At 64.3% G+C, this 57,671-nt stretch carries 47 protein-coding genes (1 of these 47 running past the window's edge); 31 read left to right on the top strand and 16 right to left on the bottom strand.

Features of this window, described 5'->3' with window-relative positions:
- The 15 genes from RHODMAR_RS23270 to RHODMAR_RS23200 all read left to right on the top strand — a co-directional run.
- Positions 1-1,512, top strand: the final stretch of a protein-coding gene (locus tag RHODMAR_RS23270) for a non-ribosomal peptide synthetase (protein WP_042940159.1). It extends 1,839 nt beyond the left edge of the window; only the last 1,512 of its 3,351 coding nucleotides appear in the window; its start codon lies off the left edge, out of view; its stop codon occupies positions 1,510-1,512.
- A complete protein-coding gene (locus tag RHODMAR_RS23265; RefSeq protein WP_042940158.1) occupies positions 1,513-9,204 on the top strand; it encodes a non-ribosomal peptide synthetase in 7,692 nt (2,563 codons plus the stop codon).
- Positions 9,205-9,280: 76 nt separating this feature from the next.
- Positions 9,281-10,558, top strand: a complete 1,278-nt coding sequence (locus tag RHODMAR_RS23260; RefSeq protein ID WP_008719555.1) for an Nramp family divalent metal transporter — start codon at positions 9,281-9,283, stop codon at positions 10,556-10,558.
- Between the two features lie 123 nt (positions 10,559-10,681).
- Positions 10,682-11,755 (top strand): ABC transporter substrate-binding protein, encoded by a 1,074-nt coding sequence (locus RHODMAR_RS23255; RefSeq protein WP_157226183.1) that lies wholly within the window; start codon positions 10,682-10,684, stop codon positions 11,753-11,755.
- Between the two features lie 64 nt (positions 11,756-11,819).
- Positions 11,820-13,721, top strand: coding sequence for a siderophore-interacting protein (locus RHODMAR_RS23250; protein ID WP_008719550.1), 1,902 nt, complete (start codon positions 11,820-11,822; stop codon positions 13,719-13,721).
- Positions 13,722-13,823: 102 nt separating this feature from the next.
- A complete protein-coding gene (locus RHODMAR_RS23245; protein WP_008719548.1) occupies positions 13,824-15,179 on the top strand; it encodes a salicylate synthase in 1,356 nt (451 codons plus the stop codon).
- Positions 15,179-15,595 carry an aspartate 1-decarboxylase gene (gene panD / locus RHODMAR_RS23240; RefSeq protein ID WP_008719546.1) on the top strand — a complete coding sequence of 139 codons (417 nt, stop codon included), beginning with the start codon at positions 15,179-15,181 and terminating at the stop codon, positions 15,593-15,595. Before RHODMAR_RS23245 ends, panD begins: the two co-directional genes overlap by 1 nt.
- Positions 15,592-16,872 carry a lysine N(6)-hydroxylase/L-ornithine N(5)-oxygenase family protein gene (locus RHODMAR_RS23235; protein ID WP_008719544.1) on the top strand — a complete coding sequence of 427 codons (1,281 nt, stop codon included), beginning with the start codon at positions 15,592-15,594 and terminating at the stop codon, positions 16,870-16,872. The genes panD and RHODMAR_RS23235 overlap by 4 nt, the downstream gene beginning before the upstream one ends.
- A 17-nt stretch (positions 16,873-16,889) precedes the next feature.
- Positions 16,890-17,942 carry an iron chelate uptake ABC transporter family permease subunit gene (locus tag RHODMAR_RS23230; RefSeq protein WP_232433748.1) on the top strand — a complete coding sequence of 351 codons (1,053 nt, stop codon included), beginning with the start codon at positions 16,890-16,892 and terminating at the stop codon, positions 17,940-17,942.
- Positions 17,939-19,003, top strand: coding sequence for a FecCD family ABC transporter permease (locus RHODMAR_RS23225; RefSeq protein ID WP_008719541.1), 1,065 nt, complete (start codon positions 17,939-17,941; stop codon positions 19,001-19,003). The genes RHODMAR_RS23230 and RHODMAR_RS23225 overlap by 4 nt, the downstream gene beginning before the upstream one ends.
- Positions 19,000-19,815: an ABC transporter ATP-binding protein gene (locus RHODMAR_RS23220; RefSeq protein ID WP_008719539.1), complete on the top strand. Its 816-nt coding sequence runs from the start codon at positions 19,000-19,002 to the stop codon at positions 19,813-19,815. The genes RHODMAR_RS23225 and RHODMAR_RS23220 overlap by 4 nt, the downstream gene beginning before the upstream one ends.
- A gap of 54 nt (positions 19,816-19,869) precedes the next feature.
- Positions 19,870-20,763: a siderophore-interacting protein gene (locus tag RHODMAR_RS23215; protein ID WP_008719537.1), complete on the top strand. Its 894-nt coding sequence runs from the start codon at positions 19,870-19,872 to the stop codon at positions 20,761-20,763.
- Positions 20,764-20,880: 117 nt separating this feature from the next.
- Positions 20,881-21,921 carry an iron ABC transporter substrate-binding protein gene (locus RHODMAR_RS23210; protein WP_008719534.1) on the top strand — a complete coding sequence of 347 codons (1,041 nt, stop codon included), beginning with the start codon at positions 20,881-20,883 and terminating at the stop codon, positions 21,919-21,921.
- A gap of 21 nt (positions 21,922-21,942) precedes the next feature.
- Positions 21,943-23,505 carry an ABC transporter permease gene (locus RHODMAR_RS23205; RefSeq protein WP_081606099.1) on the top strand — a complete coding sequence of 521 codons (1,563 nt, stop codon included), beginning with the start codon at positions 21,943-21,945 and terminating at the stop codon, positions 23,503-23,505.
- The gene (locus tag RHODMAR_RS23200) at positions 23,502-24,557 is read left to right on the top strand and encodes an ABC transporter ATP-binding protein (protein WP_008719530.1); all 1,056 of its coding nucleotides are present in this window, start codon (positions 23,502-23,504) and stop codon (positions 24,555-24,557) included. The genes RHODMAR_RS23205 and RHODMAR_RS23200 overlap by 4 nt, the downstream gene beginning before the upstream one ends.
- Here the strand turns inward: RHODMAR_RS23200 and RHODMAR_RS23195 are convergent.
- The 3 genes from RHODMAR_RS23195 to RHODMAR_RS23185 are packed head-to-tail and all read right to left on the bottom strand — an operon-like array spanning position 24,554 to position 27,857.
- Complete coding sequence (locus RHODMAR_RS23195) at positions 24,554-25,180, bottom strand: CG0192-related protein (RefSeq protein WP_008719528.1); 627 nt, start codon at positions 25,178-25,180, stop codon at positions 24,554-24,556. The two genes, RHODMAR_RS23200 and RHODMAR_RS23195, sit on opposite strands and share 4 nt — an antisense overlap.
- 9 nt (positions 25,181-25,189) lie before the next feature.
- Positions 25,190-26,407: an MFS transporter gene (locus tag RHODMAR_RS23190; RefSeq protein ID WP_008719526.1), complete on the bottom strand. Its 1,218-nt coding sequence runs from the start codon at positions 26,405-26,407 to the stop codon at positions 25,190-25,192.
- Positions 26,408-26,453: 46 nt separating this feature from the next.
- Positions 26,454-27,857 carry an MDR family MFS transporter gene (locus RHODMAR_RS23185; protein ID WP_008719524.1) on the bottom strand — a complete coding sequence of 468 codons (1,404 nt, stop codon included), beginning with the start codon at positions 27,855-27,857 and terminating at the stop codon, positions 26,454-26,456.
- Positions 27,858-27,920: 63 nt separating this feature from the next.
- Here RHODMAR_RS23185 and RHODMAR_RS23180 point away from each other — a divergent pair, with 63 nt between their 5' ends.
- Positions 27,921-28,805, top strand: a complete 885-nt coding sequence (locus RHODMAR_RS23180) for a phosphoribosylaminoimidazolesuccinocarboxamide synthase (protein ID WP_008719522.1) — start codon at positions 27,921-27,923, stop codon at positions 28,803-28,805.
- The gene (locus tag RHODMAR_RS23175; RefSeq protein ID WP_008719519.1) at positions 28,802-30,934 is read left to right on the top strand and encodes a S9 family peptidase; all 2,133 of its coding nucleotides are present in this window, start codon (positions 28,802-28,804) and stop codon (positions 30,932-30,934) included. The genes RHODMAR_RS23180 and RHODMAR_RS23175 overlap by 4 nt, the downstream gene beginning before the upstream one ends.
- Before the next feature lie 76 nt (positions 30,935-31,010).
- On the opposite strand, the gene RHODMAR_RS23170 is transcribed toward RHODMAR_RS23175, so the two are convergent.
- Together RHODMAR_RS23170 and RHODMAR_RS23165 are read right to left on the bottom strand one after the other, a co-directional pair.
- Positions 31,011-31,685: a response regulator gene (locus tag RHODMAR_RS23170; RefSeq protein ID WP_008719517.1), complete on the bottom strand. Its 675-nt coding sequence runs from the start codon at positions 31,683-31,685 to the stop codon at positions 31,011-31,013.
- Positions 31,682-33,259: a sensor histidine kinase gene (locus RHODMAR_RS23165; protein WP_042940157.1), complete on the bottom strand. Its 1,578-nt coding sequence runs from the start codon at positions 33,257-33,259 to the stop codon at positions 31,682-31,684. Before RHODMAR_RS23165 ends, RHODMAR_RS23170 begins: the two co-directional genes overlap by 4 nt.
- A gap of 109 nt (positions 33,260-33,368) precedes the next feature.
- Here RHODMAR_RS23165 and RHODMAR_RS23160 point away from each other — a divergent pair, with 109 nt between their 5' ends.
- From RHODMAR_RS23160 to RHODMAR_RS29230, 6 genes are all read left to right on the top strand, one after another.
- Positions 33,369-34,763, top strand: coding sequence for a C4-dicarboxylate transporter DctA (locus RHODMAR_RS23160; RefSeq protein ID WP_008719512.1), 1,395 nt, complete (start codon positions 33,369-33,371; stop codon positions 34,761-34,763).
- A gap of 128 nt (positions 34,764-34,891) precedes the next feature.
- Positions 34,892-35,401: a glutathione peroxidase gene (locus RHODMAR_RS23155; protein WP_269744637.1), complete on the top strand. Its 510-nt coding sequence runs from the start codon at positions 34,892-34,894 to the stop codon at positions 35,399-35,401.
- 55 nt (positions 35,402-35,456) lie between these two features.
- Positions 35,457-36,158 (top strand): DUF2334 domain-containing protein, encoded by a 702-nt coding sequence (locus RHODMAR_RS23150; protein WP_042940171.1) that lies wholly within the window; start codon positions 35,457-35,459, stop codon positions 36,156-36,158.
- 150 nt (positions 36,159-36,308) lie between these two features.
- The gene (locus RHODMAR_RS29240) at positions 36,309-36,794 is read left to right on the top strand and encodes a helix-turn-helix domain-containing protein (RefSeq protein ID WP_008719505.1); all 486 of its coding nucleotides are present in this window, start codon (positions 36,309-36,311) and stop codon (positions 36,792-36,794) included.
- Positions 36,791-37,231, top strand: coding sequence for an IS3 family transposase (locus RHODMAR_RS29235; protein ID WP_008719502.1), 441 nt, complete (start codon positions 36,791-36,793; stop codon positions 37,229-37,231). The genes RHODMAR_RS29240 and RHODMAR_RS29235 overlap by 4 nt, the downstream gene beginning before the upstream one ends.
- A complete protein-coding gene (locus RHODMAR_RS29230) occupies positions 37,231-37,644 on the top strand; it encodes an IS3 family transposase (RefSeq protein WP_008719500.1) in 414 nt (137 codons plus the stop codon). Before RHODMAR_RS29235 ends, RHODMAR_RS29230 begins: the two co-directional genes overlap by 1 nt.
- A gap of 89 nt (positions 37,645-37,733) precedes the next feature.
- Here the strand turns inward: RHODMAR_RS29230 and glpD are convergent, their stop codons facing one another.
- The 6 genes from glpD to RHODMAR_RS23110 all read right to left on the bottom strand — a co-directional run bounded on the left by glpD (position 37,734) and on the right by RHODMAR_RS23110 (position 46,210).
- Positions 37,734-39,416, bottom strand: coding sequence for a glycerol-3-phosphate dehydrogenase (glpD, locus tag RHODMAR_RS23135; RefSeq protein ID WP_008719497.1), 1,683 nt, complete (start codon positions 39,414-39,416; stop codon positions 37,734-37,736).
- 50 nt (positions 39,417-39,466) lie between these two features.
- Positions 39,467-41,227: a thiamine pyrophosphate-binding protein gene (locus RHODMAR_RS23130; protein ID WP_008719494.1), complete on the bottom strand. Its 1,761-nt coding sequence runs from the start codon at positions 41,225-41,227 to the stop codon at positions 39,467-39,469.
- Positions 41,228-41,289: 62 nt separating this feature from the next.
- Positions 41,290-42,663, bottom strand: a complete 1,374-nt coding sequence (locus tag RHODMAR_RS23125) for an iron-containing alcohol dehydrogenase (RefSeq protein ID WP_008719492.1) — start codon at positions 42,661-42,663, stop codon at positions 41,290-41,292.
- A 20-nt stretch (positions 42,664-42,683) separates the two neighbouring features.
- A complete protein-coding gene (locus tag RHODMAR_RS23120; protein ID WP_008719490.1) occupies positions 42,684-43,541 on the bottom strand; it encodes an HAD-IIA family hydrolase in 858 nt (285 codons plus the stop codon).
- Positions 43,538-45,037 carry a glycerol kinase GlpK gene (glpK, locus tag RHODMAR_RS23115; RefSeq protein WP_008719489.1) on the bottom strand — a complete coding sequence of 500 codons (1,500 nt, stop codon included), beginning with the start codon at positions 45,035-45,037 and terminating at the stop codon, positions 43,538-43,540. Before glpK ends, RHODMAR_RS23120 begins: the two co-directional genes overlap by 4 nt.
- A gap of 90 nt (positions 45,038-45,127) precedes the next feature.
- A complete protein-coding gene (locus RHODMAR_RS23110) occupies positions 45,128-46,210 on the bottom strand; it encodes a hypothetical protein (protein WP_008719487.1) in 1,083 nt (360 codons plus the stop codon).
- A gap of 283 nt (positions 46,211-46,493) precedes the next feature.
- Here RHODMAR_RS23110 and RHODMAR_RS23105 point away from each other — a divergent pair, with 283 nt between their 5' ends.
- Positions 46,494-48,062 (top strand): FGGY-family carbohydrate kinase, encoded by a 1,569-nt coding sequence (locus RHODMAR_RS23105; RefSeq protein ID WP_198289520.1) that lies wholly within the window; start codon positions 46,494-46,496, stop codon positions 48,060-48,062.
- On the opposite strand, the gene RHODMAR_RS23100 is transcribed toward RHODMAR_RS23105, so the two are convergent.
- A complete protein-coding gene (locus RHODMAR_RS23100; RefSeq protein ID WP_198289519.1) occupies positions 48,026-48,844 on the bottom strand; it encodes a DeoR/GlpR family DNA-binding transcription regulator in 819 nt (272 codons plus the stop codon). The two genes, RHODMAR_RS23105 and RHODMAR_RS23100, sit on opposite strands and share 37 nt — an antisense overlap.
- Before the next feature lie 43 nt (positions 48,845-48,887).
- On the opposite strand from RHODMAR_RS23100, the gene thiM reads away from it, so the two are divergent.
- Positions 48,888-49,697: a hydroxyethylthiazole kinase gene (thiM, locus tag RHODMAR_RS23095; RefSeq protein WP_042940156.1), complete on the top strand. Its 810-nt coding sequence runs from the start codon at positions 48,888-48,890 to the stop codon at positions 49,695-49,697.
- 96 nt (positions 49,698-49,793) lie between these two features.
- Here thiM and RHODMAR_RS23090 read toward each other — a convergent pair whose 3' ends face one another.
- A complete protein-coding gene (locus tag RHODMAR_RS23090) occupies positions 49,794-50,432 on the bottom strand; it encodes an MBL fold metallo-hydrolase (protein ID WP_008719479.1) in 639 nt (212 codons plus the stop codon).
- A gap of 100 nt (positions 50,433-50,532) precedes the next feature.
- Here RHODMAR_RS23090 and purS point away from each other — a divergent pair, with 100 nt between their 5' ends.
- The 4 genes from purS to RHODMAR_RS28380 are packed head-to-tail and all read left to right on the top strand — an operon-like array spanning position 50,533 to position 51,993.
- Positions 50,533-50,784 carry a phosphoribosylformylglycinamidine synthase subunit PurS gene (gene purS / locus RHODMAR_RS23085; RefSeq protein ID WP_008719477.1) on the top strand — a complete coding sequence of 84 codons (252 nt, stop codon included), beginning with the start codon at positions 50,533-50,535 and terminating at the stop codon, positions 50,782-50,784.
- Positions 50,781-51,458 (top strand): phosphoribosylformylglycinamidine synthase subunit PurQ, encoded by a 678-nt coding sequence (gene purQ, locus RHODMAR_RS23080; RefSeq protein WP_008719475.1) that lies wholly within the window; start codon positions 50,781-50,783, stop codon positions 51,456-51,458. The genes purS and purQ overlap by 4 nt, the downstream gene beginning before the upstream one ends.
- A 36-nt stretch (positions 51,459-51,494) precedes the next feature.
- Positions 51,495-51,845 carry a VOC family protein gene (locus RHODMAR_RS23075; RefSeq protein WP_008719473.1) on the top strand — a complete coding sequence of 117 codons (351 nt, stop codon included), beginning with the start codon at positions 51,495-51,497 and terminating at the stop codon, positions 51,843-51,845.
- Positions 51,846-51,852: 7 nt separating this feature from the next.
- A complete protein-coding gene (locus RHODMAR_RS28380; RefSeq protein ID WP_157226182.1) occupies positions 51,853-51,993 on the top strand; it encodes a hypothetical protein in 141 nt (46 codons plus the stop codon).
- A 398-nt stretch (positions 51,994-52,391) separates the two neighbouring features.
- Here RHODMAR_RS28380 and RHODMAR_RS23070 read toward each other — a convergent pair whose 3' ends face one another.
- Positions 52,392-53,087 (bottom strand): hypothetical protein, encoded by a 696-nt coding sequence (locus tag RHODMAR_RS23070; RefSeq protein WP_042940155.1) that lies wholly within the window; start codon positions 53,085-53,087, stop codon positions 52,392-52,394.
- 292 nt (positions 53,088-53,379) lie between these two features.
- Positions 53,380-54,405 carry a GAF domain-containing protein gene (locus RHODMAR_RS28375; RefSeq protein ID WP_008719468.1) on the bottom strand — a complete coding sequence of 342 codons (1,026 nt, stop codon included), beginning with the start codon at positions 54,403-54,405 and terminating at the stop codon, positions 53,380-53,382.
- A 625-nt stretch (positions 54,406-55,030) separates the two neighbouring features.
- Between RHODMAR_RS28375 and RHODMAR_RS28370 the strand changes: the two genes are divergently transcribed.
- On the top strand, positions 55,031-55,192 hold the full coding sequence (locus tag RHODMAR_RS28370; RefSeq protein WP_157226181.1) for a hypothetical protein: 162 nt from the start codon (positions 55,031-55,033) through the stop codon (positions 55,190-55,192).
- Between the two features lie 25 nt (positions 55,193-55,217).
- On the opposite strand, the gene RHODMAR_RS23055 is transcribed toward RHODMAR_RS28370, so the two are convergent.
- Positions 55,218-56,045 (bottom strand): hypothetical protein, encoded by an 828-nt coding sequence (locus tag RHODMAR_RS23055; RefSeq protein ID WP_232433747.1) that lies wholly within the window; start codon positions 56,043-56,045, stop codon positions 55,218-55,220.
- Positions 56,046-56,164: 119 nt separating this feature from the next.
- On the opposite strand from RHODMAR_RS23055, the gene RHODMAR_RS23050 reads away from it, so the two are divergent.
- The gene (locus RHODMAR_RS23050; protein ID WP_042940165.1) at positions 56,165-57,541 is read left to right on the top strand and encodes a M18 family aminopeptidase; all 1,377 of its coding nucleotides are present in this window, start codon (positions 56,165-56,167) and stop codon (positions 57,539-57,541) included.
- The last annotated feature ends 130 nt before the right edge of the window (positions 57,542-57,671 follow it).

The raw sequence follows: 57,671 nt of genomic DNA, 5'->3' as shown, positions 1-57,671 counted from the left end.
ATCGTCGACGATCCCGACGTGGTTGCCGAATCGGCGCAACGCGTTGACCCGGCGGAGCTCGACTCGGGCCCGTTCGCACCGGGAACACCTGGTCGGCTGGAGCATCCGGCCTACGTCATCTACACCTCGGGATCCACCGGCGCGCCGAAGGGCGTCGTCACCCCGTACCGAGGACTGACGAACATGCAGATCAACCATCGGGACGAGATTTTCGCCCCCACCGTCGCTGCAGCCGGCGGTCGCACGTTGAGAATCGCGCATACCGTGTCGTTCTCCTTCGACATGTCCTGGGAAGAGTTGCTGTGGCTCGTCGAAGGCCACGAGGTACACGTCTGCGACGAGGAATTACGCCGCGACGGTGAGGCATTGGCGCGGTACTGCCTGCAGAACCACATCGACGTGGTGAACGTGACGCCGACGTACGCCGGGCATCTGTTGGATCTCGGCCTGTTGGACGAGCATGCGGGTCATCGCATTCCGCTGGTATTGCTGGGCGGGGAAGCTGTGCCGGATTCACTGTGGCGCCAGCTCGACGGAGTCGGCTACAACCTGTACGGCCCCACCGAGTACACGATCAACGCTCTCGGCGCTGGGACGCGGGACACCGCCACCCCATCCATCGGCCGGCCGATTCTCGGCACCCGCGCCTATGTGCTGGATCGATGGCTGCGGCCGGTTCCGGTGGGGGCGGTGGGTGAGCTGCATCTGTCGGGTGTGGGATTGGCCCGCGGATACCTGCATCGATACGGCGGGACGGCAACCAGATTCGTCGCCGATCCCTGGTCGCCGGGCGAGCGGATGTACCGCACCGGCGATCTGGTGCGGATCGGATCCGACGGCTTGTTCGACTATCTGGGCCGTGCGGACGATCAGGTCAAAATTCGCGGTTACCGGGTGGAGACCGCGGAAGTCGAACGTGCAGTGGCGAACTGCGGCTCAGTGGCAGCCGCTGTGGTGCGCGCGGTAGAGGTCGGCAGCGGCACTCGGGCACTGGCGGCGTACGTGGTTCCCCGGGACGGCGTAACAGCCGCGGATCACTCCGCCCTGTTCGGATCCATTCGGGACGAGGTGGGTTCGGTACTGCCGGAGTACATGGTTCCCACGTTGTTCGCAGCGCTGGAACGCATTCCGATGACGATCAACGGCAAGCTCGACGTGCGCGCTCTCCCCGCCGTCGATGCTGCGGGCGGCGGGACCTTCGTGCCGCCCCGTTCGCCGGTGGAGACGATGCTGTGCGAGATCGTCGAGGTGGTTCTCGGAGTCGGCCGGGTGGGAATCGACGACGACTTCTTCGCGCTCGGCGGTGACAGCATCACCTCCCTCGCCGTCGCGTCGCGGGCACGCAAGGCCTCCATCCCGCTGGCACCGCGCGAGGTGATGCGCAAGAGAACGGTTCGGATGTTCGGGGCGGATCTGGTACCCGACGACACGTCGCGGCCCGTGGAGCCTGCCGCGGCCGCCACCGTGGAGTTGTCCCAGGACGAGCTCGACGAATTCGGAAGCAGCATGTGAATGACAGACATGACGACCGATACGTCGGCCACACCGCAATCCAAGATCATTGCCGTTCTGCCCCTCACGCCACTGCAGCTGGGTATGTACCTGCAGTCGAGCGTGGCAGCGGCGCAGCAGGATCCGTACCTTTCCCAGACGATTCTCCGCCTGTGCTCGCCCGTGGAGCCACACCGTCTCGCCCGTGCTCTAGGGCGCGTGCTCGATCGTCATCCGAACATCAAAGCTCTGCTGCGTCAGCGCCGCAACGGCGATCTGGTGTGGGTGCTTCCGCGCGCATCGACACCGGCGCTGACACCTGTCGACGGCGATTGGGACGATCATCTCGGTCGCGACAGATCCGCCGGATTCGCGTTCTTCGAGGGGCCGTTGATTCGCTTCTCGTACTCCTCCGATCCGCGCTCGCCGCGGGTGCTGATCACGTACCATCACGCGCTGATGGACGGGTGGTCCGAGGCCATCTTCGTGCGCGAGTTGATCGCCCTCTACCAGTCGGGGGAATCGGCCGCCCTGCCGCAGGCACCCGATTACCTCGACTACCTCGCGTGGACGGCGCGCCAGGACCACGACGCTGCGCGGGCGCGTTGGGCCGGCTACCTCGACGGCTTCGATTGTCCGACCCTGCTCGCGCGTGGTGCACCGACGCAGGCGAATTCACGCTCCCGCATCGACCTGGACATCGACGACGTGCTGGCCCGACGCGTCGCCGACTATGCGCGAGGGCGGGGAGTCACCACGAACGTCGTGGTGCAGGCGGCGTGGGCGGCGATGCTCGCGGCCCGCACCGGAGCTGACGACGTGGCGTTCGGGATGGCGGCCTCCCTGCGGCCCTTCGACCTCGACGGCGCCGAGGCGATGGTCGGTCTGCTGCTCAACACCGTGCCCGTTCGCCTTCGGCTGCGCCCGAGTCTGCTCGTCACCGATGTCGTCGATCGCCTGCACGCAGACCACCTCGAACTGGACGAACACCGATTTCTCGGCTTGTCCGAGATCGCCGGAACCCTCGGTGGCGGTGAACTGTTCGACACCATTGTCGTCTATCAGAACTACCCGGCTCCGGGGCCGACATCGAGCGAGAGTGCGGACCCGGCCGAGCGCGGCGTCGTGGACGAGGTCACCGTGCTCGGCGCCCACATGAGTTTTCCGATGGCACTGATCGCCGGGCCCGAGCCTGCACTGTGGGCCTTCGTGCTGCACGACGACGCCGTTGTCGATCGCCGAGCTGCCGAGTTGTGTGCCGATACCTTCGTCGAAATGCTGAGCCGAATGACGAGTGACCCGAAACTCGATGTTGCGCAACTCTTGTCGGTACCGGACACTCAGGGTTACAGCCGCGGATCGAGCAGTGCAGTGCCACCCCTCGAAGAGTGCTTCGCAGACAGGTTCACGCGGTCGAACACAGATGTCGCACTGGTGGTCGGCGACGAGGAGACCACCTACGGCCGACTCCGAATTCGGGTGGCCGAGGTGTCGGCGCTGCTGCGGACTCGGGGGGTCGGGGCGGAGAGCCGCGTCGCTATCGCGCTCGGCCGGGGTGTCGACATGGTGGCGACACTGCTGGCGACCATCGATGTGGGCGCGGTCTTCGTACCCATCGACATCCGCTATCCGCGCGAGCGAATCGACTACCTGTTGGCGGATTCCCGCCACGATGTTCTGTTGGTCGACAACGCCACCCCGGCCGCGCTGATCGCACTCAACACCGCCCTGCGAATCGATTCCGCTTCGGCCACGGGGGTGTTCGTCGAACCGTTCGGCCGGGACATTCCGGGTGACTGCGGGGCCTATCTCGTGTACACGTCGGGTTCGACCGGAACGCCCAAGGGCGTGCTCGGTACCAGAGACGCTCTTGCCAATCGTCTGCTCTGGGCCACCCATCGTTGGGGCGGACCCGCCAGCCGGATCGCGAAGAGTTCGTTGGCGTTCATCGACGGTGCGACCGAACTGCTCACCGGACTGCTGGCGGGCCAACGCGTGGTGTTGGCCCAGGACGCGGAGTACGCCGATGCCCGCGCATTGGCCGCGTTGATCGCCCGATCCGGTACCGAGCAGATCACCGCCGTCGGTTCCTTGGCCGCAGCACTGGCCACTACGTCGCCGCAGGAATGTGGATCGCTGACGAGCTGGATACTCAGCGGAGAACCGTTGACCGGCAACATGATCAATGCGATCGGACGCGCCACGCCGGTCGCGGCGATACACAATTCCTATGGATCCTCCGAGGTTGCGGGCGACGTCGCTGTACACAGGGTGGCAGGAGATCCGAGCGTCGTCGGAACGGCTGTGGACAACATGGTTCTGGGGCTGCTGGACGGGCGGCTGCGGCCCGTACGAACCGGGGTCGACGGAGACCTCTACGTTTCGGGAGTTCAACTTGCCCGTGGGTACTTCGGAAGGCCGGCGGAGACCGCGGCACGCTTCGTCGCGGACCCGAGCGGCGACGGCGGGCGGATGTATCGCACCGGTGACCGCGGCCGAACGGTCGACGACGGGGCTCTGGAGTTCCTGGGGCGAGACGATCGACAGGTCAAGGTCCGGGGCCATCGCGTCGAACTCGGTGAGGTCGAAAACCTCACGGCTGATGTCGAATTGGTGGGTGAGTGCGCCGTGGTCGCCGTTCCCGACAGCAGCGGCGCAACCGTGCTCGTTGCCTATGTGACCCCGGCGAGTCTCGATACCGCCGCCGTGCATGAGGCTTTGAGCGCGCGGGTACCCGGCCATCTGGTCCCGGCGCTCTGGGTGTCGATCGACCGACTGCCGACCACTCCCAACGGTAAGACGGACCGGATGGCCCTGTCTCGAATCGGAATTCCCGATGGCGGACCGAGCCGGTCGCGAGCAGCTGCCACTGAGGACGAGCGGCGGCTCGTCGAGATCTTCGCCGGCGCGACCCGTGCGAAGGCCGAGTCGATCGGAGTCGACGATGACTTCTTCGCCCTCGGCGGCGACAGCATCACCGCCATCACGCTGGTCTACCACGCACGAGGTGCAGGCGTGCCGATCACGACGGCGGACGTCTTCGAGTGTCGGACGGTCGCGGGACTGGTCCAGCGAGCCCGGCGAGCCGAACAGGCCGTTGCCGCACCAGTACCGGAGAGTTCCGCATCATTGCTGGACGAAGAGGACATGACCGAGTTGCGAACACTCGGAATCGATGTCGATCTCGCGCGGCCCACGACGCCGCTGCAGCAGGGACTGGCGTTCCAGTCCGTCACGGCACCGGACGAAATCGAGGAAATCTATGTAATTGCCACCGAATTCGATGTCCGCGGTGAGCTGCGTACCGATCGACTCGAGGATGCGCTCGAGGTGCTGTTCGAGCGTCATCCGGTGTTGCGCTCACGTTTTGTCACCCTGAGCACCGGAACCACCGTCGCCGTCCGTGACTGCGCCCGAGTTCAGGTGCGAAGGCGCACGGTGGACGATCCGGATTCGGCATCAGCGCGCGCATCGGTACACGAGGATCGACGAACCTTCGACATCGAGCGCGGGCCCCTCGTGCGAGTTCTCCTGCTGGACTGCGCAGCACAGGTGCACCGGGTGGTGCTGACCATTCATCACCTTCTCGTGGACGGATGGTCGATGGGGACAGTCGGCACCGAGCTGTTCACGTTGTACCGAGGCGTGGACCTTCCGGCGCCGGCCCCGTTCGACGACTACCTACGATGGCTGTCGCAGCGGGACACCTCGTCGATCGATGTGTGGCGTCGAGCGCTCGGTGCGGATGCTGCACCGACAATGCTGGCACCTTCCGCACCGGCGTCGTCCGGGCGGTCGAAGGCGCAGGAGATCGAGATCGGCTGGGGTGTGGAGGACACGGCGCGCCTGACCGCCTCCGCTCGACGACGGTCGGTGACGGCGAGCGAGCTGATCAATGCGGCGTGGGCTGTGGTGCTCTCGTCGTTCACCGACTCCGACTCGGTCGTGTTCGGATCCACTGTGTCGGGACGTTCGACGGATGTGCACCGCGCCGGCGACATGGTCGGATTGTTCATCAACACCATCCCGGTACGCGTCGACGTCGGTCCCGATTCCACCCTGTCGAGCGTTCTCGCGCGCCTACGCGACTTCTCCATTGCCGTGGCCGCTCATCACCACGTCGGTCTCGCCGAGATCCAGAAGGCCGTCGGCCAGGGAACATTGTTCGACACACTCGTGGTGTTCGAGAACTTCGCTGCCGCCGACACGTCCGGTATGGATGCGGAGGACTTCTCGGTCTCGGTCGACCGGTTCCATACGGTGACGCACTACCCACTGACCTTGACGGTGTTTCCCGGAGACGAACTGCGCTTGGTGGTGGAATACCGAAGCGACGCAGTGCCCGTGGAGCGAGCACGCGCGGCGGCGTCGGCCATGGCGGAGGTGCTTCGGACGTACGCCGAGGACGGTGATCCGGTCATCGCATCGGTGCCTCTCGTCGACGAGGCGACGGCGAAGTGGCTCACCTCCGAGCATGCCGGCATCCGGCGCACCTATCCCAGCGGAACCTTGGTCGATCTGTTCGCCGACCGTGTTGTGCAGCAACCCGATACGATCGCCGTCCAAGACGACACCACAGAGTCGACGTTCGCCGAGTTGGACCGCATCTCCAACCGAACGGCGCGATGGCTCATCGGTTGCGGAGTGGGTGCCGAGGACATCGTCGCCGTCGAGGCCCCGCGGACGGTGATGACGATGGCCGCGATCCTCGGAGTCATGAAGTCCGGTGCCGCATACCTGCCGATCGACCCGAACTGGCCCGCCGAACGTATCCGGCAGATCCTCGACAACGCGCAGCCTGCGATCATGGTGTCCGCCGATTCGATTGCAGCGCTCCATCCGTCGTCGATCGATGCTGTTGCCGTCACCGATGCCGAGCGTCGGGCACCGCTGCATCTCGATCATCCGGTGTACGCGATCTACACTTCCGGCACGACGGGCGAGCCGAAAGCCGTACTGGTCCCACACCGAGGTCTGACCAATCTGTACCACTCCCATCGCGAGAACGTGCACACCCCGGCCATCGTTCGCGCGGGCAAGCCGGCGCTCCACGTCGCGCATGCGTGGTCGATGGCCTTCGACGCGTCCTGGCAACCGCAGCTATGGCTGTTCGGCGGTCACACCCTGCATTTGATCGACCCCGAGATCGTTCTCGACCCAGTGCAGCTGGCCGCACGTCTGACTGCGCTGTCGGTGGACTTCATCGAGGTCGTGCCGTCGTTGGTCGAGCAGATGATGCGGTCAGGATCGATCGACACGCTCGTGGCGCTCGGGGTCGGGGGAGAGGCGGTATCTGCCCACTTGTGGAAGCGCCTGCGGGCGAACGAGAACCTGGTGGCCTACAACTTCTACGGCCCCACCGAGGCGACCGTCGATGCGGTCTACACCTCCACCGAGCAGTCGGGCGAACCGGTGATCGGTCGGCCGGTGACCAACATGCGTGCCTACGTGCTGGACAGGAGCCTGCGGCTGGTTGCACCCGGCGTGCTCGGCGAGCTCTACCTGGCGGGGCCCGGAGTCGTTCGCGGCTACCGACATGCGCCCGGGCGCACAGCCCACCGCTTCGTTGCCGATCCCTTCGCTGCGGACGGCACCCGGTTGTACCGGACCGGCGATCTCGTCGCGTGGACGGAGAACGGCACGCTCCGGTACGTCGGACGCTCGGACGATCAGGTCAAGATTCGCGGTCACCGAGTAGAAGTGGCCGAGGTCGAGGCCCGCCTGCGCGACATCGACGCAGTGTCCGACGCGCGGGTGGTGGTGCGAACATCCGCCGTCTCCGACGGAAGTGCCACGCTCGCCGGATATCTGGTTGCTCTACCGGGACATACCCTCGATGTGACTGTCGTGCGGGCTCGCCTGCGTGGCCTGTTGCCGCCGTACATGGTTCCGGCGTCTCTGACTGTTCTCGATGCGTTTCCGGTGCTGCCCAACGGAAAGCTCGATGCATCCCTGTTGCCCGTCGCCGAGTTCTCGCACCGCAGCGGGCGTCCTGCAGGTACCGATGCCGAGCGGCAGATCTGCACGGCCGCAGCCGCAGTGCTGCATCTGCCCGAGGTCGGTGCCGATGATGATTTCTTCGATCTCGGTGGCGACAGCATCATGGCGATGGAGCTGTCCGCCAGACTGCGATCGGCAGGCCTCGCGGTATCTCCGCGCCACATCGTGTCTTCTCGAACTCCGGAAAGTATTGCCGAGCAGCTCGAGCCGGAGGTAACGCCGACCGAACTCGGTGCCATGGATCCGTACGGAACGGTGCCGCTGACACCGATCGTGCGGTGGATGGACGCCCTCGGCGGGGCCATCGACGAGATCTCGCAGGCAGTGTTGCTCGACGCTCCGGGAGAGCTCACCGAGAATTCGCTGGCAGAGCTCGTCGGGCTGTGGGTGGCCAGGCATCCGATTCTGCACTCGCGATTCGAGCGCATCCCTGGAACGGAATCGATCTTCACGGTGTTGCCGAACGGCACCGACGATGTGGCGGGGTGGATACGCGTCGAGGATGTCGGAGGGTTGTCCGAACCGCAGCTCGTGGACCGCGTAGCCGGAGAATCACGCGCTGCGCGCGCACGATTGAATCCGGCTACAGCGAGGATGGTCGACGTCGTGTGGCTGCGACATCGACACGACCCGGGCTCGGCGGGAGAGTTGCTGATCACGTTGCATCACCTCGTGGTCGACGGCGTGAGCTGGCGGATATTGCTACCCGACATCGTGGCTCTGTGGCAGCAAGGGATGTCCGCTGCGCGCGCACCGGTCGGAACCTCGATGCGGCGGTGGGCGCACGAGATGCACAGTCTTGCCCACTCGCCGGAGGTTCTCGCCGATCTCGATTACTGGTCGAAAGTCGGTGACGGCGCAGTGCCGATTCCACTGGTGCGGCCGCTCGACCCGTCGGTAGACACCGGTGCTCGGGTGCGCACGACCACCTTCGTGTTGTCGGCGGACGAGAGCGCGCAGCTGTTGTCGTCGGTACGTGCTCGTCTCGGTGTGTCCGTCGAGCATGTGCTGTTGGCGACATTTGCTGCGGCGACAGCGCTCTGGATGGACGCCGAGGCGCAAACGCCGCAGTCGTTCGTCGTCGACGTCGAAGGCCACGGACGCTCGGGAGTCGCGTCGGATCGGGTGGATGGATCGTCGGTGGTCGGGTGGCTCACCGCGGTGTTCCCGCTTCGACTGACCGCACGGCCGGACGACCATCGAGTGCTCGTCGACCACGAGTCGAATCCGGCTGCAGCAGAATCTGTTCTGCATGAACTGGCAACGAGCGCCAGAATGCAGAGGGAATCGGTACCGGGCGACGGGTCCACGTACGGAATGTTGCGGTGGTCCGATGCCGAGGCCGGCGACGTGCTTCGTCGAAAATTCACTGCAGCAATCGAATTCAACTATCTCGGTCGTTTCGACGCGGTATCCGGTGGACCGTTCGGTGCCAGCCGGCTACGCAGCAGTCTCGATACGTCGCCTGGCGCGAGTACGCCGTGCGGCTATGCGCTGGTGGTGGACAGTTACATTCACGAGCAGGATGCGTCGGCGGCCCTCGGAGTCACATTCTCCTGGCCCGCGGAGGTGTGCGAGGGCGCAGAGGAGCTCGCGAGATTGTGGCGTGACGCGTTGACGGCGACCTGCCGAATCCTTGCCGCCGATCCTGACCGACGCGACCCGTCGTCGACAAGAATTAAGGACACCCGAAACTATTTGTTGGGTAGCTAGAATAATCAGGTGAGGTCTTCTAGAGTGGCGTGGTGTTCCTTGCGTCAGCGCCCTCGCAGTCCTGTTCCGTAGTGCCATGAGGGAAACCGGCACCACCGGCGACGAGCCGGTCATGCTGGCGCAAGTGCAGTCACGGGGCCGTGGGCGGGCCGCACTGACATTGCTGGGTCCGGCGTTCGTGGCCTCGGTGGCCTACATCGACCCAGGAAACTTTGCCACCAACTTCGCCGCCGGTGCCGAGCACGGCTACCAGTTGGTGTGGGTGATCGTGATGGCCAACGCGATGGCCATGGTGGTGCAGTACCTGACCTCCAAGACCGGCTTGTCCACCGGCCGCAGCCTGCCCGAGTTGTGTCGGCAGCGATACGGTCGGCGGATCAACGGTGTGCTGTGGATGCAGGCCGAGGTGGTTGCGATGGCCACCGACTTGGCCGAATTCGTCGGCGCCGCCTTAGGACTGAACCTGGTGTTCGGGGTTCCGCTCCTCCCTGCAGGATTGATCACTGCGGTGGTCGCTTTCGCCATCCTCGCGCTGCAGCAGCGAAGCTATCGCCGCTTCGAGTTGGCGATCATTGCGCTGCTGATGTTGGTCGGTGCCGGGTTCCTCTACGTGTTCATCGCCTCCGGCGGGCAGAACTACGTCCAGCTTGCCGCCGGGCTGGTCCCGCGCCTGGACGGCGGCAACACCCTGAGCCTGACCGTGGGAATCATCGGCGCGACCGTCATGCCACACGTTGTGTATCTGCACTCCGCGTTGCAGACGAATCGCATCGGCACTGCCGACCGCCGGGAACGCCGGGTCCTGCTCCGATACAACAAGTGGGACTGCATCATCGGGTTGGGGCTGGCGGGCCTGGTGAATCTGGCGATGCTGTGTATCGCAGCAGCGCTGTTCCACACACCCGGCCTCACCGGCGTGAGTGACCTGGAATCGATCCACTCGCACCTGGGCGTATTGCTCGGCGGTGGTGCCGCGCTGGCCTTCGGCGTGGCACTCATCGCGTCGGGATTGTCCTCCTCGAGTGTGGGTACCTACGCCGGCCAGGTCGTCATGGCAGGGTTCATGAACTGGCAGATCCCGCTGTTTCTTCGGCGCGGACTCACGATGCTGCCTGCACTGCTAGTCCTCGGCTTGTCCGGGGACACCACCCAGGCGCTGATCTACTCCCAGATCGTGCTGTCCTTCGGTATCCCGTTCGCGCTACTTCCACTCCTGCTGATCACTCGCGATCCCCGTGTCATGACCGACATGGTCAACCGCCGCATCACCACCGCCGTGATGGCGGCGATCACCGTCGTCATCAGCGGACTCAACCTCTATCTGGTGTATTCCACGCTCATCGACCTGGTGTAGAAACACTCCGCCCGCGTCTCTAGTGAGGCAAGCATTACCTCACTAGTGCTACCTTGTCAGTCGCCTCACCCGACCGGGTGTGGGACGCAGTGAGTGCGCGGTCGAGTCGAGAGGTTCCGAGCAATGACGAATGTACGTACGAAGTGGATGAGGAGCGCCGCATCGATTGCGCTCGCCGGAGGGCTGACGATCGCGCTCGCCGCCGGATGCAGCAGTACCGAGCAGGCGCCCGCACGCGAATCCACCACCGCTGCTCGAGAATCCGCATTCCCGATCACCATCGACTCCGCGCTCGGATCGGCGACGATCCCAGAGGCCCCGACGCGGATCGCGACCTGGGGCTGGTCCAACCAGGACGCCATCCTGGCCCTCGGCGTCGTGCCGGTCGCCATGCCGACCTTCGACGGCGCGCAATACGGAGCCGACGACCGCGGCATCCTGCAGTGGGACGCGAAAGCCCTCACCGACCTGGGCGGCGAGACACCCACGCTGCTCTCCGGTGACGGAACCGGAGCGGTCCCGGTCGAGCAGTTCGCCGCTGCGGCACCGGATCTGATCTTCGCGCCCTACTCGGGCCTGAGCCAGGAAGAATTCGACCAGCTCTCCGACATCGCGCCCGTCGTCGCATACCCGGACGAGCAGTGGACGGCGTCCTGGGAAGACCAGCTTACCATCGCGGGCAAGGCTCTCGGCAAGCAGAAGGAGGCTGCCGATCTGGTCTCCGGCGTCGAGGGTTCCATCGCCGACGCGGCAGCGAAATACCCGGCGCTGCAGGGCAAGACGGTCACCATCGCATTGCCCAATGCTCCCGGTACTTTCGCCGTCAGCAAGGACGACGACGTGCGGGTCGAGTTTCTCGAGCAGCTCGGCCTGGTCAACGAGCTCACCATCCAGGAAGCGGACCCGGCCGAGGATCCCGACGCGGTGTACTTCGAGCTCAGCCTCGAGCAGGCGTCGTTGCTGAAGTCGGACGTGTTGTTCGTCGTCGCCTACGACAAGGAATCGCTGGGCGCATTCCTCGCCGAACCGGCCGTGGCCTCGCAACCGGTGCTGGCGCAGGGCCGTACCGCATCGACCGAAAGCCTCAGTGTCGACAAGAACTTTGCATTCGGCGGTCTGACGGTCCTGACCATTCCGTACATCCTCGACGATGTGGCGTCGGCGTTGAACACCGCCGCCGAGAACGTCCAGGGCTGATTCGACGCACCGGCCCACCCGACACCGCAGACGTGCATTCATTCGACAAGGAGCGTGTTTCATCGTGGCAAGGTCCCATCGGCGTCAGGTCGTCTTCCCCGAAGTCATCCGCTCGGCCACCGTGATCGAGACACGTCGACTCAGCTCGGGAATGCGCAGAATCGTGTTGGGTGGGTCGCAGCTGCGGGAGTTCTCGCGGGACGGTGTCGACTTTCCGGCGCTGCGCAGCGAGGGATTCGACGACTTCGTTCGGCTGTTCTTCCCACTCGACGACGCCGGCACGATGGCGCTACCGGTGCAGCACGAGCGCACGGTGGAATGGCCGCGGGATCCGCGTCCGGTGACTCGCAACTACACCGTACGTAGCGTCGATACCGATGCCGCAGAACTGACCCTCGATTTCGTCACCCACGACACCGGAATTGCGTCGACGTGGGGGCGTCGCTGCTCGGTGGGCGATTCGATCCCCCTGCTCGGTCCGGTGCGGTCGGGGCACGCCCCCGCCGACGTGGACTGGGTATTGCTCGTCGGTGACGAGACAGCGTTGCCCGCCATCGCTCGATATCTCGAGGAGGCCCGAGCCGGTGAACGAATTCGGGTGTTCGTCGAGGTAGCCGATGCGGAGCGAGAACTACCACTGCCGACGGCCGCCGACGCGGAGGTCACATGGGTGCACCGCGGCGGTGCGGCCGCGGGTACCGGGCACCTGCTCGAAACCGCGGTGCGCACCGCGCCGTGGTGGGAGGGAGCGGTTTTCGTGTGGGTGGCAGGCGAATCCACGGCCCTCAAGGGCATCAGGCGATACCTGCGCGAGGATCGCGCGCTGCCGCCGGAGATGGTCGACGTCACCGGCTACTGGCGTCGTGCCGAGGTTCTCACCCGTGTGGACGATCCGGAGGTACCCGATCTGAGCGCGCGCGAGTCCGAGCCGTTCGACACACTCGCCGAGCGAGCGGAGATGTTCTCCCCCTTCGCGATCAGGGCCGCCAACACGTTGCGGATCCCCTTGCATGTTTCCCACGGAGTGCGCACCGTCGATTCACTTGCCTCGGTCACCGAGACCGACCGGGGCGCTTTGGCCAAATTCGTCCGGTATCTGCGCGCCGTCGGCGTGCTCGCCGAGGACGTCGACGGCGGTTTGATTCTCGCCGATCTCGGTGAAGCAATGCTCGCCGACGATTGGATTTCGCACTGGCTCGACTTCGACGGTATCGAGGCACGGGTGGAGTTGTCGATCACCGGACTCGTGGAGAGTCTGCGAACGGGTGGCGCCAGCGCGAGTCTGTTGACCGGTAAGACGTTGAGTGAGGACCTCGCCGGCTCGCCCCGGCTGACGGAATTGCATCACAATCACATCGCCGACGAGGCAGCGTTCCTGGGTCCGGCTCTGGTACAGGACTATTCGTTCGACGGAGTGTCGACGATGGCGGTGACCGGTGCCGCATCAGGGGTGGTCCTCGGCTCGATTCTGACGCGCTACGACGCGATGTCGGCAACCGTTCTCGGTGTACCCAGTGAACTGGGCCTGGTACGAAGAGATCTGGCGACATGGCCCGACATCGACGGGCGCGTCCGTGATTGCGCGCAGAGTGTGATGTCCGAACCTCGGGTGAGACCCAGTGGTGGATTCGATGCGTACCTCTTGCTCGAGGTCACCGGCCACTACCGAGACGACGATCTGGCACTACTACTGGCGAATGCGGCAGCCGGGGTGTCCGAGAACGGGAAACTGGTTGTGGTGGAACGTCTGTCCGACGACAAGTCGGTCAACGAGGATCAGGCCGAGTTCGATCTGCTGATGCTCTGCATGCACGGCAGTGGAGTGCGAACGAGAGTCGAGTTCGAGTCCGTTGCTGCCGCAGCGGGCCTGGTGGTGACGGCGTCTCGTCTGGTCGGTTGGGGTATCGAGGTCCTCGATCTGCAGCGTGCGCCGGGTGCGGTCGAAGCCGTTGTGCACCAGCGTTAGTTAGGTTAGCGTTACCTATCGAAGGCGCGCGGCGATGCTGTGGTCAGTTCCGTTGCGCGCGATGCGAGGTCACCGACCGATTCACCGTCAGGAGTGCACACAATGACCGTTGTCGAAGAAGCGGTGATGGGCACGGCCATTCTGCAGCAGGGCTTGCAGACGGTCGTCACGTTGGCCGAGTCCGGCTTGTTCGACGAATACGTCGTGTACGAGGAGCGAGGACGCTGGGTGTTTGCGGGCGGCGTCGTCGCCCGCATCGTGCTGACGCCGAATTTCGTCACGACCACCTGGGGCAGCGGTGAGTCGACGGTGCGCCGGTGGTCCGGCAATCCATCGACGGCGTTGCGGGAGGCCTGCGACGGTCTGACCCGAGAATCCTGGAACGTATACGGATTCGTCGGATTCGGGTTCGCGGCTCACTCGGCCACAGACACGAGCGGTATCGATTCCGACGAGGTACTCGCCCACTTGGTGGTTCCGCGCGTCGAGGTCCGCTTCGGTGGTGGCCTCCATGTCGGTACCGAGCAACCCAGGGTCGAGGTGACCGGCAGCGACGAGGATCGCGACGCGGTCCAGGCTGTGCTGGCCGCTGCTTCCGCCGAGGAGCCGCCGTCGGTGCACTCCCTCGACGTCGGCGGCGATCTCGACGATTATCGCGGCCGGGTAGAGCAAGCCATCGCAGAGATTCACCGCGGCGACTACGCCAAGGTCATTCTCTCCCGCACGGTGCGCATTCCGTTCGATCTCGACGTGCCGGGCACGTACCGGGCCGGGCGAGCGGCGAACACCCCGGCTCGTTCGTTCCTGCTGCACCTGGGTGACCTACGTGTCGCCGGCTTCAGTCCGGAGCTCGTGGCGGCCGTCGATGCGCACGGTGTGGTCACCACCGAACCGCTCGCGGGCACGAGGGCCTTCGGTCGGGGCTCGGATGTCGATTCCGCAGCGAAGTTCGATCTCGAACGCGATCCCAAGGAGATCACCGAACACGCAGTGTCCGTGCGCACCTCGTTCGAGGAGTTGGAATCCATCGCGCGCCCCGGATCCACTGCGGTCTCGGACTTCATGAGCGTGCGCGAGCGCGGCAGTGTCCAACACCTCGCGTCGACCGTACGGGCGCGCCTGCGTGAGGAGCTGTCCTGTTGGGATGCCTTCGGGGCTTTGTTCCCGGCCGTCACGGCATCGGGAATTCCCAAACGAGCGGCCATCGAGGCGATTTCGAGGCTCGACGACCCGCCGCGCGGCCTCTACTCGGGGGCCGTCGTGAAGGCGTCGTCCTCTGGGGAACTCGAAGCGGCACTGGTGCTTCGAGCAGTCTACGAACAACGCGGATCGGCGTGGCTGCGTGCCGGTGCCGGCATCGTCGGCCAGTCGAGTCCCGATCGAGAGTTCGACGAAACGTGCGAGAAGCTCGCCAGCGTCGCACCGTATCTCGTCCGCAAGAAGGAGAAAGACGCGTGATGTATCGCACCATGTTGGGTGGAAAGATTCACCGCGCCACAGTCACTCATGCCGATCTGCACTACGTCGGCTCGATCACCATCGACTCCATCCTGATGCACGCTGCCGAGCTGGTCGAGGGTGAACAGGTCCATGTCGTCGACATCACCAACGGGGCACGTCTGGTGACCTATGTGATCGAGGGGCGCGCTGGATCCGGCGTCATCGGAATCAACGGTGCAGCAGCACATCTGGTATCCCCGGGTGATCTGGTCATCATCATGTCCTTCCGGCAGGTGGAGGATGCCGAGCTGTCGGCGCACAGTCCGTCGGTGGTGCACGTCGACTCGGCCAACGAGATCGTCGCCCTCGGCGTCGACCCCTCGGAGCCCGTCCCGGGGGAACTCGATCAGATGTCGGGGGTGAGTGTCCGATGACCTCGCACAACGACGACAACGACTACGACATAGTCGGGGTCGGATTCGGGCCCTCCAATCTGGGACTGGCCATCGCCATCGAGGAACACAACCGAACGTGCTCGGCTGCAGAGCGATTGACGGCCTGCTTCGTCGAGTCCAAGGACGAGTTCGCCTGGCATCCCGGAATGTTGTTGCCGGGGACGTCGATGCAGATCTCGTTCCTCAAGGACCTGGCCACCCAGCGAAATGCCGGTAGTGACTACACCTTCCTCGCATATCTGTCCGAGAGGGGCCGGCTCAATCACTTCATCAATCTGCAGACGTTCTTCCCGAGCCGGCTCGAATTCCACGACTACCTGTCCTGGGCCGCGAGCAAGGTCGGTGCAGCGGTGCACTACGGCACCCGAGCGGTCGACATCGCCGATACCGGTGATGGCTACGCCGTCCGCACCCAGGGCCGCCGAACCGGGACCGTGCGCGGGCGCAACATCGTGCTCGCCGGTGGCTTGACCGCTACGCTCCCCGACGGGGTCAGCGCCTCGGCACGGCAGTTCCACAATCACGACCTCCTCGGCGAACTCGACCGGCTGCCGTCGCGGACGCATCGCACGTTCGTCGTCGTCGGTGCCGGACAGAGCGCCGCGGAGGTGGTGGACCACCTGCACTCGACCTATCGCGACTCCACTGTGCACGCGGTGTTGCGCAAGTACGGGTACAGCCCGGCCGACGACAGTCCGTACGCCAACCGCATCTTCGATCCGACGGCTGTCGACGACTTCTATTCGTCCTCACACCTGCTGCGCGAGCAGCTGCTGCAGTATCACCGCGGTACCAACTATTCCGCCGTAGACCTCCCTCTGATCGAGGAGCTGTACGCGCGCGAGTACGCCGAACGGGTCAGCGGGCAACGCCGACTGTTCGTGCACGGAGCATCCCGATTGGTCGACGCCGTCGAGGAACCGTCGGGCGTGCGCGCCTCCGTCGAGCACGGCCCTACCGGGCTGGCCGAGGATGTACTGTGCGACGCTGTCGTCTATGCCACCGGCTTCACGTCCCTCGATCTGCCCGAGATACTCGGTCCGCTGTTCGACGCCGTCGAATTCGACTCGCGCGGTCCTCGCGTGACACGGGACTACCGACTCGTGATGCGGGAGCCGAGCTCGGGTTCGATCTATCTGCAGGGCGGGACCGAGCACACGCATGGTCTGACCTCGTCGTTGCTGTCCAACATCGCTGTTCGCAGCGGTGAGATCGTGAAGTCCGCCGTGAGCGCCAGGGTGCGATCGGTGGTGTGAACCGGGTGCGGACGAGCGTGGGCGACGAGTCGGAACGACGAGACATTCCGGCGCTCGTCGGTGGTCTCGCGCGCACCGATGCGCGTCGGACCGCAGGTTTGGTCGTCGTCATCGGAGTCCTGGCTGGCCTGTGCCTGCTGAGCATCGCGGTGGGCACCGAGTACATCCCCATCGGTGACGTGTGGCACGGTCTGTTCTTCGCCGACGGCTCCACCGACTCCGTCATCGTCCGCGAACTGCGCCTTCCGCGAACCGTTCTCGGTCTTCTCGTCGGAATCGCACTCGGGGTTGCCGGTGCACTGATCCAGGCGATGACGCGAAATCCTCTGGCCGACCCGGGGATTTTGGGCGTCAACGCCGGGGCGGCGTTCTTCGTCGCGATCGCCGTCGGCGTCCTGGGCCTCACGGGTATCCGGTCCTACATCTGGTTCGCGTTCGCCGGTGCCGTGCTCGCCACGATCGCGGTGTACGCACTGGGGTCGATGGGGCGAGCGGGAGCGACGCCGATTCGGCTGACGCTGTCCGGAATTGCACTCGGAGCGGTACTCGGCGGCACCACCTCGGGGATGTTGCTACTCGACCCGGATGCCTTCGATCGGATGCGGTTCTGGGGCGCGGGCTCGTTGGCAGGCCGCGGTCTGGACGTCGTATCCGCGACCGCCCCGTTCATCGCCCTCGGATTGTTCCTTGCCGCCCTCGTCGCACGTCCGCTCAACGCGATAGCCCTCGGCGACGATCTGGCGCAGTCGTTGGGGGCGAGAGTGATTCGTACGCGCATCATCGGAGTCGTCGCGGTGACTCTCCTTGCCGGCGCTGCTACCGCCGCCGCCGGGCCCATCGGATTCGTCGGCCTGATGATTCCGCACATGGTGCGCTGGTTCGTCGGACCGGATCAGCGCTGGATTCTGATCTACACCGTGTTCGCGGCACCGGGACTGTTGCTGCTCTCGGACGTGGTCGGACGCCTCGTGATCAGACCGGGGGAGCTGCAGGTGGGCATCGTGACCGCCTTCGTCGGCGCTCCGGTACTGATCGTGTTGGTCCGCCGAAAGAAAGCGAGCGGACTGTGACCCTGGGACAGCGCGGCAATGTCGATTTCGGCCGACGGCTGTGGATCCTTCGTTTTCGGGACAGACTCGACGGCCGAATCGACCTCCGTACGGTGGTGGTCTGCGCGGCATTGCTGCTCGTGACGGCGGTGGTCGCCGTCATCGCGGTCGGTTCCGGTGACTACTACATTCCGCCCAACGAAGTACTGACCGCAGTGTTCGGGGACGCGCCGCGCATCACCGAAATCATCGTCATGGAATGGCGTTTTCCCCGGGTGGCACTGGCCTTCCTGTTCGGAGCCGCCCTCGGCGTATCGGGCGCGGTCTTTCAATCCTTGACGCGAAATCCGTTGGGCAGCCCGGACATCATCGGGTTCGCCACCGGCGCCTACACCGGAGCGCTCGTCGTCATCCTCACCCTCGGCGGCGGCTACTACCAGACCGGAGCGGGCGCGCTCGTGGGCGGGTTGGCCACTGCAGCGGTGGTGTACCTCCTGGCATACAAACGCGGTGTGCAGGGCTTTCGACTGCTCATCGTCGGCATCGCCGTCAGCGCGATACTGGCCTCCATCAACACGTGGCTCGTGGTGAAGGCCGATCTGGCCGCAGCGCTCGCGGCCGCCATCTGGGGTGCAGGCAGTCTCAACGGTTTGGGGTGGGCGCAGGTGTTGCCGGCACTGCTGGTGTCGGCCGTCATCGCGCCGTGTCTGGCGGTGTTGTCGCGGCGGCTGCCGATGCTGGAGTTGGGCGACGACGCAGCGAGGGCACTCGGTGTTCGCGCCGAGCCGACTCGGCTGATGCTGGTGTTTCTGGGCGTTGCGCTCATTGCACTGGTCACCGCGGCGGCAGGGCCGATCTCGTTCGTTGCGCTCGCTGCGCCTCAGCTCGCGCGGCGGCTCACCGGCACCCCGGGAGTGTCCCTGATACCGGCTGCGTGCATGGGTGCGCTGCTGCTCGTGGTCAGTGACGTTGTTGCACAACGCGTCTTCGCTCCGACTCAGCTACCGGTCGGTGTGGTGACCGTCTGCGTCGGAGGCGCTTATTTCGTGTGGTTGCTGGCACGCGAAGGGAGAAAGCAGTGACCGAGCCTCGATTGCACGCGCACGACATCACGGTGGGGTACGACAAGAGCATCGTCAGTGAGAACCTGACCGTCGAGATTCCCGACGGCAAGTTCACCGTGATCGTCGGACCCAATGCCTGCGGTAAATCCACTCTGCTGCGGGCACTCTCGCGGTTGTTGAAGCCCTCGCACGGAACCGTCCTGCTGGACGGAAAGGCGATTTCGTCGTATCCGGCGAAAGAGGTGGCCAGGCGCCTCGGTCTGCTCCCACAGACCTCCATCGCCCCCGACGGTATCTCGGTGGCCGATCTCGTTGCGCGAGGACGATATCCGCACCAGAAGCTCATCCGGCAGTGGTCGACAGCAGACGAGGCCGCGGTGATCGACGCCATGGATGCCACCGGAGTGACCTCGCTGTCTGCGCGGCCGGTCGACGAGCTGTCCGGCGGGCAGCGCCAACGAGTGTGGGTGGCAATGGTTCTCGCGCAACAGACGCCGCTGCTGCTGTTGGACGAGCCCACCACCTTTCTCGACATCGCGCACCAGATAGAACTGCTCGACCTGCTGGTGACCCTGAACCGCGAGAACGGCAATACCCTGGTCGCGGTACTGCACGACCTCAATCACGCGAGCCGGTACGCCGATCACATCATCGCGATGAAGGACGGCGGCGTGGTCACCGAAGGGCCGCCCGCCGAGGTCGTCACCGCCGAGCTGGTCGAGACGGTGTTCGGTTTACCGTGCCGGATCATCGACGATCCGGAATCGCACACGCCGTTGGTGATTCCGCTGGTGAGACCATCGGCCACGCGACGCCGGGGTGCGGGTTAGCCTGGAAGTACACCGATTCTGTACACGACCGACAATATTTCGACGAGGACGACGATGAACGAACGAACGCGTGGCTTCTACTACGCCGATGTCGTTGCGGTGGAACGGCTCACAGTACACATGGTGCGAGTGACGTTCGGCGGCGAGCATGTCGCCGCCTACCGCACGCTCGGCGTGCCCGACGAGTGTGTCGGTGTCTATTTCCCACGGGATGATGAGGCGAAGCCGCCGCCGATGACCGAGGTCGACGGTCAATGGTGGTTCCACGGACTCGACGATGCACCGGAAGGCCGCAACTACACCATCCGTCGCCTCGACGAGGCGCGCGGTGAGCTGATCATCGACTTCTTTGCGCACGAGGGTGGTGTTGCGGCCACGTGGGCGCAGCAGGCAGCGCCGGGACAGACGGTGCTGTTCACCCGTCCGCGATCCTGGTACTCGCCGCCCGCCGATGTGGAATGGCTGCTGTTGGTCGCGGACATGACCGGCCTGCCCGCGCTGGGTCGGCTCGTCGAGCAACTGCCGGCGGGGGCCAAGGCCCACGCGATCGTCGAGGTTCTCGAACGCGGCGATATTCAGTCCTTCGAGACGCAGGCCGATGTCACGTTCGACTGGCGGATCGGATCCGGAAACGGGGACAGTGCAAGCGTTCTCGACGACGCAGCGCTGGCGTACCCGCTGCCCGAGGGGCGCGGCTACGTATGGTTCGCCGGCGAGGCGTCGTCCTCACGGCGGGTTCGAAAGCACTTCCGCAGAGAACTGGGTTACGGCATCGCGTATTTCGACATCATCGGATACTGGCGCGCCGACTCCGAGAAGTGGCTCGAGAAGTACAAGCAGTACCAGGAAGAAGCGCTGGCGATATACAACGGCGTCATCGCATCCGGGCGCTCCGAGCAGGAGGCCAGTGAGGCATTCGATGCGCTGCTCGAGCGCGTAGGTCTCTAGCGCGGAGGTCTCCGGCGTGCCGGATAGATGGGGGCGTTCTCGGAGGAAAGTAGCTGAGCCTCACCTTGGTGGGGTAGCTTCTTGATTGTCCGGTTAATCCCTTTCGTCAGGAGTCCAGTGTTCACAGTTCGTCGTCTTGCCCTGCTCTCGTGCAGCGCAACCCTCGTCCTCGGTCTCGCTGCCTGCAGTTCGGGCTCCAGCGACGAGGGCACGTCCACCTCCGAGTCGGCTACCGCTGATACCGCGCTGGTGGTGTACTCCGGCCGCGGTGAAGAACTCGTCGATCCGCTGATCGAGCGCATCGGCGGCGGTGTCGAGGTCGACTACTCGGGCAACACCAACGCCCAGGCCGCGAAGATCCTCGAAGAGGGCGACGCGACCCCGGCCGACGTCTTCTACGGCCAGGATGCGGGCGCACTCGGTGCCCTCGACGAGGCGGGTGCCCTCGCACCGCTGCCCGAGGACATCCTTTCGCTCGTCCCCGAGCAGTACCGCGGAGCGGATGGCACCTGGGTCGCGACTTCCGCACGGGCCCGGGTATTGGCCTACAACTCCGATTCGGTGCAGGCTGCAGATCTGCCCACCGGTATCGACGGCCTGCTCGACCCGCGATGGCGCGGACAGATCGGCTACGCACCGACCAACGCGTCGTTCCAGGCGTTCGTCACGGCTCTGCGCGTCCAGCGCGGCGAGGACGGTGCCCGCACCTGGCTCGACGGATTCGTCGCCAACGAGCCTGTCGCATTCGAGGGCAACGGCCCGCTGCTGACCGCCGTCAACGACGGTCAGGTTGCCACCGGCCTGCTCAACCACTATTACTGGTACCCGTTCGTCGACGAGAACGGTGCCGACGCTCCGGTCGAACTGCACTACTTCGAGCCCGGTGACCCCGGCGCGCTGATCAACGTCGCCGGTGCCGGTGTTCTCGCCGGCTCGGACAACCGGGAGGCCGCGTTCGATTTCGTCCGAGAGCTGCTGTCCACCGAGTCGCAGACGTACTTCGCGAACGAAACCGCCGAATATCCCGTCATCGACGGTGTCACCTCTGAGTACGACCTGCCGCCGCTGTCCGAGTTGGGCTCGACCGACCTCGATCTGGGGCAGCTCTCGTCCCTCGAAGCCACCCAAACCCTGCTCACCGACGTCGGAATCATCTAGTCTGTGGTCGATTCCGGGCCCATGTCTGCACTCCTGCCGCTTCGGCGGCGGCACTTCGGCGGCCGTCCCGTTCTCGGGACGGCCGCGTTGTGCGTGGGAGCGCTGACGCTGACACCGCTGGTGTACCTGTTCGTCCGAGCGTTCGACGGTGGCACCGAAAAAGTACTGCGACTGCTCCTGCGGCAACGCACGCTCGACCTCGCGATCCGCACGGCCACACTGACTCTCACCGTGCTGGTCGCCTCCGTCGTGGTCGGCACGCTGCTCGCGTGGCTGACCGTGCGGACCGATCTGCCGGGTCGGCGCGTGTTCTCGATGATCCTCGCCGCACCGCTCGCCATTCCGTCGTACGTGTCCGGGTACCTGTGGATCGCCGAATTTCCCTCCTTGGCCGGCTTTTCGGGCGCGGCGCTGGTGCTGACGCTGTCCTGCTTTCCGCTGGTGATGTTGCCGGTGTCCGCGGCGTTCGCCACTGCGGACCCGTCCTTGGCCGAGGTGGCTCGAACCCTCGGCCGCGGAGCAGCGCGCACCGCGCTGACCGTCGAGTGCCGCCGAGTCGTTCCAGCCGCTGCAGCGGGGGCACTCCTGGTGGCGCTGTACACCATCAGCGACTTCGGAGCGGTGGCCCTGATGCGGTACGACGCCTTCACCCTCGGCATCTACAGCGCGTATCGCGGGGGACTGGACCGCACGGCCGCGGCGGTGCTCGGACTGGTACTCGTGGCGGGTGCGTTGGTGCTGACCCTGCTCGAACGGCGCGCTCGACGCGGCGCGACGGCGCGGGTGGGATCGGGAACCGACCGGACGGCCGAACCGATCGCTCTCGGCCGATGGCGCGTCCCGGCCCTGGCGGTTGTCGTTGCTGCGCTGACGGTCTCGGTGCTGGTACCTATTCTGGCCCTGTCGAGGTGGCTGAGTCGGTCGCTGCGGTTCACCGTCGACTGGGGTGACGTGCTCGCAGTGACCGCGAAGACCGTTCAGTACTCCGCGACCGCCGCGGTGGCGGTGGCCGTCCTCGCGATCCCGGTCGCGCTGTTCGCAGCAAGATCGACATCCAGGACTGCCCGCACGGCCGAGCTGTCCACCTACATCGCGCACGGTCTGCCGGGGATCACGGTCGGGCTCGCGACGGTGTTTCTCGGAATCAGATTTCTGCCGTCGTTCTACCAGACCGCGGTGTTGCTGGTGTTGGCCTACGTGGTGTTGTTCCTGCCGTTGGCCGTGGGCAGCACCAGGGCCGTCATCGACGCCACTCCCGTTGTTCTCGAAGACGTGTCGCGAACGCTCGGCTCCGGTCGGGTGCGCACCGATCTTCGAGTGACAATCCCGATCGCCGCACCGGGTATCGCCGCCGGCGCCGCGCTGGTCTTTCTGACCGTTGCCAAGGAACTCCCGGCGACGCTGATGCTGCGTCCTCGGGGAGTGGACACACTCGCGACCACCCTGTGGTCCACTACCGAGGCCTTCCGATACGGCGAGGCAGCGCCCTACGCCGTGGCGCTGATCGTGATCTCCGTCGTCCCGACGATCGTCCTGTCGAGGGCTCTGGGCCGGACCGCGCGGAAGCGAGTGACCCTCTCATGAGCATGCTGATATCCGATCTCGTTGCCTCGTACGGTAGTACGGCGGTGCTGCACGGAATCGATCTCGACCTCGGCGACGGCGAGATGCTCGCCGTTCTCGGACCCTCCGGCTGCGGAAAGACGACTCTGCTGAGATCGATTGCAGGACTGCACCGGATCGACGCCGGCCGGATCACCTCGGACGGACGGGATCTCTCGGTTGCGGGGCACGTCCAGGTGCCACCGGAGAAGCGGGGGATAGGCCTGATGCCGCAGGAAGGTGGCCTCTTTCCGCACCTGACCGTCCGCCGAAACATCGAATTCGGTTTGCGCACAGGCTTCGTGCGGCCGTACCTGTCCGGTCGATCGGAGCGGGCGCGACGCGTCGACGAGATGCTCGAGCTGGTCGGTCTGCCCGACGCGGGCGCGATCAGGCCTGGCGAACTCTCGGGCGGTCAGCAGCAGCGCATCGCGTTGGCGCGTGCGCTCGCTCCGGCACCGTCGGTGGTGCTGATGGACGAGCCGTTCGCCGCCCTGGACGCGGGTCTGCGTACCTCGATTCGACACGACGTACGAGAGTTGCTGCAAGCCAGCAAGACCGCGTCGATTCTCGTCACCCATGATCGAGCCGAGGCGCTCGGGACCGCGGACCGAGTCGCTGTGCTGCTCGGCGGTCGCTGCGCGCAGGTCGATACCCCCCGCGAGGTGTACGACCGCCCGGCCACGCCGGCCGTAGCGCGCTTCGTCGGCGACGCGTACTTCGTCGATGCCACCGCGCGCGGTGGGTACGTCGAGACGATCCTCGGGCGTATCGAAGCGACGACCACCGCGGTCGGAGTGGGGCAGGCCTTGCTGCGGCCCGAGCAGTTGGTCGTCTCGGAGCTCGAGGACGGTGCGTTCGTCGTAGAAGACGAGTTCTTCACCGGGCCCGAATCCTCGGTGACCCTGCGGCACAGCGATACCGGGCTGAGGCTGCGCGCCGTCGCCGCCACCTCGGATAGATTCGCCCCCGGCACCGCCGTTGCGGTCACCGTGTCCTCCCCGGTGCACTGGTTCGCGGGCTCGTCGAACTAGCTCCGCAACTCGACCAACGCAACGGGCTCGTCCTGGCCGGGCCAGGTACCGAAGAGATGCGGCAGCGCGCTGGCAGTCGCATCGATCACGCGGCGGACGAGAAGGGTGACGTGTTTCGTGTGGACGAGGGTCGCAGTGTCCGTGTGCTCGACGGTCCCTGCACCGAGCGGTGCCACGACGGGGTTCGCACCCGTTCCCGACACCGACGTCGACTGCTCGCGGGTGGACAGCGTCCCATCGCTGTCCTCGACGAACAATTCGGCTCGAGTCGCACCCTCGGAGACAGCCGTGACGGTCACTGCGAGATACACCGGATCGCCGACGCCGTCGTAGACCCAGCGTTTGCCCAACACCGAATGATTCATCGTGGCAACGAGGTACGCGTCGGCCCCATCCAATGGCGCGCTGCGGTAGGTCAGGGGTACCTGAAGTACCGTGCCCGACTCCGCGCGCAGAAGATGAGTCTCGACGCCGACATCTCCGGCGGGGTCGTCGTAGCGATAGGCGCCGACCACCTCGAAGCCGCCGATGTCGAGGCCGGTTGCCCACGGTTGTGTGGGAATCCAGGCAGCGATTGCCTCCAGCTTGGACGGTGTGAGCGTCGCGCGATGAATGAGAGCCATGCAGAGAAGCTACCGAAGCCGATGCGCGCCGACGAGGCACAGGACGACGCCGAGTGTCAGCACCGCACCACTGAGGAGCAGCCCCGACTGCCCACCCACCGAGTCCACGAGTACGCCGGCACCGGCCGCGCCCGATGCAGCTCCGAGGTTGTAGGCAGTGTTGACCCAACTACTGGCCTCCGCCTGGCGGTTATCGGGAGCAACGTCGTCGGAGGCCAGGTATGCGGTGACGAAGGTCGGCGCTATCGCGAGACCGGCAATGGACAAGCCGGCTGCGAGGCCCCAGAGCGTGTCCGCCAGAGCTGCGGTCCCCAGAACCGCGGTGGCCAGCAGCGTCAACAGCCCTCCGAGCTGTACCGTTCGCGGAACGGATGCCAGGTTCAGCTTTCCCCAAATCAGCCCGCCGACAACGCTGGCTATGACCATCCCGGACTCGATATATCCTGCCGCGCTGCGGTGTCCCTGCGTAGTGGCCAGTTCGGCCACACTGATGTAGACGATGCTCACCCCCGAGGCCAGTGCGAACATCGCGATCAGAATCGCGAAGAGTCCCGGTATGCGAACGACGGTGTCGAAGTGTTGTCTGCGGCCGGGCATACCGGCTGCTCGAACTTCCCACCGCTGATCCCTGATCGGCGCGGTACAGACCATTACCGATGTGCCCAGCACCAGGAGCAACGCGGCAGCGGCCAGACCGACCCACGCCGGCACTGCGGTGATCATGATCCCGACGGTCAATGGTCCGGCAAGGAACAGCGTCTCCTCGCACGTCGAATCGAGGGAATACGCCGCCTGCTTGCGAGCGGCGGAGTCGGACGTCATCGCCCGCCAATTCGAGCGCATCGCCGGGCCCAACGGCGGCACGGCCGAACCGCCCACGGCGAACAAAGCGATGGGAAACAGCACCGGCACGGCGCTCGACGTAGTGATGACGGCTGCGCCGCCGATGCACGCCGCAGAGAGACCGGCCAGCGGGAGGAGTACCCGATACTGTCCGTAGCGGTCCACCAGACGCGCTTTGAGTGGGAGCGTGATCGTGGTGAGGCCGTAGGCGGCGATCGCGAGACCGGCAGTTGCGAAGGACCCGGTTCGTTCCTGAAAGGTGAAGACCGCGGACAGCGGTATCAACGCAAAGGCGAACCTGCCGAGCAGGGCAGTAGCGAAAACCGTTCGAGCCCAGGGTATTCGGAGGACCGATGCGTAGCCCTCGGATTCGATGGACGCCACTGTCGTCACCCTCCTCGAATCCAGGTCCAGTTCGGCAGGCCCGACCCTACTGCGCCGTACGTTTCGGCATCAGCAACGCGGCCGCGGTCATGATCACAGCCGCAGCCAGGACGCCGATGAAGACCAGATGAATGGCGTCGGACAGTTCTTGGGGTTCGCGACTCCCGGAGACGCGGGCATTGACGATGGCACCGAACACGGCGACACCGACGGCGCTGCCGATGGAACGGGCGAACATGTTGGTGGAGGTGACGACTCCGCGCTCGGACCAGTCGACGCTCGATTGCGCCGCGATCAACGTGGGGCTGGCGATCAGACCCATGCCGAGGCCGATGACGAAGCAGGCCGCCGCGACGTTCCAGATCTGTGATTCGGCGTCGAGCAGCGTTGCCAGTACTGCTCCGACCACGCCGAGCGAGCCGCCGACGAGGGCCGTCGTGCGGAAGCCGAAGCGCAGGTAGACCCGACCGGACTGCGAGGCTGCGATGGGCCAGCCGAGAGTGAGCGTCGACAACGAGAAGCCGGCGATGATCGCGCCGGTGCCGAACACGCCCTGCACGAATGTCGGCACATACGAGGTGAGGCCGAGAATCAGTGCACCGACGAGCAGCGAGATGAGGCTGCTGACCACCAGTACGCGTCGGGTGAACACCCACAACGGCAGGATCGGCTCCTCGGCGCGGGACTCCACCCAGGCGAAAATGCCGAGCAGGACGAACCCGCCGACGAAGATGGCAATGCTGATCGGTGAACCCCAGGCCCAGGACTGGCCACCCTCCAGCAACCCGAGCAGCACCATCGTCGCGCCGACGGCGAGCAGACCGGCACCGAGGTAGTCGATCTTCGGCTTCGTGCGTACGACGGCAGCTTCTTCGAACTTGCGCAGCAACATGAAGGCGGCGAGCGCGCACAGGGGAATGTTGACGAAGAAGATCCAGCGCCAGGACAGGAACTCGGAAAAGATCCCGCCCAACGCAGGACCGAGCACCGAGGAGATGGCCCAGACGCTGGCCAGATAGCCCTGAACCTTGGCGCGCTCGGCCAGCGTGTAAATGTCGCCTGCGATCGTGATGGCCATCGGTTGCACCGCGCCCGCCCCGAGCCCCTGGACTGCGCGGAACACGATCAGCGCGGGCATGCTCCAGGCCAGCCCGCACAGGATCGATCCGATACAGAACACCGCGATGCCGAACAGCATTATCTTCTTGCGTCCGAACAGATCGGCCAGTTTGCCGTACAGCGGTACCGAGACCGCCTGCGCGAGCAAGTAGATCGAGAACAACCACGGGAACTGGGCGAACCCACCGAGATCGTCGACGATGGTGAGCACGGCAGTGGCAATGATCGTCGCGTCCAATGCCACCAGGGACGAGCTGAGCATCAACGCGATCAGTATCGGTCCGCGTTCGGAGCGGAATCCGACGTCCGTGGATGAATCGGTCGTTGCCATTGCTACTCATTGTGATCCCTACCCGCCGACGACGCGCCACCGGCCCAGATAGTGTTGAGCACCGTGCGACCAACACTGAGTAGCTACGAGCATCTGGCCGGCGGCAAGGTCCGCGACCTGTACACCATCGACGACGCGCATCTGCTGCTCGTCGCGAGCGATCGAATCTCGGCATACGACCACATCCTCGACACGCCGATCCCGGACAAGGGACGCGTACTGACGGCGATGAGCGTGTTCTTCTTCGAAGAGCTCGGCGGCGTCAACCACCTTGCCGGTGATCCGCTGGACGAGCGCATTCCCGCCGAACTGCTCGGCCGCGCCCTGGTGGTGAAGAAGCTGAACATGGTGCCGGTCGAATGCGTCGCACGTGGCTACCTCACCGGTTCCGGGTTGGCGGACTACAACGCGACCGGAAAGGTGTGCGGTGTGCAACTTCCGTCGGGGCTGATCGAATCGAGCAAGCTCGACGAGGCGATCTTCACCCCCGCATCCAAGGCCGAGCTCGGCGATCACGACGAGAACATCACCTTCGAGCAGGTCGTCGAGCAGGTCGGTGCCGAACTCGCCTTCAAGTTGCGGGAAGACACCATCGAGATCTACTCCCGCGCTGCCAACTTCGCCCGGGAGCGCGGAATCATCCTTGCGGACACCAAGTTCGAGTTCGGGACAGATGCGGACGGCAACCTCGTCCTCGCCGACGAGGTGCTCACCCCCGACTCCTCGCGCTACTGGCCCGCCGATTCGTATCAGGAAGGTCGGGTTCAGCCCAGTTTCGACAAGCAGTTCGTTCGAGACTGGTTGACCGGCGAATCCGGTTGGGACCGCAGCTCCGACACCCCGCCGCCATCGTTGCCCGACGACATCGTCGCCGCCACACGCAGCCGCTACATCGAGGCCTACGAGCGCATCTCGGGCCTGAACTTCGACGATTGGGTCACGCCATGACGATCACCCCGCCCGTTGCCAAGAAGGTGCCACTCGAGCGTACCCATCACGGCGACACGTTCATCGACAACTACGAATGGCTGCGCGCCAAAGAAGATCCCGAGGTGATCGCCTACCTCGAAGCCGAGAACGCCTACACCCAGCAGCAGACTGCCGGTCTGGAATCGTTGCGCGGCAGGATCTTCGACGAGATCAAATCGCGAACCCAGGAAACCGACCTCTCCGTGCCGACTCGGATGGGGCAGTGGTGGTACTACTCGCGCACCGTCGAGGGGAAGTCGTACGGTCTCCAATGCCGTCGCCCCGTCGACTCACCCGAGAACTGGACTCCGCCCGAACTGGCCTCGGGTGTGGACGTGCCCGGTGAGCAAGTCCTGCTCGATGCAAATGTCGAAGCGGAGGGTCACGACTTCTTCTCTCTCGGCGCGTTCTCAATCAGCCTCGACGGCACGCTGCTGGCCTACTCCACCGACACCGAGGGCGACGAACGCTACACACTGCGCTTCAAGAACCTCGAGACCGGCGAACTGCTCGCCGACACCATCGAGAACGTCGCACCAGGTGCCACCTGGACTGCCGATGGCACGCACATCTTCTATATGACGGTCGACGAGTCCTGGCGTCCCGACACCGTCTGGCGACACACCCTCGGAAAAGCCGAGGACGTCAAGGTCTTCCATGAACCGGACGAGAGCTACTGGGTCGGCTTCGGTTCCACTCGCAGCGAGAAGTACCTGATGATCTGGGTCGGCTCGAAGATCACCTCCGAGTGCCTCGTCCTGGAATCCACCGATCCCGAGGGCGACTTCCGAGTTGTGCTCCCGCGCACCGACGGGGTCGAATACAGCATCGAACACGCCGTCGTGGCCGGCGAGGATCGATTCCTCATCACGCACAACGGCTCGGTCAACGGCTGGGGCACCGAGGGAGAGAAGGCCGAGAACTTTCTGCTCGCAGAGGCTCCGGTCTCGGACCCACTCGATCAGCGCATTCTGGTTGCGCACCAGGACGACGTTCGGGTCGAGGACATCGATGCCTTCGCCGGTCACCTGATCTTCACCTACCGTCGAGAAGCCCTGACCCGCATGGCAATCTGGCCGCTCACCGACGAGGGATACGGTGAATATCGAGAGCTCGAATTCGACGAGGAGCTCTATGCCGTCGGAGCCGGCTCGAACCCCGAGTGGGACCAGCCACTGCTGCGGATGGTCTACACCTCGTTCATCACCCCCGGTCAGGTCTACGACCTCGACATCGCGAGCGGCGAACTGCTGCTCCGCAAATCGCAGCCGGTACTGGGCAAGTTCGATGTGACCGACTACGTGCAGAATCGCGAATGGGCAACCGCCTCGGACGGTACGCAGGTTCCGCTGTCGGTCATCCGGCGCAAGGACGTGCCCGACGGCCCGGCACCGACGCTGCTCTACGGTTACGGATCGTACGAGGCGTCGATGGATCCGGCGTTCTCGGTGGCGCGGCTGTCGCTCCTCGATCGGGGCATCGTCTTCGTCGTCGCACACGTCCGCGGCGGTGGTGAGATGGGTCGGCACTGGTACGACAACGGCAAGACGTTGAAGAAGAAGAACACCTTCACCGATTTCATCTCTGCTGCACAGCATCTCGTCGATACCGGCCGCACCTCACCGAGGCATCTGGTGGCCGACGGCGGCAGTGCGGGTGGTCTGCTGATGGGCGCGGTGGCCAACCTCGCGCCGGAGTTGTTCAACGGCATCCTCGCCAACGTTCCCTTCGTCGATCCGCTCACTTCCATCCTCGACCCGTCGCTGCCCCTGACGGTCATCGAATGGGACGAGTGGGGAAACCCGTTGGCGGACAAGGAGGTGTACGAGTACATGAAGTCGTACAGCCCCTACGAGAACGTCGAGGCCAAGGACTACCCGTCGATCCTGGCGATCACGTCCATCAACGACACCCGCGTCCTCTACGTCGAGCCCGCCAAATGGGTTGCCGCACTTCGTGCAACGAAGACCGGGGACTCGGATCTGCTGCTCAAGACCGAAATGAGCGCCGGCCACGGCGGCGTCAGCGGACGATACGAGAAATGGAAGGAAGCGGCCTTCGAGTATGCGTGGATCGCCGACAAGACCGGTGCCCATGTGAACGGCTGACTTTCGGGTCGTTCCGCAGGCTCCACTCCTACCTCGTAGCCTGCTACGAATTTCCACTCAGTGCGGCGCAGCCGCTCTAACGCCACACGTAGCGAACCTGCGGACGCCCGGCTCGACCGTATTCGGTGTGCCGGGTGACCAGGCCGTCGTCGGCGAGGCGTTCGAGGTAGCGCCAGGCCGTCACCCGAGAGACTCCGACGACTTTGGCGGCCTCGGATGCGTTGAGTCCGTCGGCCGCTTGTTTGATGCTGGCGGTGATCCCGTCCATCGTCTGCGGGGCGATGCCCTTGGGTGTCGAGACGCGGTCGTCGGCGGTGCGCAGGTGCGCCATGGCACGGTCGATGTCGCGTTGACTCGACGCGTTCTCCCCGGCCGGCAGCGCAGCGTGGAACTCGCGATAGCGTTCGAGCTTGTCGCGGAACGCGGCGAACGTGAACGGCTTGAGCAGATACAGCACGATGCCGTGCGCCACCGCCGAACGCACCACCGACAGATCTCGCTCGGAGGTGATAGCGATGACGTCGGGGCTCGGCCGAAGTCCGCCGAGAGCAGCCGCGACGTCGATGCCGCTGGCATCGGGCAGACCGATATCGAGCAACACCAGATCGACGGCCTCGGTGCTGGCGAATCGCATGGCGGCAGCGCCGGTGTGCGCCACCCCTGCTACCTCGAAGCCCGGGGTTCGCTCGACGTACGTCTTGTGCGCCTCGGCAATCAGCGGTTCGTCGTCCACTATCAGTACCCGGATCACGACGCGGATCCCGCGATGGTGGCAACAAGGACCGATCCGTACGTCACTTCGGAGGTGAGAGTGCCTCGATGGCGGTCGATCACCTGACTCACCAGTGCCAAGCCGAGCCCGCGCGAGCCGGACTTGGTCGAGTAGCCGCGCCGCAGGGCAGATTTCAGCGTTTCCGGAGCCATTCCGGGACCGCTGTCGGCGACGCGCACGACGAGTTCACCGTCGGCGTCACGGACCGTCACTTCGACCCACGGCTGGTCGGATTCTTTCGAGGCATCGATGGCATTGTCTATCAGATTGCCTACCAGCGTGACCAATTCGCGAGCAGTCAGCACCCCCTCGTGCTCCAACGCCGTGTCGTCGGTGATCGTCAGTTCCACGCCCTGCTCGGCTGCCTGACTCACCTTGCCCAGCAGCAGCGCCGCGAGAGCGGGCTCGCCGACGGCGTTCATGAGGCGGTCGATGAGGGTCTGCGAGAGCTCGAGATCGGCCGTCGCGAACTCGACCGCCTCCTCGGGGCGGCCCAGCTCGACCATCGTGATGACCGTGTGCAGCCGATTGGCCGACTCGTGCGCCTGTGAGCGCAGCGACTCAGCGAAACTGCGCACCGAGTCCAATTCGCCCATGAGGGAACGTAATTCGGTCTGATCGCGAATCGTCAGCACATTGCCCAGGCGTCGGCCCTCCCACATGACCGGATCCTGGTTGACGACGAGCACGCGATCCTTCGTCAGATGCAATTCGCCGCGGACGATGCCGGTGTCCATCTGCTGCATCGACTCCGGCAGCGACGCTCGGGACACCGGCCCGTCCGGCAGATCGAGGAGGCGTCGGGCCTCGTCGTTGACCAACTCCGCCTCCTCGCCGCGGCCGAACACCAACAGGCCCTCGCCGATCGAGTGCAGGACGGCGTCATGATGCTCGTACATCGTGCGCAGCTCCGCCGGTGCCATTCCCAGTGTCTGACGCCGGAGCCTGCGGCTGAGCAGCGTCGAACCCGCTGCGGCGACGACGAATGCGGCAACCACGACTCCGATGATCAGCGGAAGTCCGCGGAGAAACTGGTCGCTGATCTTGGCCCTGGTGACGCCGGCGGACACAAGGCCGATGATGTCGCCGGACGAGTCGGTCACCGGAGTGACCGAACGAATCGACGGGCCGAGGGAGCCGACGTACGTCTCGGTGAACGTTTCACCCTGCAGCGCGCGATCGATGTTGCCGCTGAACGCTTTTCCGATCAGGTCGACGGTGGTGTGTGTGAAACGGGTGCGGTCCGGTGCCATGACGACGATGAAGTCGACGCCGGTGATCTGTCGAATCTTCTCTGTTTCCGGTTGCAGACGCGATGTCGGATCCTCGGATTCGATCGCGATGGGCGTCGACGGTTCGTTGGCGATGCTCACCGCAACTGCCGTCACTTCGCGTCGGGTCGCGTCGTCGCTGTTGGAACGTTCGTTGAGCACCGTCAGGATGCCGCCGGCGAACACGACGACCGCCATGACGACGAGTTGCAACACCAGCACCTGGCCGGCGACGCTCAGTGGACGCTTGGAGGACAACGCATTCCTTTCGGTCGAGAACATTCGATGTGAACGAAATGAACGTATAGGTGACTCCAGTCACGGCGTCGAGCAACATCATCTCTCAGCAGGGGTGATGCACCTCACTCCGTAGAGCACAAAGGACACATTGATGACTACCACCACCGAGCGGTTCGACAATCCGCCCACCGAGCCCAAGAAGAAGCGCGACAAGACTCACTTCCTCTACATTGCCGTGATCATCGCGGTGATCGCCGGTGTCATCGTTGGCCTGATCTGGAAGGACTTCGGCGTCTCGCTGGCAGTGCTCGGCACGCTGTTCGTCAGCTTGATCAAGATGATGATCAGCCCGGTCATCTTCTGCACCATCGTCCTCGGTATCGGTTCGGTACGAGCAGCGGCGAGCGTCGGCCGCGTCGGCGGCTTGGCATTGGCGTACTTCCTCACCATGTCGACCATCGCGCTCGGCATCGGCATGGTCGTCGGCAACCTGATCCAGCCCGGTGACGGTCTGAACATCCCGCCCAGCGGTGCAGGTGCCGATCTCGCGAAGACGGCCGAGGAGGCCGGCGGCACCATGGACTTCATCGCCGGCATCATTCCGACGTCGCTGCTGTCCTCGCTCACCGAAGGCTCGGTGCTGCAGACGCTCTTCGTCGCCATCCTCGTCGGCTTCGCGCTGCAGGCCATGGGCAAGAGCGGCGAAGGCATCCTCAAGGGCATCGGCGCAGTACAGAAGCTCGTCTTCCGCATTCTCACGATGATCCTGTGGCTGGCCCCGATCGGTGCCTTCGGTGCCATCGCCGGAGTCGTCGGCAAGACCGGTTTCGACGCCGTCATCCAGCTCGGCACTCTGATGCTGGCGTTCTACCTCACCTGCTTCATCTTCGTGTTCTTCTTCCTCGGCCTGATCCTGCGCTTCGTCACCGGCTTCTCGATCTTCAAGCTGGTGAAGTACCTGGCCCGTGAATACCTGCTGATCGTCGCCACCAGCTCCTCCGAGTCGGCCCTGCCGCGTCTGATCGCCAAGATGGAACACGTCGGCGTCGAGCGCACCACCGTCGGCATCGTCGTTCCGACCGGCTACTCCTTCAACCTCGACGGCACCGCGATCTACCTGACGATGGCCTCGATCTTCATCGCCGACGCCATGAACCTGCCGCTGTCGATCCCCGAGCAGTTCTCGCTGTTGCTGTTCATGATCATCGCCTCCAAGGGTGCGGCAGGTGTCTCCGGAGCAGGACTGGCGACGCTGGCAGGCGGCCTGGAAAGTCACGCACCGCAGCTGCTCGACGGCGTCCCGATCATCGTCGGAATCGACCGCTTCATGTCCGAGGCCCGTGCGGTCACCAACTTCTCCGGTAACGCCGTGGCCACCCTCCTGGTGGGTACCTGGACCAAGACCCTCGACGCCGGACGCGTCAAGGAGGTCCTCGACGGCAACCTGCCGTTCGACGAGGAAACCATGGTCGACGACCACTACCCCGAAGACGACGCACCTGCAGACGAGCAGGTCGTCCTCGAAAAGCACGCCGCCAAGGCGTAAGACCTGCCGGGCGCCGCGCATCCCCCCGTCGCCCGGTTCGGAAAAACCAAGAACGGCCCGCCATGAGCGGGGCCGTTCTTGCATTCGTACGCAGGTTCCCTAATCGGTGTACCCACGGGTAAGTTCGGGTGATGACTGAAGTTCAGAACATCGGCATCAACACGCTCGGTGGTGCGCCCACCTCGCTCGACGAGTACGCCGGAAGGGCCGTTCTCGTGGTCAATGTGGCCTCCAAGTGTGGACTGACCCCGCAGTACGAGAAGCTCGAGAAGCTCGCCAACGAGTACTCGTCCCGTGGCCTGTCGGTCATCGGAGTGCCCTGCAACCAGTTCGGTGGCCAGGAACCCGGTACCGCAGAAGAGATCGAAACCTTCTGCTCCACCAGCTACGGCGTCACGTTCGCGATGACCGAGAAGGTCGACGTCAACGGTGACCAGCAGCATCCGCTGTACGCCGAACTCACCCAGATCGAGGACGCGGACGGCAACGCCGGAGACGTCCAGTGGAACTTCGAGAAGTTCCTGATTTCGCCCGATGGTGTCGTGACCAACCGATTCCGTCCGCGCACCGAGCCGGACGCACCCGAGGTGCTCGCCGCGATCGACAAAATTCTGCCGAAAGACACGATGGCCGTTTAGCTTCTGTCTGCATCGACGTCGAGCCTCGTTCACCCCGGTGTGCGAGGCTCGAGTCATGTCTGGACGCCTGATCGTGTCGGTGAGCGGAATCAAGAACGACACCTACGAGCACGCCGCCGAATTCGCTCGAATTCTCGACGGGCGGGGCGTTCCGCTGTCATTGCTCGTCGCGCCCCGGTTGAAAGACAAATACCGCCTCGCAGCCGACGCGCCCACCCAGGAATGGTTGCGGGCCCGACGCGACGGCGGCGACGCCATCGTCCTGCACGGTTACGACCAGGCCGCCACGAAGCGGCGACGCTCGGAATTCGCGGCCCTACCCCGTCACGAAGCCCGACTGCGCCTGATGGCGGCCGACCGCGTCATGGAACAGACCGGCCTACGTACGCGAGTGTTCGCCGCTCCGCGCTGGATCGCCTCACCCGGTGCTGTCGAAGCCCTACCCGACGCCGGCTTCCGCACACTCGCCGCGCTGAACGGAATTCACGATCTCGACCGCGACGGAGTCCTGCGCGCCCGAGTGTGGGGAATCGGCGAAGGCTTCAAAGCCGAGCCCTGGTGGTTCAAGGCTCTGGTACTCGGCGCGGGCCGCACCGCCCGACGCGACGGTGTGGTGCGCCTGGCCATCAGCGCCAAGCAACTCGGACGACCCGGGCCGCGTCAGGCCATCCTCGATGCCATCGACCTGTCCCTGCACCACGGAGCCGAGGCCGGCGTCTACGAATGGCTGCCGCGCAGCAACTCTCGCGTGGCCTGACGCCGGCCGCTCTGCCCTGTTCGCCCCATTCCGCCCCCCGGTCCGGCCCCCGGTCCCGCGTGAATGGACCCTTGCACGGTCCAGACGTATGTGCACCGCTCCCCGGAAGTTGGACTGAGTAATTCAGTTCCGACTACCGGGGAGTTTTGTATGCGTGCACGAAGTTCACTTACCGAGGATCAGCGGGTCGCGGCGGTAGCGTTGTTCGAGGATGGTCTCGGTGCCGTCTCGGCTGCTAAGAAGGTCGGTGCCGGTAGGTGCGCTGTGGCCATGCTCTACGACCGGTGGCGGGTTCGAGGGAGGAATGCGTTGGTGGAGAAACCGGATCGACAACACTTCTCGTTCGAGTTCAAACTTGCTGTGGTGCAACGTGTTTTGGCTGGGGAGAACAAGATCGAGCTCGCCCGCGAGTACGGACTGTCGTCGGCGAAAATCATCGAGCCCTGGGTCCGCGGATACCGCCGCGACGGCGACGAGGCGCTTCGACCGAAACGGGCAGGTCGCCGACCGGCACCGGGAGTCGATCCCGGGGAGGCCGGTGAACTCGACCGCCTGCGTGAGGAGAACGAGCGGTTGCGCACGCAGGTGGCGTACCTGGGAAAATTGCGGGCCTTGAGGGAACAGGGACGACGGTGAAGGTTCTCGCTGTCATCGCCCTCAAGGCTCAGTACCGTCTCGATGTGCTGCTCGACGTCGCCGGCCTGGCCCGCTCGACGTTCTTCTACCGTCAAGCTCAGTTACGCAGGCCCGACCCGAAGGCCGCGCTGAAAGCAGCGGTGACCAGCGCGTTCGAGAACAACCATCGACGCTACGGGCATCGACGTGTGCACCGAGTGCTCGTCGAGGCGGGGTGGCGGGTGGCGAAGAAGACGGTGCTCGCGTTGATGCGCGAGCTCGGGTTGGCGTGCCGTGTGCGGCGCCGTCGACGGTATGTCTCGTATCAGGGGCAGGTCGGGGCGGTCGCTGCGAACATCCTCGATCGTCAGTTCGCGGCGCAGGCCCCGAATCAGAAGTGGGTTACCGATGTCACCGAGTTCCGGGTCGGGACGCGAAGTTGTATCTGTCTCCGGTGATGGACTTGTTCGACCGCCAGATCATCTCGTATTCGATCGGTCGGTCCCCGACGACGGAGTTCACCAACCGTTCCCTGCGGGCAGCATTGGATACCCTCGGTGAACAGGATTGCCCAATTGTGCACTCGGATCAAGGATTTCACTACCAGCATTCCTCGTGGCGACGGTTGCTCGACGATGCGGGAGCGATCCAATCGATGTCCCGCAAAGCCAACTGCTACGACAACGCGATCATCGAGAACTTCTTCGGACACCTCAAAGAAGAGATGTTTCATCACACCCGATACCTCGACCTCGGCACCTTGCACACCGCGATCGAGGACTACATCGACTGGTTCAACAACGACCGCATCTCGTTACGCCTCGACGGCCTGAGCCCGGTGCGATACCGAGCCCAGGCCCTCGCGGCCTAGGATTTCAATTAACGGTCCAACCTACGGGGTCCAGTGCAATGCAAGGGTCCATTGACGCGGACGGGGTAGGGGCCCCGCGGGAACGTCGGTCAGCTACCTGTCGTCGAATAAGCCGTTTCGTTCTCCGATCCAGCCGAGACGGTTCGGCGAGCGCATGACGTCAACCGTTTGACGTACTGCTGATTTTCTCGAATATCCCGCGCCACCTGGTCGGCCGACCACCCTGCATGCTGCTCCAGAATTCGTCCCACGGCCTCCGCGGTACCGTCCTGCACGCCGGGTTCGATGCCGAGCATCATGCGGCGGTGCAGAATATCGCCCAGGGTGACCGCATATTCCTCTCGGACGGCCAGGAGGACTTCCGCGGCCAGGAATGCGCCACGGCCGTGCCCCGCCACTTCTGCGAGTTCCGGTTCCGAGCGAGTGAGCTCGAGCAGCTCGTCGACTCGACTGCCGTATACGTCCACCAATCTGTCGATGAGTGATTCGGAGAGGCCGAGATCGGTTGCGGCCGAGCGCAGGGAGCGCGCCGGATCGGGTCCCGCACCGGGCAGTGGTGTGTTGCGTGCGTGGTAGGTCGGCTTCCCGAGTTTCATCTTGCGGTAGACCATCGTCAGCGTTTCCTCGGCCAGTGACAGGTGCGGCGTCAGCTTGCCGCCCACGACCGAGATCAGACCCTCCAGCTCGCCGTGGTCGACGATGTCGTGGCTGCGCGAGATGGCCCGAGTGTCCCCGTCCTCCTGGAAGGGCAGGGGCCGAACACCCGCGTACGTCATCACCACGGAATCGCGGTTCAGTCCTGCACCGGGGATCAACTCGTTGGTCTCGGCGAGGATGTAGTCGATCTCCTCCTGTGTTGCCGCAACGGTGTCGAGGTCGCCGTCGAAGCGGTCGTCGGTGGTTCCGATCAGGAAGTGCCCCCGCCACGGAATGACGAGCACAGCGCGGTTGTCCGAGCGAGCCTCGTAGTACACCGCACACGTCGGTGCGCCGGGAAACGGCCCGACGACGGCATGAGTTCCCTTGGTACCGCCGATCAATCGCGACATCGAGGGTGCGGAACCGACCAGAACGTCGTCGACCCAGGGGCCGGCAGCGTTGACGACCACCTTGGCCCGCACCGTCGCCGAGCGGCCGGTCATGACGTCCTGCAGCTCGACGCCGGTGACGGTGGCTCCCTGTGTCGTCAGCGCAACTGCGTGGGTGTGGTTACGCACGGTGGCACCGTGACGCGCCGCGTCGAGCACATTCTCCACGACCAACCGTTCGGCGAATTCGACCTGACCGTCGTAGTAGTGCAGACCTCCGCCGAGCGAGGCGGTGTCCAGACCTCCCAGCTCGACGGCCATGGCCTTCTTGTTCATCTTGCGGTGTCGAGGCACCGACTTGTTCCAGGACAATGCGTCGTACATGGCCATGCCCACCCGCATCATCCAACCCGGTTTGTGGTTGTGACCGTAGAGCGGAACGACGAACGGTAATGGCTTGACCAGGTGAGAGGCGATGTCGAACAGCGCTTCTCGGTCGCGCAGCGATTCGTGTACCAGTGCGAACTCCATGAATTCGAGGTAGCGAAGTCCACCGTGCATCAGCCTGCTCGACCAACTGGACGTGCCGCCGCCGAAGTCTCCCTTGTCGATCAGGAGGGTCTTCGTACCCTGCAGTGCGGCCTCGCGGGCTATCGCCGCCCCGTTGATGCCCGCACCGATCACGACGAGGTCGTAATCGTGCGCGGTCACCTCGTCGAGATCCAGTCGTGTGGTGTTACTCATGTCAGCCCTTCTCGTCGTTCCACTCGGTCGTCAGACCTGTTGTTGTGCAGTTACTTTCGTCCTGCAGACTGCTGCCACGGGCGAGCCTGGTAGACCGTGCCCGGGCGTGGGTAGAACTTGCCCGACGCCAACCGGCGGGTGTAGCTGTCGATCGGAGTCGCGTCGGGATCTATTCTGATCTCGACCACTGTGGGTCCTTCGGTGCTGAAGGCCTTGTCGAATGCGCTGGCCAGCTCGTCGGGTGAGGTGACCAGAATTCCCTGCATTCCCAGACCCGCCGCCGCTGCGGCGTACGAGGTGCTTGCCTTCTCGCTCTCCAGGTCCACGGAGTAGCGCAGTCCCTCGTAGTGCAGGTGCTCCCACATGCGGAGCCAGCCCCACGTTCCGTTGTTGAGCACGACGTGCACGATGTTCATCCCATGTGCGGCCTGAGTGGCCAATTCGCCTACCGAGTAGCTGAATCCGCCGTCACCCGAGACAGTGACGACGCGCGCCTCCGGCCTGGCCTTCGCGGCACCCATCGACGCCGGAGTCGAGTAACCGAGACCGCCCTGGCCGCGTGCGAACAGGAAGTTGCGCCCGGGCACCGGGTTCTTCAGATAATTCGATATCCATCCCGCGCTGAAGCTGGCATCGGAGACGACGATGTCGTGAGGTCGGAGATGCTTGGCCAGCTCGGTCATGGCCCGCGGCGGCATGACCGGGCTTGCATCGCTCAGCCGCAGCGGTTCGGTCGAGGCCCACGCGGCAAGCTTGGACTCCGCAATTCGGCTCTGCCACTGAGGAACCGACTTGGCTTCTACCAGGGGGATAAGTGCCTCGACGGTGGCCTTGACATCGCCCAGCAGTCCGACCGAGGGGCCGAACGTCCGGCCGAGCTGACTGCCGTCGACGTCTACCTGGATGGTCATCTGCTCGGGTTTAGGCAGGGCCCAGTTGAGCGAAGTATTCTGTCCTACTTTCGATCCCAACCAGATGATGAGATCGGCCTCGCCTGCGAGTTCACGCGCGGCCTGTGATCCCAGTGGGTTCAGGACGCCGACCGAATAGCTCTCGGTTTCGGTGACCGAGCCCTTGCCGGTGAAGCTCGTGGCGACGGCAGCGCCGATGAGAGTCGCGAATTCGGCCAGCTCCGCGGTCGCTCGCGAACCCAGAACACCGCCGCCCGCAATGATGTACGGACGCTCTGCCTTCGCGATCAGGGCTGCGGTCGTGCGCAATTCGTCGTCGGACGGCCGGCTCCGGTAGGCAGGAGCGGAGTTGAATCTTTCCTCGACCTCGAGATCCTTTTCATCCCACTCTTCGTCGAGCACGTCGTGTGGGATCACCACGGCCGTCGGTCCGGGCTTGCCGGTCGTGGCGGTGCGGAAGGCTGCTCGCACCAGGTCTGGAACCGTCTCGAGATCCGGAGCCAGCCAGGACTGCTTGGTCATCGTCTGCAGGAACGGCATCTGGTCGAATCCCTGTGAACCGACGCCACCGTCGCGCAGCGGAACCCAGGACCGCGGAAGTTCTCCGACGATGGCAACGATGGGAACCGAGGCGTTCATGCTCTCGATGAGTCCATCGGGAAGTTTCGTCGTTCCGGGCCCGACCGTGACGTCCACAATTCCGGGCTTGCCGCTCACTCGGGCGTAGGCGTCGGCGGCGTATGCCGCGGAACGCTCGTCGCGGCAACCGAGATGGGACATGTCCTTTCGGTTGGACAGGCCCTGGTAGAACGCAGCCGTCTGGCCGCCGGGCTGTCCGAATACCTGTGTCACTCCGTGCTTGCGCAGAATTTCTGCGACGAGATCGCCACCGTGTGGCATAGGACACGCTCCTTGTTGTTGGGATCGAAAAATATTGGCGGATTTAAGGAAACGGACTCGATTCAGAGTCCGCCACCGGACTCGGCGGCCCGGTCGAGTACGCGATCGATGAACTCATCGGTCCAGCGGCCGGATACGAGCAACGCATCGCACAGCGTGAACCGGTCTCGCATCAGCGGCAGTGTGCGCATGATCCAGCGCACTGTCTCGCGGTCGACAGGTGGCGTCAGCTGCGAGAACTTCGTGGGTGCACCGATTGCGGCCAGATCGGCTGCGATCTCGGACGCCGGTCGGAGCAGGGCACTCAACACCCGGCGATGCTCGGGCCACGTCGCTACGAATTCCGAGAGTTCGGCACGTACGCCGGACCATCTGGCCATCTTCTGTGCCACATTGCGCGCACAGCCGGCACCGATCTTGCCGGAGGGATCGATCGATTCCCATGCCCTGGTGACCGAATTCTCGAGATCGGGTATCGGTGTCGTTGCGACGTCGACATCGATGGAGACGTCATCGAAGGACTCGATTGCGCTCTCCCACAACGCCGCCGATATCACCGATGCGACACCCACCTGAGCTCCGTGCAGATCGTGTTCGGCGCCGCGGGCCACTGCTGCCATGTCGATCAAGTGGCTGATCAGATGTTCGCATCCCGACACCACTGCCGTTGTCCCGGTGACGCCGATGCCGAGCCCCCCGTAGGTGAGAGTATCGAGGAGGGCCTCGAGATCGAGCTCCGACAATGACGTCGCATCCCGAAGTCCCTGCGCTGCTGCACCGATCACGTCGAGAACGCCGGATTCGAACTCGCCGTCCATGCCCAGAGTGCAGGCTAGATACCAGTCGGCAGGTGCGCACCAGATCGCGGCTGCATCTCCGAATCCGGCCCTGGTAAGCGCGGCCGGCGCCTGTGCAATCACGTCGTGGTCGATGATCAATGCGACAGGCCAGGCGGTGGGAACCGTACTTTTCGCGCCGTTGCGAACCAGGACCGACAGCGGATCGGAGAAGCCGTTCACCGAGGCGCACGTCTGGATCACCACGAGGGGAACGTGATGGCGCTGCGAGAGCACCTTGCCGAGATCGACTATGGTGCCGCCGCCGACGGCCACGATAGCCGCACACCCGGAACTGGCTGCAGCAGAACTGTCCACCGTGGCCTCGTCGAGGATCACCGTGCCGTGCTGTTCGTTCGGAACCAGCACCGCAGTGGTGAAGTGACCGGCAACAGTGCTGTCGATCTCGGCGAGGACGTCGCGTGAGCCCACCGAGATCGGTGTGCCGTCGTGCAGGATCACCGCTGTGCCCGAGGTATCGAGATCGGCCAGTACGGAGTTCAACTCCGTCAGCGCCCCCGGAGCGCTGACGAGCGTACGCAGCGTCGACGTATCGTGGTCGATGCCGATGTGCGCGAGATAGTGGTGAGTACCCGCCACACCCACGGTCCGTGGCCGGCTCACTGTGTACGCCGACCCGAGGATGCGGGCAGGAGATCCGCGACCGATTCGACGATGTAGGTGGGCCGACCACCGGGCTCGGTTCGGTCGACGTCGTCGAGAGTCGATTCTCCGGTGAGAACGAGAGCCGTGGAGGTTCCCGCGTTCACCCCCATCGCAATGTCCGTGGTGAGTCGATCGCCGACGACAAGCGTGGTGGCCGGATCGATTCCGGTCAATGCGCTGATGGTCTCGAACATGAACGTACTGGGTTTGCCCATCTGCGCGACTGCGACAAGTCCGGTACTCGCCTCGATGGCCGCCGTCACTGCCGCCGCGTCCGGATCTCCGAATCCCCCGGGCAGGGGACAGAACCTGTCGGGGTTGGTGGAGACGAGAATCGCGCGACGGTAGACGGCGAGCGCCTCGAAAGCGATCTTGAGTTTGCGGTAGTCGAATCCGCGGTCGTAGCTCGCGACCACGACGTCGATCTCGCGTGGATCCTCGCTCAATTCGAGGCCGGCCGCCGAGATCGATTCCCGCAGTGGCTGTTCACCGATGACGAAGATCTTGCTGTTCGAGGCATTCTCGGTCAGCCACCGGACTGTCGTCATCGACGTGGTGATCACGTCCGACAGTTGTGTCGGTATGCCGAGCGAGGTGAGCTTGTCGGCGTACTGCTGCGGCGCACGAGTCGGGTTGTTGCTGCAGAACACAACTCGACGGCCGTGGTGGCGGAGCGCTTCCACCAGGTGCGCTGCCCCCGGCAACAGCTCCTCGCCGAGATACAGCGTTCCGTCGAGGTCGAAGATGTACGACTCGAACAGCTGTGTCGGTTCTCGCAGAATCGACTGCGTGAGCGTCGCAGTCTGCGTCATCGGGCTGTGACCTTGCGCGCCCAGCCCTTGGAGAGTTCGACTGCCTCGATCCACCCCGCGTACATTTCCTCGGCCTTGTTGCGGTCCATCTTGGGCTCGAAGGTGCGGTCCACCGACCACAGAGCCTCGATCTCGTCGAGGGATTCCCATACCCCCGTGCTCAATCCGGCCATCAGCGTCGCACCCAACGCGGTTGCTTCGGTGATGGCGGGTCGGATCACCGGGATGCCGAGGATGTCGGCCTGGAGTTGGCAGAGCATGTTGTTGTTCACCGCTCCGCCGTCGACCCGTAGCTCGGGCAGGCTGACCTGACCGTTCGCCGTGATCGCATCCACCACGTCGCGGGTCTGGAAGACCATCGATTCGACGGCTGCGCGGATGATGTGCAGTCTGTTGGTCGAACTGCTCATTCCGACGATGCAGGCACGGGCATAGGGATCCCAGGTCGGTGCCGCAAGTCCGGTGAAGGCTGGAACCAGGTACACGCCGTCGGTGCTGGCCACCTGACCTCCGTACCATTCGCAATCAGCAGCTCCGTGAATGAGTTTCATGTCGTCGCGCAGCCACTGCATGGTCTTTCCCATGCTGAACAGCACGCCCTCGTTTTCGTAGCGGACGTCGTCTCCGACACCCCAGGCCACCGATGTCGTTGCGCCCTCGACCATCTGAGGTGTGTCGCCGCAGTTGATCGTCAGGACTCCTGCTGTCCCGTAGGTCATCTTGGCCTGACCGGCCCGGAAGCAGACCTGCCCGAAGAGCCCGGCTTGCTGATCGCCCATGTTGGAGGCGATGGGAATCGGGGCCCCGAACGTGGCACCGGCATCGCCCACGATCGTGTCCGAGGGGACGACCTTGGCGAGCATGCAGCGCGGAATGCCGTACGCGTCGAGCAGATCCTGATCCCACTCGCGGGTGTGGATGTTGAACATCATCGTTCGCGAGGCGTTGGAGTAGTCGGTGACATGTGCGCCTCGTCCGGTGAGGTTCCAGATCAGCCAGCTGTCGATGGTGCCGGCCAGTAGCTCGCCCTTTTCTGCTCGTTCCTGCGCTCCGGGTACCGTTTCGAGGATCCAGGCGATCTTCGAGGCCGAGTAGTAGGCATCGGAGTTCAAGCCGGTCCGCTCGCGAATGACGGAGTCGAGTCCGCGCTCGCGCCAACGCTCGATCACGCCGTTGCTCTGCCTCGATGCCCAGACCACTGCGTTGTGGATCGGTCGCCCCGACTCCTTGTCCCAGACCACGGCCGTCTCGCGTTGGTTGGTCAGTGCGATCGCGGTGATGTCGGTCGGTTCGAGGTCAGCGCTCCGCAGCGCCTCGCGCATCGTTTCCAGTTGGGCAGTGAGGATTTCGAGTGGGTCGTGTTCGATCCATCCGGAGTTGGGATAGATCTGGGTGATCTCGCGCTGAGCGACTGCGCGGACCTCGCACTTCTCATCGAAGATGAGAGTTCTTGCGCTGGTGGTGCCTTCGTCGATTCCGAGAATGTACTGAGTCATGGCTGACGCTCTTTCCGTCGAGGGTGGCGAGATGGGTTCGGTGTTTCGAGGTGATCTGCGGAGGTGCCGCTGTGGGGCCGAGAGCCGGAGTCAGACGAGTCCGAATACGAGTTGGATTCCGACGATCAGCGACGTCGTGACTGCGATGGCGCATGCCGGAGGATCGAAATGGCTGTCTCCGAGCGTGTGGAACATTCGAGAGCTGAGCTCAGCGAGAAATGCGCTGAACAGTGCTACACCGACGGCCCCCAACAGAGCGACCGTGCTGGGTGCGCCTGCGGAGAGAAGCGCAACGGCTGCCAAACCGGCGGGCAGCGTGATGTGGTGCGATACCGGACCGGACAGGCCGATCTGCAGCAGCAGGAGTGTGGTGGCACTGAACCCGAAGAGGAGAATCGGGCCGAGGGCCCGCGCCGACTCCGGCAGGCTGACGATCAGCCACCCCGCTGCCAGACCGAATCCGACAGCGACGGTGCCGACCTGCAATCGATGTGACTGGAACGGCAGCCAGGCCTGCGTTGCGGTCGGGTGCCACCGGGTGGCGATCTGTGCGCCCGGCCCACCATGGTTCGAGGGCACCAGCCCGGTTCGACCGAACGAAAGGCGCGTTGCCGCAGCAAGTATGACGACCGTGAGCGCGACCGTATCGGTGAGCACGACCGTCGCGCTCAGGGTCGAGTTGATGCTCAGAACGGACTTGAGCCCCTTCTCGAGTGCGAATCCGAGTACTCCGAACGCTCCGCCGACGAGCAGGACACTGCTACTGCCGAGGCCGACGAGCGGCGAGAGAATGTTCTTCCCGTCGTCCAGTTTGCCGGTGCGCTTGGCGTAGGCCGCTGCCGCAACCGCCCCGACGAACGCTACCTGGGGGCCTAAGAAAGGCCCGAATGCCAACTGCCCCAGGAAGTCGTAATCGACGCCGGCCAGCGCTGCCACCACGCCGAAGATGCAGAAGATGCCGCAGAGGCTGAAGACGAACAGCCCGCCGAGTGCGGCACCGACCAATCCACCTCCGAATGCAGCGATGTAGGCAACGAGTTGTAGATCCACGACAAGAGTCCTTTGTTCGAGACGGTGAGGTGCCCGATCGTCGGGATCCTCGTGGTCGAGCCCGGCCACTCCCGACCCGAGGTAACGGGTGAGGAATGCGGGTGGAACCTCTTCGATTGCCACCGGCCCAGCAGGCGAATGAGGTGGCCCAGGAGCTCGTGTTCGAGCGGCTTCGGGGTAAGAGGATCTGTCTTCGTGTTTATGCCGGTTTATGCGGCTTAGTGACGAAGTTAACTCAGTGTGGAGTGGCAGTCAACATCTACCGAGCGGTAACATCGACGACTTCAAATGCCGTTTCACTAGGCTTGCAACAGAAACTATGTGATCCTTGTCATGGAGTCCTGGGGCAGCGGCCCTCCGCGCAGGACCGTGAGAACTGCATTAATCCGCAGTGGGAATGGTGGTCATGGAGCAATACATCGTCGGCATCGACGCCGGCGGAACCTTCGTCAAAGCCGGGCTGTTCGATGCGAGCGGGCGCGAGTTGGCAGTAACGAAGGAACTGAGTCCGCACACGGAGGCGCGTGATGGAAAGCGTGAACAGGACCCGGATGCGTTGTGGCATGCCGTGTGTTCCTCGACGCAGACTCTGCTTCGGTTATCGGGCATCCGGGCGCAGGACATCGCCGCGATTTCGGTCACCGGCTACGGCAGCGGGCTGTGGCTGGTCGACGCAGACGGCGTCGCACTCGGAAACGGAATTCTCTCGACCGATGTGCGGACGGAGCTCGACGCCACATCGGCCGTGGACGATGCGACAGCAGCGCAGGTCGAACGACTGGTCTCGCAAAGGATGTGGAGCGGCCAGACCGCGGCACTACTGAGGTGGTTCGACGAGTACGAGCTGACGATGCGGTCCCGGGTGCACCGCGTCCTCGCGTGCAAGGACTACATCAGGGCCCGACTGTGCGGGGACATGTCGACCGATCACACCGACGCAGGACTCACCGGATTGTGCGACATCGAGCGAAACGAGTGGTCGGCGGACGCCCTCCGCCTACTCGGAATCTCTCGGTGGCGCGAGAAGTTGCCGACGATCGGCCCAGGAGCAGAGACGGTCGGCGTAATCACCGCTGCTGCTGCCGAACTCACCGGCTTGGCGGCGGGCACCCCGGTGGTCAGGGGCGTGGTCGATGTTGCCGCGTGTGCGCTCGCCTCACGGGTTCTGGACGAGGGGCACATGTCGGTTATCGCAGGGACATTCGGAATCGACCAAACACTGCATCCGCGCCCCAGAACCAGTACGCCCCCATTGCTTCAGTGCCGATACATCACAGGCGACGCGTATCTGGCGAGCGAGGGTGGGATTACCTCGGCGAGCAACCTCGAATGGTGTTGTCGGCAGATATTTCGACACCGGCCCGACGACGCCATCGCCGAAGGCGGCGACATCTATCGCCAGTGCAACGACGCGGTCGCTCGAGCGTACGCCCGAGGTCGCTCCAGTGACATGATGTTCTTCCCGTATCTGTTCGGTGGACCCGACGGCGCTCCGGCCGGCTTGCTCGGCGCGGTTGCCGAGGACGGGTTCGACGACGCAGCACTTGCGGTGTACGAGGGAATTGCGTTCGCGCACAAGGGCGATATCGAGTTGCTCCTCGGGGGCGACGATGCGGCTCGGCCGACGGTCGTCAGGATGTCGGGGGGTGCCTCACACAGCCCGATCTGGCCGCAGATATTCGCCGACGTTCTCGGCCTCCGCGTGGACGTCGCCGATCGAGGCGAGATCGGAGTTCGCGGTGCTGCGATCACGGCCGCGGTGGCAGTCGGAATGTTCGCTGACTTCGACACCGCCGCAGCCGTATTCACGCCCGTGATGCGATCCTACGAACCCGATCCGCAGAAGGTGCTGTCGATGCGCGTGCGGTACGACCGTCATCGCGCACTGACCACTGCACTGAGTGCGGTCTGGAACGGACTGGATACGGTCGGCGATCGCTACAGCGATCGGTCCGCCGTTGCAGCGGATACCTGACCGAGCGGATCGATGTCGTCGACGGAGATGCACTCGACGCCGCTGTCGCGATATTGCTGTAGCAGCGCCGGATTCAGTCCCGGCTCGACCGCCAGGGTGGTGATGGACGCCAGAGGAGCGACCTGGAACGCGCCGGAGTAACCCAGCTTGTCGCTGGTGCACAGGACGATCGAGCGATGGGCACCCTCGATCATCGCTCTTTTGATCTGTGCCTCCTCGTACTCGAAATGAGTGATGCCGGAGTCGACGTTGATGCCCAGGATGCCGAGGATCGCGACATCGGCGTTGATCGACTCGTAGGTCTTGAGGGTCTGGGCTCCCACCGTCACCATGGCGTTCTTCAGCAGGCGACCCCCGACCACGACGACCTCACACTGCGGGTGCTCCGCTAGATTCACCGCAGTCGACGGGCTGTGCGTGACGAAGGTTGCCCGAAGTTGCGGGTCCAACTGTTTCGTCACCTCGATTGCCGTCGTACCGCCGTCGATGAGTATCACCTGCCCGTCCTGCAGCAGGCTCGCGGCAGCGCGCGCGACGAGCGACTTGGCCGAGGCTTCCTGGTCGCGTCGGTCCCGGTAGTCCTGGCGCAAGGTGGACACCACCAGTGCACCGCCGTGCACTCGCTTGAGCTTTCCTTCCGCGCCCAGCTCGTCGAGATCCCGGCGAATGGTGTCCTCGGAGACGTCGAACGTCACAGCGAGCTCGGAAGACAGAATCTTGCCTGTCGTACGCAAAAGCTCGAGGATGCGGAAATGCCGCTCGGGCTTGAGAAGTGTGGCCACCAGGGCATCGTATCTGCCGACTGCGGTCGTAGACTCGTCAGCGATGAGTAATTCGAGTGTGACCCTGGACGACATCGTTGCCGCACATCGACAAATGCGCGAGCGCAATCCGCTGGTCCAGTGTCTGACCAACACCGTGTCGGTTCAGTTCGTCGCCAATGCATTGCTGGCCGCCGGGGCTGCTCCGGCGATGGTGGACAACCCGGAGGAGGCGGCCGGCTTCGCGGAGATTGCCGACGCGGTCCTGGTCAACCTCGGGACTCCCACGGCCGCTCAGGTGGAGAGTTCTCGCCTGGCGTCGGCTGCCGCGAGGGCAGCGGGTAAGCCGTGGGTTCTGGATCCGGTGGGGGCAGGCGGTCTACCGTGGCGTACCCAGGTGGCTGTCGAGCTGCTTGCCAACCGCCCCAGTGTTATTCGTGCGAATGCGTCCGAGGTCATGGGTCTGGCGGGCGCTCGAGGGGCATCGCGAGGGGTGGATTCGTCTGCACGAGCGGAAGATTCTGTCGATGCGGCGCGTTCGCTGCTGGATCGCGCCGAGACAGTGGCGGCGTCGGGGGACGTCGACCACATTCTCGGGCCCGACGCAATGGTGAAAGTTGGCGGTGGAAGTGCACTGCTGCAACGAGTTACCGCTACCGGATGCGCCCTCGGTGCGCTGACGGCGGCCTACTGCTCCGTGACATCGTCCGCGCTGATCGGTGCAGTGTCTGCGCACGCCCATGTCGCGGTCGCGTCGGAGATCGCCGCCCGGTCCACATCGCGACCGGGATCGTTCGCTGCCGCGTTCCTCGACGGACTCGACACGGTCGACGAGTCGGCATTGCGAGAACTGGTACGGCTCGACACTGCCTGACACTGCAACGGTTGCTCCACCCTGCGGCGCAATCTGCGGGATTGCGCTGCGATCTGCCGAAAGTGGAGCACCCGTTGCCGATCCTGAGGTGCCCGGTCAGACAGAGACGGACGATTCCTCGGGAAGCTCGCGAATTTCGGCGTCGGACATGTCCTTGAAACGGCCGTAGTAGATGCCACGCGCCTGTTCCGCGACAATGGCCTGATGGATGGGGAAGGCCATCTTCGGAGCTACCGCACGCAGGAACTCGATGGTCTCGGACAGCTTCGACCACGGTGCGGCTGCGGGAAGGGCGAGCACGTCGATCTGCTGCTCGGGCACGAACAGCGAGTCGCCTGGATGGAACAGCTGACCCGGATTTTCCGGAGTGCCGAGCAGATACCCGGTGTTGTCGATCTCGGGTAGTTCGGGATGGATGACGGCATGGGTGCCGCCGACCCCGGTGACGGTGATGCCGCCGACAGCGAAGGCTTTACCTGCGGGAGCTGCGGTCCACTTCTCGCCGAGCTGGCCCGCGGTCATGGGATCGGCATGCAGAGCCGCTCGCGGATTCGCGTCGAGAAGAGTGGGAAGCCGTTGCAGATCGATGTGGTCCGGATGCTGGTGCGTCACGAGGATCGCGTCGAGTCCGGTGATGCCCTCGAAACCGTGGGAGAAGGTGCCCGGATCGAACAGCACCGTGGTGCCGTTGAGTTCGACCAGAACGCAGGAATGTCCGAAGTGTGTCAGCCGCATGGACTCCACAGTAAGCGCGGTTTCGCGCCTTCCGCCAGGGCTGCGTAGACTCCCACCTGCCGGTAACTGTCTTGCTGTACGTATTTCAAGGAGCGCTTTCGTGGCCCGAGTCGTTGTCGATGTCATGCCCAAGGCCGAGATTCTCGATCCACAGGGCCAGGCGATCGCCGGGGCGCTCGGTCGGCTGGGGATTTCCGGCGTGTCCGACGTTCGTCAAGGCAAGCGTTTCGAGCTCGAGGTCGACGGCACCGTAGACGACGCAGAGCTCGAGAAGATCGCGGAGTCACTGCTGGCCAACACCGTCATCGAGGACTGGACGGTCACTCGGGTGTCGGTAGAGCCCGTCGCATGAGCGCCCGCGTAGGTGTCATCACCTTCCCCGGCACCCTCGACGACGTCGACGCCTCCCGCGCGGTCACCCTCGCCGGCGGTGAAGCCGTCAGCCTGTGGCACGCCGACGCCGATCTGAAGAACGTCGATGCCATCGTCGTGCCCGGCGGATTCTCGTACGGCGACTACCTGCGGGCCGGTGCCATCGCCCGGTTCGCTCCCGTGATGGAATCCGTGGTGAAAGCCGCCGAGGGCGGTATGCCGATTCTCGGTATCTGCAACGGCTTCCAGGTGCTCTGCGAGGTCGGCTTGCTGCCAGGCGCACTCACCCGCAACGAGCAGTTGCACTTCGTCTGCCGCGATCAGTGGCTGGCAGTGGAGAACACCGACACCGCGTGGTCGTCTCGCTACGAGCCCGGTGCCGAGATTCTGATCCCGGTCAAGAACGCCGAAGGCCGATTCCAGGCTCCGCAGAAGGTGCTCGACGAACTCGAGGGCGAGGGCCGCGTCGTATTCCGTTACCGCGGCACCAACCCGAACGGATCCCAGCGCGGGATCGCCGGTATCTGCTCGGCCAACGGTCGAGTTGTCGGTCTGATGCCGCACCCCGAGCACGCCACCGAGCCGCTCACCGGACCGAGCGACGACGGACTCGGCATCTTCTACTCGGCGCTGGACACCATCGTCAACGCCTGAACCGAACCTGTCGGTGGTCGCCGTTACTGTGCCGCCATGACACTGAACTTGGCGATGATCACGTTCGACACCACCGATCCGGGTCCGCTTGCGCGCTGGTGGGCAGAGCAGGTGGGCGGATCGATCGTGGAGGAGAACGACGGCTGGTTCTACGTCGTCGCTCTCGCTTCGGCTCCGTACAGAATGGCCTTCCAGAAGATCGACGACCCCACGTCGGGCAAGAATCGCGTCCACCTCGACATGACGACGGAGAACCTCGACGCCGAGGTCGCGCGCCTGGCCGAGGCAGGTGCGACAGAAATTGCGCAACACACCATGGGCGACTTTCGTTGGGTGACGCTGAGCGACCCCGACGGGAATGTGTTCTGCGTGTCCGGGTCGCACTGAGCGCCGAATGCCTGCCCAAGCATGGGTGACTCTGATCGTCGGTGTGCTCGCCGTCGTCGGGGTGGCTCTTACCGTGCGACAGCGCACTGTGGCCGACAAGCGCGCCCAGGCGTGGCTTCACTTGTCCACCGGACACATGTCCGGGTGATCTCCGCTCTGGGGAGAATTCTCGCCTCGAAGCTGGTGCCGTCAATAAGAATGGACGGTTCACATCTGCGTATGGGGCAAGACTCTACGACTGGTTAGCTGGCTTAGCAGCCGAAACGCCCGCCCCGGTGACCGGGGCGGGCTCTTCTGATTCGCGGGTGGTCCCCGTTCATGATCGGGAGAGTTCAAAGTCTCCGAGAAGTTCGCGATGTTCGGTCGCGCCGGACACGTATCTCCACAACCAGCCAGACCACCGCACACACAATGGCCAAACCCCAACCGGCAACGGCGGCCCCCGGCGCATTCACGTAGTACGCGCAGAAGACAGATGCCGTAATGAGAGCCGCGAAAAGCGGTCCAGCCCAGCGGCGATCGAGTTTCAACGCAACCATCCTTCGATCATTCCCATGAACGTTCAACGCACGCATATACGACACCACCACTGAAGCCAATGACGCCCGCGATGCAGATAACGCACCCGGCACCGGCTGTGAGGAGGCAAGCAATGGCACAAATGTTACTCAGGCCCGCTGCGACCCATGCGGGAACTCCCGCGCTGGCCAGGCAGTTGTTGAGCTTGCCCCAGTTCATGCCCCGCGCCTGCGGGTCACTGTCATCCCCTGAAGCATTCTCCGCTGTCACCGTCTCGTCGTAGATCAGCTCACCGTCAACCCATGACTGGACCGTTCCTGACGTGTCGCTGATCGTGTGGAGTTGATTCTCGATCATGCCTGTCCGAACGAAATCTGAGTCGAACAGTACGGCCACCGACGCACCGTGGGGAACTGTCGGACCGCGGATCGGAATGCTCACGACGTACGTCCCCTCGGGGACGACCTTCACCATCTGAGAAGCGACGTCCAGACTGTCGCCGGGCTGGAGGTGAATGCCTGTCCGTTCGACCTCCGTGGCCGCGGAATCTTTCAGCCTGTCGCCGTCCTCCCCGGTCACCTCGGGGTACGTCACGGCGTCCTGCGTTTTCTGGAGGAAATCGGATACGTTTCCCTCCGCAGGTGGTGGAGCAGGTTGTGCTGCTGCGATTGAGCCGCTGCTGAACGTAGCTAGCAGAACAGCCAAAAACATCGAAAGCAACACTCCTGCAACAGTGTTACGCAATCTACTCATCATTCGACCTTCTCTCTGAGATTTCGGCGAATGATCGGACAGAGCGAGCTCGAGCCCGAACCTTCACATGGTCTTTCGTTCACTGCATGTACGGGACGCAACGGAAAACGACGGTCCCTTCAACAGCGCAGCGCGCAGCAAAGGGAGTGATGTGGAGGCCCACCCGACGCCGACAGGGTTAAACCTCAGACGCTGCTATAGCGTGAGTAAAAGCTAGCAAAAGTCACTTGGTGTTGCAACGGTGAGCGCCGCACAGTTCGGTTCAGCTCGCGTGTTCGACCGCGAGCTCGTCGAACACCAACAAAATCGCGGTGACCGCGTCGGAGAGGCCAACGGTGTGCATGCTCGCCGTCATCTCCACGTACCCGCCCCCGTCACGAATGCGAAGACGAACCGACGAACCCCGGCTGCCTGTTGACTCTTCCATTCCACGTGCAGTCGAACGAACCATCTCGGCATCGTCTGGATGAACGAAAGCTCCACCTGCATCGAGGTCAAAACGCTGCCACAGGATGTTTTCCGGTGCTTCCCCGTCCCAATGCAGCAACACCAGCGTCTCCGGGTCGAGTACTGCCCGATGCTCACCAGATCGGCGCATAGATCTCGCTACCGCCTCTGCAACACTTGCATTAGCCGAGCATTCTGCTGAAAGCATTGCGGCGGAACCTAAGTCGAGTGAAATTCCTCGAAGAACCCCGCGGCGGGGCGAGTGGTCACCACCGGTACACCCAAACCGGGCGATTATCTGCAACTCCCGATCATCGGCGTCTGGACGCCGCTCAACACCTCGAAGCTGCAAAACCCTCCCAGGCATACCTTCAATCACATCCGCCAGTACGCCGACTTTGTCCGACCCGAGCTCGAGCTTGCTCAGCCCCTCAGCGAAGGAGTAGTTCTGATCTACCCCCATTGAGGACCACGATTGACCCCCGCCGACGATCGCGCTTCGCCTACCACTGCCCGTATCCAAATCCCATGTGAAAGCCCATGCAGACGGCTTGCAGGAGGAGTCGGGCGAACCGTAGCCGAGCCGCAACCACACCCCGTGCACAACTCCGGAAACATCCTCGGCGATCGGTTCCGCCACCACCGACTTACCTCGCGACGACAACTCAACCATGCGATTCATCGCGCGTACCTCGCGCACCGCGGACAGCGCAGATGATCTGTCGTCGGACCGAAGGAAAGAAGCCAAGGGCACACGCTTCTTTGGAATATCCCCGACCGCCACGACGAATGGACGACCATCATCGAGCACGTCCACAAGCAACCACTGCGGCGTAGACATTCGATCCGCCCTTCATCGAAATTGAACTCGGCACGAGGCCGCCGACCCAGCTAGCAAACCACATCGAAGACCAATCGGTATGCGCGCCTGTTTGGAAGTTCTACGCAACGCAACGACCGGCTGACCAAATCGCAACGAAACAGCCCGCCTATGAAGGCAGACCGGTTGTATTCCCACATTCGACAGACCCTCGCGGGATCACAGTTGTTGTCTAACAACCAAGCCCGCACCAAAGTCAGGTTGTTGGCCCGGTATCGGCAGTCGACACCGCTTTGCCGGGCGTTCAGAGGAATCAGCCTGTCGTCGGTGGGCATCCACGAGTGATGGAGGAGGTGTCTTCGGGTTCGGATCAAGCTTCGCGGAGTCCGCGGACACCACTGTCCAACAGTGAACCTGGTAACGGATCACCTGGTGCCTCGAACGCACCGTCAGCGACAGTGACGAGGAAGCGGAGCTCGGCTGGGACGTCTTTGCGACGGTCACCGACTCCCCGCTCATCACCAGCACCGAACGTAAGGTGCTGCTGGCCGTTGCGGGCCGATCTGCACGTCGCGCACTGGCGCAACCGCGCGAAACCGCGCGAAACCGAGGACACTGATGGCGAGAGCGCGCAGGAGGACCCGCGATGACCACTACCGACGCACGCAACATCAGAGCACCACGGCCAACGGTCGCCGCTGCCGCTGCCCGCGCGTACATCACCATGGCCGAACGCGACCATCAACCCGTACCCGACTGGATTCGCGACGCTGCAGCGGGACGACCGACCATCCCGCCGCCCGAATAGCGGGTCTCTCGGCACGTGATCGCGGTCAGGCCGCGCACGCTCGCAACTCCGTCAAGGTCGAGGCGAAGATGCCCGTTGGCCCGAGCGATACGTCGCAGTACTCGCCGTCTCGCCAGAAGTACACCGCAGGCGACAGTGGGCTCGGTGTGTCTCGGGTGAATACCGATGCCAGCTCGCCGAGCAAGGCGGCCGCTGCGAGCGCCTCGTCTGCGTCCCGCGGCCGAAAACAGGCGAACTCGTAGGCGTTGGGAACGATGAACAACACTCCGTACAGGCACTCTCCCAGGTGCGTCGAGATCAAGGTGGTCATGTCGGCAACCTTCGACGCGAGATAGATCGAATCCCCGCTCAACACCTCGATGTCGATGCCGTTTCTGCTGAGGATCTGGACTTCCTCGAACTGCATCGCGGCCGTATTTCTCCGGCCGGCGGCCCAGGCGGCAGCGATGTCTCGGCCCACCAGGTGGCAATCCGCCAGTGTCACAGCCCGATTCGGTGATGACAGATTGAGCACCCGTCTCGGAGCGCCCGGCACGTCGAGCAATGGCACCGAGTAATCGTACGCATCCATTCGCTCGAGGGCGGACGGCGCGATGACGCGCTCACGCAACCTCGAGTAGAACTCGTCGTCGGACAAACCGGTGATGAAGTGTGGATTCGCCTCGCGCATCATCTCGATCATGACGTCGACGTGGCCTCCGATGATGTTGTCCCACGCAGTTCGGCTCACCCCCGCACAGCGGGCGAAAAGGTTCTCCAGCGGAAAGTGTGCGCCCGAATCGGCCGCCAGTGTTGTCGCGTCCTCGCGGTGAACCACCACGCCTCGCGTGCGAAACGCTTCGATCGTCTTCATCCGAACGATCGCGAGTGTGGTTGCGTGAACTGCCTGTTGGTTCGGTATCGGCTGATTTCTCATGAAGGTCCCCCCGGTCGATGTGTGCTCTTGGGGTGTTCGACGCGGCAGCTGCCACAATGGTTCCCATGTCGACTCACGCCTCCGCAACCGGTCTCTGCAACTTCGTCGACGTCTCGCCGTCGCCGTTCCACGTCTGCCGGACGGTGTCGGTGCAACTCGAGGACGCCGGCTTCGTGCGTCTCGACGAGACCGACGCCTGGCCCACGGAGCCGGGCCGCTACTTCCTGATTCGCGGCGGATCCTTGGTTGCGTGGAGTACCGAGCGTGACGGTTCCGGTCGTTCCGCAGGCTCAACTCCTGCCGCTTCCGGTCGTTCCGCAGGCTCCACTCCTGCCGCTTCCGGTCGTTCCGCAGGCTCCACTCCTGCCGGTCCCTTCCGCATCGTCGGCGGGCACACCGACAGCCCGAACCTTCGCGTGAAACAACATCCCGATCTGCAATCCGCGGGCTGGCAGATGGTGGGCCTCGAACCGTACGGCGGTGCCTGGCTCAACTCCTGGCTCGATCGCGATCTGGGTATCTCCGGTCGGTTGAGTATGCGCGACGGCAACACGGTCCGCGAGGTTCTGGTGAAGGTCGACGAGCCCATTCTGCGAGTTCCGCAGCTGGCGATCCACTTGTCCGAGGACCGCAAGGGCGTCACCCTCGATCCGCAGCGACACGTCAATGCCATTTGGGGAGTTGGGAATTCACCGCAGTCGTTCATTGCATACGTCGCCGAGCGAGAAGGCGTCGACCCGCGAGCGGTGCTCGGTTGGGAATTGATGACGCACGATCTGGCTCCCAGCGCGGTCGTGGGTGTCGAGTCCGAGTTGGTCAGTGCCCCGCGCCTGGACAATCAGGGCACCTGTTACGCCGGAACGCAGGCTTTGCTTGCGGCAGTGGAGAATCCGACCGCTGTCACTCCGGTGCTGGCCCTGTTCGATCACGAGGAAGTCGGCAGCATGTCCGATCGAGGCGCGTTCTCGGATCTGCTGAACACCGTGCTCGAGCGCATCGTGCTCGGACGTGGCGGCGGGCGTGAGGAGTTCCTGCGCACCATGGCCGGATCCATCTGTGCCTCAGGGGATATGGCGCATGCGACGCATCCCAACTACCCGGATCGGCACGAGCCCGCGCATCGTATCGAGCTCGGTGGGGGACCGGTACTGAAGGTCAACCAGAATCTCCGTTACGCAACGGATTCCGCCGGAGCGGGTGCATTCGCGCTGGCGTGCGATCAGGCCGGAGTTCCGTTGCAGCGCTACGTGCATCGCGCCGATCTGCCCTGTGGTTCGACCATCGGGCCGATCACCGCGTCCCGCACCGGACTGTCGACCGTGGACGTCGGCGCAGCGCAATTGGCCATGCACTCGTCGCGAGAGTTGATGGGAGCCACGGACGTGAAGGCCTACGCCGACGCGCTCGCGGCGTTCTTGGCACCCGCGCAGTAGCGCGGCGGCGGCCGGGGTTGACCGGACATTCGCAAACGCGCGCGCATTCGTCAGGTGCACGGGGAATGGTGCCCGATTCGGGGCTATTCCGCTCGCGTATGGCAAACGCGCGCGCATTTGCGGAATCCTG

Source organism: Rhodococcus sp. AW25M09, assembly GCF_000333955.1.
Taxonomy (GTDB): Bacteria; Actinomycetota; Actinomycetes; order Mycobacteriales; family Mycobacteriaceae; genus Rhodococcoides.
This window is presented reverse-complemented; position numbering and strand designations above follow the sequence as displayed.

Bases quoted from the DNA above. Each gene is read 5' to 3' on its own strand.
- RHODMAR_RS23075 (WP_008719473.1), top strand. From the start codon at position 51,495: ATGACACTGAACTTGGCGATGATCACGTTCGACACCACCGATCCGGGT.
- RHODMAR_RS23165 (WP_042940157.1), bottom strand. From the start codon at position 33,259: ATGTTCTCGACCGAAAGGAATGCGTTGTCCTCCAAGCGTCCACTGAGC.
- RHODMAR_RS23130 (WP_008719494.1), bottom strand. From the start codon at position 41,227: ATGCCACACGGTGGCGATCTCGTCGCAGAAATTCTGCGCAAGCACGGA.
- RHODMAR_RS23235 (WP_008719544.1), top strand. From the start codon at position 15,592: ATGACCTCGCACAACGACGACAACGACTACGACATAGTCGGGGTCGGA.
- RHODMAR_RS28370 (WP_157226181.1), top strand. From the start codon at position 55,031: ATGACCACTACCGACGCACGCAACATCAGAGCACCACGGCCAACGGTC.
- RHODMAR_RS23200 (WP_008719530.1), top strand. From the start codon at position 23,502: ATGAGCATGCTGATATCCGATCTCGTTGCCTCGTACGGTAGTACGGCG.
- RHODMAR_RS23255 (WP_157226183.1), top strand. From the start codon at position 10,682: ATGACGAATGTACGTACGAAGTGGATGAGGAGCGCCGCATCGATTGCG.
- RHODMAR_RS23050 (WP_042940165.1), top strand. From the start codon at position 56,165: ATGGTTCCCATGTCGACTCACGCCTCCGCAACCGGTCTCTGCAACTTC.
- RHODMAR_RS28375 (WP_008719468.1), bottom strand. From the start codon at position 54,405: ATGTCTACGCCGCAGTGGTTGCTTGTGGACGTGCTCGATGATGGTCGT.
- RHODMAR_RS23195 (WP_008719528.1), bottom strand. From the start codon at position 25,180: ATGGCTCTCATTCATCGCGCGACGCTCACACCGTCCAAGCTGGAGGCA.
- RHODMAR_RS23265 (WP_042940158.1), top strand. From the start codon at position 1,513: ATGACAGACATGACGACCGATACGTCGGCCACACCGCAATCCAAGATC.
- RHODMAR_RS23175 (WP_008719519.1), top strand. From the start codon at position 28,802: ATGACGATCACCCCGCCCGTTGCCAAGAAGGTGCCACTCGAGCGTACC.
- RHODMAR_RS23105 (WP_198289520.1), top strand. From the start codon at position 46,494: ATGGAGCAATACATCGTCGGCATCGACGCCGGCGGAACCTTCGTCAAA.
- RHODMAR_RS23205 (WP_081606099.1), top strand. From the start codon at position 21,943: ATGTCTGCACTCCTGCCGCTTCGGCGGCGGCACTTCGGCGGCCGTCCC.
- RHODMAR_RS23185 (WP_008719524.1), bottom strand. From the start codon at position 27,857: ATGGCAACGACCGATTCATCCACGGACGTCGGATTCCGCTCCGAACGC.
- glpD (WP_008719497.1), bottom strand. From the start codon at position 39,416: ATGAGTAACACCACACGACTGGATCTCGACGAGGTGACCGCGCACGAT.
- RHODMAR_RS23245 (WP_008719548.1), top strand. From the start codon at position 13,824: ATGACCGTTGTCGAAGAAGCGGTGATGGGCACGGCCATTCTGCAGCAG.
- RHODMAR_RS23090 (WP_008719479.1), bottom strand. From the start codon at position 50,432: ATGCGGCTGACACACTTCGGACATTCCTGCGTTCTGGTCGAACTCAAC.
- RHODMAR_RS29240 (WP_008719505.1), top strand. From the start codon at position 36,309: ATGCGTGCACGAAGTTCACTTACCGAGGATCAGCGGGTCGCGGCGGTA.
- RHODMAR_RS23150 (WP_042940171.1), top strand. From the start codon at position 35,457: ATGTCTGGACGCCTGATCGTGTCGGTGAGCGGAATCAAGAACGACACC.
- RHODMAR_RS23215 (WP_008719537.1), top strand. From the start codon at position 19,870: ATGAACGAACGAACGCGTGGCTTCTACTACGCCGATGTCGTTGCGGTG.
- RHODMAR_RS28380 (WP_157226182.1), top strand. From the start codon at position 51,853: ATGCCTGCCCAAGCATGGGTGACTCTGATCGTCGGTGTGCTCGCCGTC.
- RHODMAR_RS23260 (WP_008719555.1), top strand. From the start codon at position 9,281: ATGAGGGAAACCGGCACCACCGGCGACGAGCCGGTCATGCTGGCGCAA.
- RHODMAR_RS29230 (WP_008719500.1), top strand. From the start codon at position 37,231: ATGGACTTGTTCGACCGCCAGATCATCTCGTATTCGATCGGTCGGTCC.
- RHODMAR_RS23160 (WP_008719512.1), top strand. From the start codon at position 33,369: ATGACTACCACCACCGAGCGGTTCGACAATCCGCCCACCGAGCCCAAG.
- RHODMAR_RS23055 (WP_232433747.1), bottom strand. From the start codon at position 56,045: ATGAAGACGATCGAAGCGTTTCGCACGCGAGGCGTGGTGGTTCACCGC.
- glpK (WP_008719489.1), bottom strand. From the start codon at position 45,037: ATGACTCAGTACATTCTCGGAATCGACGAAGGCACCACCAGCGCAAGA.
- RHODMAR_RS23120 (WP_008719490.1), bottom strand. From the start codon at position 43,541: ATGACGCAGACTGCGACGCTCACGCAGTCGATTCTGCGAGAACCGACA.
- purQ (WP_008719475.1), top strand. From the start codon at position 50,781: ATGAGCGCCCGCGTAGGTGTCATCACCTTCCCCGGCACCCTCGACGAC.
- thiM (WP_042940156.1), top strand. From the start codon at position 48,888: ATGAGTAATTCGAGTGTGACCCTGGACGACATCGTTGCCGCACATCGA.
- panD (WP_008719546.1), top strand. From the start codon at position 15,179: ATGTATCGCACCATGTTGGGTGGAAAGATTCACCGCGCCACAGTCACT.